A 56,404-nucleotide genomic window follows, 5' to 3' on the forward strand; every position below is an offset into this window, starting at 1 on the left:
TTACTCTGTATCACCTTCGGCAGAAAGGGCTTTGTTTTGTTGTGCAAACTCACCCAGTGATACCTAGCCTCATATGAAGTTCGTGTTCCTCAGATCGGAAGTTTGCCGCTCGCTTCCTTCAGATTCCGCATCACCACGGACACCCTTGCGTTAAGCTAACTGCTACTTCTGCCTTCGCAGCTCGGGACTTTCACCCTATAGATTACACCCATGCCGGGCGCACACAAAAAAACAGCGGCAAGTTGGATGATACTTGTCGCTGTTTTAATTAAAACACGATTAAAGTTTCCTAAATTTTTTCAATGCTAGTGTGTTCAATATATAAAGGATGAATGTGTATCCAATCAACCCAAGAAGATAACCCCATATTTGAAGGAATCCTCCACCGTAAACCATTACACTCTTAATAGCTTCTACACCATAATAAACTGGCATGAGGTAACACAAATTCCCTAGATGGTATGGAATCAAATCTAATGGAATCAATCCCGAAAAGAATACTTGTGGAATAATCGTAAATGGTATTAGTTGTACTACTTGTAACTCTGAAGTAGAGAACACAGAAATCATCGCACCAAACGAAACGGCAGTAATAGCTAATAATACCATGGCAACTACAATCCAACCTTTATTTCCAATGGAATCTAATTTCAGCACATAAAACGAATAGAAAACAATCAGTATGGCTTGTATAATAGCAAATACTCCATATCCTAACGTATACCCAAGAATAACCTCGCCTCGTTTGATAGGAGTCATCATTAATCTTTCTAACGTACCACCACTTCGTTCCCTAACAAGGGCCATACCTGAAATAATAAATACCAGTAAAAACGCGAATAAACCTAGAAACACATATCCAAGGGAATCAAACGTTGAATTGTCTTGTGCACCATATACATACGACATATTTATCTTTGCTGACGGGTTTAGGGAAGATAAAGCTTTTTGTATTTCAGATATTGCTTTTGCACTTTTTTTAGATGGTTCATACATGATAATATTTACACTGGCATTCTCTGAAATGGTAAAGACGGCATCCACGTCAAGATGATCCTTTAAATATTGCTTTGGATGTTGGAAATCATCATTCGGTACCTCTATTACCTTCAAATCTTGTGCTTTCAACTCTGTAACAAGAGGGGCTGGCATGGTATTTTCATTGATTCCAACTGTCGCTGTATAGTCTGAATCACCAAGCAAAAAGTAAATTAAAGTTAAAGCAAATAGTGGTGCAATGAAAATCATCATAACACTTCGTTTATCATTTAAAGTTTGAAGGATTACACGCTTGGCTAAATGGATCAATTTACACCACCGCCTCTACTCGAAGCCATTAAGAATAGTTCTTCCACTCGACCTGTATTGGTTTTTTTTAGTAATTTTTCAACACTATCGTATTCAATCAAAGAACCATTATAAATGAGAGCCGCTTTATCACACTCTGTTACTTCATCCATAACATGTGTGGAAACAATAATCGTCGTTCCAGATTTTTTAATTTCCTGAAACTGATCCCAAATGGTACGACGCAACACTGGGTCGATGCCTACTGTCGGTTCATCCAAAAATAAAACATCTGGTTGATGTAAAATGGAAGCGGCTAAAGAAAGTCGTTTTTTCATCCCACCAGAAAAATTCCTTACCAATTTCTTTCTATGCTCTGTTAAATCTACTAATTCAAGAACTTCTTCAATGCGCTGATCTAATTTACTTTTACCTAAATGATAAAGTCCTCCAAAAAACCGCAAATTGGATTCTGCCGATAAATCATCATACAAAGCATCATTCTGTGGCATATATCCGATCTTTTTTAATATTTTCAAATTAGGCATTTGAATATTGTTAAGTTGAATGTTTCCTGTATCTGCTGCAATAGCTCCTATCATTAGACGAATCAATGTTGTTTTACCCGAACCGGAAGGTCCAAGCAAACAGCATATTTCTCCGGAAGGAATCGTAAATGTGATATCTTTAATAACTTCCTTTTTTTCAAAGCTTTTGCTAACATTTGAAATTTTAATATCCACCGGATTCTTCCCCCTCTAATTTAGAGTAATAACAACTCATAATAATTTATATATGAATCTACTCTCCCTCAAAAACGGACAACGTGTTGTTTTTATACTTTTTATTCATTATAATAAACCGTAATATATCATTACAATAATCAAAAATGCTGATTGTGTCGGATAACCAACACCATCTTCAAATGTGTTGAATAATGTTTGGGGGAACAATAATGCGTAATGGAAATATGGATATACGTGTCATACGTACAAAAGAAGCGATTAGAAATGCATTGGTGGAATTAATTGAAGAAAAAGGTTTAGATGCCCTTACTGTAAAAGAGATTACTACGAAAGCGAAAATTAACCGAGGAACTTTTTATGTTTATTACCAGGACAAGTATGATTTAGTTAACAAATGTGAGGATGAGTTTTTACAAGAGTTAGCTGATATGATCATAGAAAACTTTTCGAAAACCATGAATGAAAAGAAAACGAATCCTTCGGCAACGATTCCTGTTACCCTTGCTATCTCCATTTTTGAACATATAGACCGAAATAGAAAATTTATGAAAGCTATATTAGGACCAAAAGGAGATTTATCGTTCCATACAAAGATGAAAGAATTCATGTGGAAAACATTATTTGAAAACAACAAATTCATTCAGCAAGAAAATCTCTTAGTTCCTATCGAATACCTCATTTCCTATATTTCGTCTGCACATTTAGGCGTTATACAACAATGGTTGAATAGTGATAAAAATGAATCTCCTCAAGAGATGGCTCATATTTTATACACCATGACTGCTAATGGTCCTTTCTATGCTGCAGGCTTAAAACGTTAATAGATTAGGGGCAGTACTAAATTATGCAAAATGGTCCCAAATTTGGTCTTTGTTCGATTATAAACAAAAAGCAGTGTGATTTCGGTTGAGAAATCCACTGCTTTTATCGTTGTTGATCCGACTTATAAAAACTGAAACCATTTATTACTGAAATACTGGTAATGTTACAACGATCATCAGTAAAAATAATAAAGTGATATAGTTCACAGAATAAAGGAACATGACATGTGCCCATTTTAAATCATTTTTCGTAAAGAGTCCGTAGATGCTCACTACCAGCCAGCCTATGTTCATGATGGTTGCAATGACAACAAAAGTAGTTCCGAGAGAACCAAGATAAAATGGCAATGGTAGCAGGCAAGCGATATAAACAACCATTTGACGTTTAGTCATATCAAAACCATGTACCACTGGAAGCATGGCAACTTTAGCTGCTCGATATTCTTCACATTTCTTCATGGCTACGGCAAACGTATGTGGCATTTGAAAAATAAATAAAATGAGAAACATGATAATCGGAACGATATGAAAACCGGAATCGATCGCTGTCCAACCAATCATTGGCGTAACGGCACCTGAAATACTGCCAATGACCGTGTTAAGTGTATATCGTCGTTTAGACCACATTGTATAGAGAACAACATAGGTTAACCATCCGATAAATGAATAAATGACAGCTTCGAATCTTGTAAAGAACATTAAAATAAACCCTAGCACTGTAAGGATAATCCCTGTCCACAGCACCGCTTTTAAGGAAAAATTCCCTGTTACTGTCGGCCGATGCTTAGTTCGATCCATAACAGTATCAATATCCACATCATACCAGTTATTGATCACAAGAGCCCCTGCTATAATCATGGTGCTCCCGATCATCGTCAGCCAGAAAATGCCCCAGTTGTCAGAAAAGGATGAACCCGTAAAATAGAGGGCTAGCCAAAACCCAGCAAAAACCGGTAGGACATTCGCCACTAACACTTTTCCCTTCAATAGTGCTTTTATATCAAATATCATACTAGCTCGACTACTAGTATGAGATATCGCTACTTTTCCACTGTTCTGCACGGAAGGCACCCCACTTTGATTCATTCAGACCCCCCCTTAAAGATGGTTAAAATCAAACTAAAAGAACAAACTAACTCAACTTAATATTAACATACTTTCCAAAGAAAACCCCTATAGAAAAATTCCCAATAAAAAGGAATAAGGTGGATGTTCACTGTAAGCCAACAGAAGAAATAAAGCCGAGACATCCCCCCGACATTTGATAGGACAAAAGTATTACTTTCCTTACTTACATACTGATCATCAACAGCTGCCTTTAAATCTTATCAGTAGGTTGACTACAATCATTAAAATAGGCAACAACCCCTTCAGGTTTAAGGGAATGTTGCCTCTGTTTTAATGCTGGTGACAGGATTCGAACCTGCGACCCCTTCATTACGAGTGAAGTGCACTACCAGCTGTGCTACACCAGCAAGTATGAACGAACATAGGTATTATAGCACAATTTTTCATAAAATTCCATTTCTGTTTCATGTCTATTTCAGTAATTATTCAAGTTTATTACAGTCACCTCCAACCCACCAAGGTCTAGTATCAGGGTCACTACTCTAATTCAACTAAAAGAACTAAAGCAGCAAACCTGTTAACAATCGAAATAAGGCATACGTCTCAAATTGAAAAAAATATTTCATTGTGAAATTTGAAATGTTACAATTAACAACACAAGAAAATATTGGAAATAAAAAATAAATTTTGTTCATGTGGAGATGTTTACATGAAAAATTTATTCATTGGATTATTTGTCGCTATAATAATTGGGTATCTTTACTTTTCTTTATTAACAGTTCCTGTATCAAGTGGAGTACTATTAGGTTTAATAATATTCTTGGTTTCAATGATCATGTTAGTTATTCTTAAAAGTGAATTATTTAAGTGCATAGCACGTATCATGTCTTTTGCCGGTGCGTTTCTTAGTGTAGGTATCTTTACATTAATTTTATTAGCAATGAGTAATATGTAACCCCAAAAATGACTGACCCAAAAAGTACTTAAAATCGACTTTTTTGGGCTCAGTTTTTTTCATTAGATTAATAATCAAAACAAGGTCATTCAAAACTCACAAGTAAGTTTACAATTTGATTTGTTAGAAAAAGATATCCATTTCACCAAAAATATAGAAAATACAAATGGAACACATCAATTTAAAGGCAAATTGGAAGAAGGAATTTGGAATGTGACTATTCATTGTTTAGTAAATGAAAAAGAGCATATACAGGAGACGGTCGTTTTACCAGTGGGAACAGAAGCCGTAAAAGAATTAGAAAAAGAATCAGCCAAACACAATCACCATCATTAAAGTTCACTCTTTTTGGAGGTATTATGAATAGAGATTATGTATTTATCATAGGAATTGTTTCCATCATTTTATTCATCGTGTTCCTATTTTTCAGTGTTAAAACAAAAAAGGCTTTGTTCTATACATTAAGTATATTGGCCTTAATTTTATGCGTAGGAGTAGGAATAATCTATTATTCTCTCCCACTCCATTCAGCAGCACTACATGTAGAAGAAAAAAATAACGGTGTTTATATTAACTGGAAAAATGATTTCTTAGTAAAACAAGGTAAATATAATATTATAATATCGGAAGGTAAAAACAATACCATCAAACTAAAAAATGTTGATTTGGAAAAGATTAGACAAAAAGAGTTATTTTCAGAGGCTGCTAAAAACGATTATCAAAATTTATACTTATCTTTTTTTGAAAAAAGCGACTACTATGATCAAGATAAAGGATATGAATATTTTATTATTCCTAGTAATTACGAAGGCCTTATTCAAGTAAGTAATACAAATACGAATCTTTACTATATGTATTTATATCCAGAAATGATGGGCCCTACACGACCTTATTGGATTAAAAAACTGAATCGGCTACACTTAACTGGACAAAAAAATTAAGGTCAAGTAGACTAACTACCTAATCTGGGTATACTGCTAACAAGCGTAAGAGATCCCATACCAGCAACTTTACTAGGAGAGGCGGGTATGCTAGCCTGTTTGGCAAGCCAGATGTTTTCATCATCTGGTTTCCTGGCTGGGAAAGCATGCCCGTAGAGGCTCCTTGTCAAAGTTAACAATGACTCCTTTGAAATGGTAGTTGAAGAATCCTCTAAACAAGAGATGACTGTAAACTCTGAGTTAGAAACAGGAGATTTGTCATTTGAATCCGAACTTTACATTAATATTGATACCGGTGAAATGTATGTTACCGAAGAACAAATATCCGAAACTGGAGAAGTGACAAAAACAACATACGACATGTTTTTCACAGAAATCGAAGGTGAAGATTTCATAGCATACTTAATTGATAGAAACTCTGGTGAGCTTTTTGAAATCAATACTATTGATGCCCAGGCTTCAGCTATTCCAGTTCTTGGTTTAATAATAAAACAAGGTGCGAAATGGGCTATTACAAAGTATGGAAAGAAAGCATTGATTAGTGCCTTTGGAAAATACGCATTGAGTAATGCAATTAAAAACGTTGCTAAATTCACAGTAAAGAATAAGCACTTAAAAGGTGATAAAAGAAATTATGCTAAATTTAACACAAGTAGCCAATCTACTGCTAGAGGATGGGTTAAAGAAGCATTACAAAAAGCGAAAGTTTCTAGTTTTGATATAAATGATAGTGATAAGTTATCATTTAGATTGGATGTCAACTTAGGAAAAAAAGTTGGAACAAAAGGTGAAACAAAAATAAGAATAGTGATAGGATATGATGGTAAAATATGGGCAGCATTTCCAGTAAAATAACTTTTGAATACAAATTTGTAAGTGATAAAGGAATTATTTCGAATAGAGATAAAAGTGATGTTCCTACCATATTAGCTGTAGAAGCTACACTTACAATAAAAATCAATAATGAATTATACTTTGAAACAGAACTTGCTATTTTAGAATTCTATAAAGCATTGTACAAATGGAAAGAGAAAATTACAGAGGATAAAATACCAGAATTCCATTATTATACTATTGAATATGCAGATTATGAAGATGGTGCTATTCTGTCTTTAATTCCATTTTCCAATAAGGCAAGAGTGAAGTCGATTTGGGCAGAACAAGATTTATATAATGTTTTTGAGTTAGACTATATAGCAAGGGAATTTATTCAATTAGAGGCGAACTTAAAGCGGGATATAGAAAATTATTTTGGAATTAACTTAAAAAAATTTATAAAACATATCCCCTCGATGAATGGCCCTTTTCAGGAAGATTTATAGCATTAAAAAGAGAGACTTGTAGAAAAAAGTCTCTCTTTCTATTATATTAATCTCCTACATAACATAAATTAACGCTCCTCCACCGCTTACCTCATTCACTTCCACTACCTGTTTATTATATTATGTTTCTGCATTTTTTAGATTTTCATCATCCGAATAGGTTTCAACAAGTTTTTTAAAGTTAAAATTTCTTCCTTTAACCAACTTTGTCGCATTGTCCCCTTATACCTTTTCCAATTCTTCAATATTTGTTTATTAAGAAATTAACGTACCATAGAAAAGGTAAAATAAAAAAGAGCTACCAATAAAGTGGTAGCATATTCCATTAATATTCAAAAGTCTTCAAAAACCTTAATAATCAACTTTCTTACCTCTTTATTTCCCCCACCAAATCCAGCATACAATTGGACTTTATACGGTGCTAATTCTTCTCCATTTGCTATCATCTCTTCAATAGCCCATTTAATTTTTCGTATACTGAAACTATCAATGTCCTCTTTTGTATCCTGCATATAACGGTTTGTGTATATTAACTTTTCATTATTAAACCAAGATCCAACCCCAAGTACTCTTCTTATATTAGAAGGACAAACTCTGATTGGTTTTCCATTTCTATTCAAAATAGCATTAACAGCATTCCTAGCCATCTTTAAACATTCCTTATCCCTCTGTTTCCAATCTATTGTTTCAGATTTTTTCCTCTTTTGCATTCTAGGTGTGACCTTTTCATACCATTCCCCATCATGTCTGTAAATCCATGTATGCAATCCTTTTCCCTTTTCCTTTAATTGACTTCTATTTGCATCAGGATTCTCCTTAATAAGTTGCAACCATTCTAATCTCCGTGATTCAATATCGAAACTAGGAGAGTGTTCGTTAAAAACATGAACCTTCCCCTTAATATCATCACTTAAAAAGAGTTCATCCACCTCAACTCCAAGAAATTGCATAAAAAGCAAATGTCTCAAAGGACTTCTGTTTTTCCCATTGTTCCTTACAAACAGTCGAAGCCAATTTGAAGGTTTCTCAGGATCAATTGTACTTTGCATCATTTTCAAATATTGCTCTGGAAAATGTTCCAAAAACTGTTCTTGAATTTCTAGTATATACAAATCAACAAAGGATTGAATGTATTGTGGAAACAATGATGAATAATATTTAATGATCCTCCCAAACAAATCCTCCACTAAAGCCCTTTTACTAACTATTCCAGTCATCCTTTGATAACGTGCAATGACAGAATATAGCAATTCATTCTCATAAATTTGCGGGAGAAAGTTTATCATCTCACACCCCCCTGATTAATCCAAAACGACATATTATCAATGAACTCATTATCAAGAAGAACATCGTACGGTGTTTTCCCTTCTTCTTGACCTTTTTTTAATAAAAATCGTAAGTCGTCCTCTCTTGCCTCATTTTTTCATTTTAAAACTATCTGCGAAACGCACTCCACGTGCGTTGTCATCGGAAACATGTCCACTGGCTGGACTTCAATGGTTTTGTAACCACCATCTTCCAAAATTCTTAAATCCCGGGCCAATGTAGCCGGGTTGCAGCTAACATACACTACCTTTTTCGGTTTCATATCAATAATGGTCTGCAGTAACGATGCATCACAGCCTTTGCGTGGAGGATCCACAACTAAAACATCAGCTGTGTTTCCTTCTTTATACCATTTTGGAATGACAACTTCAGCTTCACCAACAGCAAACTCCACGTTTGTCATACCATTTAATGCGGCATTTTTCCTTGCATCTTCAATTGCTTCTTTTACGACTTCTACCCCAAAAACTTTTCGCGCCTTTTGTGCTAAAAATAAGGAAATAGTTCCAATACCGCAATAGGCATCAATCACGTTCTCCTCTCCGCTTAAATCCGCATACTCAAGGGCCTTTTCATAAAGCACCTTTGTCTGCACTGGATTTACTTGATAAAAAGACAAAGCAGAGATCGCAAATTTCACATCTCCAATATAGTCATAGATGACATCATTGCCCCACAACACCTTCGTCTTTTCTCCTAAAATCACATTGGTCCGCTTTGCATTCACATTATGTACAATCGATTTCACCTTCGGCAAACGAGCAACTATTTCCTTTACTAGCCTGTTTTTATTTGGAATATCCTCCGTTCTTGTGATTAGAACTACCATCAACTCACCCGTTTGTTTCCCATACCTAGCCATGATATGACGAAGTACACCTTTATGCGCCACTTCATTGTAAGCAGGAATACCAAGCTGTCTGCAAATCTCCTTAACCACCTGAATGGCTTCATTCACTTCCGGCAGCTGAATGACACTTTCATCCGTATCAACAATTTCATGACTTCTAGGTTTAAAAAATCCAGCAATCAATTTTCCGTCTTTCTCACCCACAGGAACCTGTGCTTTGTTTCGGTAATACAATGGCTCTTCCATTCCTAAAATGGGATGAATGACCACATCTTCCAGCTTCCCAATTCGACTAAGCACCTGACGTACTTGGTTTTCTTTGTACTTAAGCTGTCCTTCATAATTGAGGTGCTCAAGTTGACAGCCTCCGTATTTATGCTTTTCATCGCAGGGGATATCAACACGATATGGACTTCTTTCATATAGCTCGATCAATCGACCAACCCCATAACTCTTTCCTGTCTTAATCACCTTTACCTTCGCTTTTTCGCTAGGCAACCCGTTCGACACGAAGATTGGATACCCCTCATACTTTGCTACCCCCATCCCATCATGGGTTAAATCCGTAAATTCGACATCTATATAATCATTTTTATTTACCGGCAATGTTCTGCTCATACACTTCTTCCTTTACTCCATTTTGCTAGCAAGATTGTATCATAAAGCGGTAATGATTGCGAAAACACCTTACTTCTAAAAAATTTGTCAGATCATTTTTCTTTTCAAATATAAATATAATGTATATGATAAATACAATCAGTTGGAAAGGAGTGAATCAAGATGAAGATGACTAAAAGCTTCTCCATCGCCTTACTCCTTGCCTTCTTAGCCTTTACTTTCTTACACAATACAAAGGCACCAAAACACCAGCATTTTGAAAGCAAAGCCGTCATCCTTATAGGCGACTGGGTGTGGAAAGAGCAGCCTGACGATGAAAAGAAACAGCCCTTCATTTTGACATTCCTTCGTGTACTACCTCTTAACTTTTTAGAGGCAGGGATTATACTTGGTTACTTTGCTGTTTGTTTCATCCGAAATGATTCTTTTCTTATCCCGGTTTTTCATCAATCCAATTATGTGATCTTTCCTCTCCAAAAATAAAACAAAAAATTGTAAGGGAGGAAATCAATAATGTGGATTCGCTATTTAATGATTGCCTTTTTTTCACTTTCAGCGGCGAGTATTCTTACCTATCAAGGGATTGAGATTTTCCAAGCATTCATGGATTATTTTAAGCAAAAATAACCTTAATCTACGAACAAGAGCGCAAAGCCAAATGCTTTGCGCTCTTTTAAAAGCTTATTCTTTCATTGCTGAAACTTTCTCTTTCACTTCTTCAATATTTTTCATCTTGTTATCCCAACATTTTTGACTAAGGTCAACAGGATAAAATTCCGGATTCATCGTCCGTTTATATTCGTCCCAAAGGGCATCCAAATTTTCCTTCAAATAATTCCGAGACTCTTCCAAAGTAGGAATCTCATATACCAGTTTTCCATTATTAAAAATATCAACATGGAGCTCTTTGGCAGTAAAGTTTGTTACTATTTTATTTAAGTAAGTATGGGTAGGGTGGAACATTCTTAAGCGTTTTTCAGGAAGGATTTCATCCTCTAACGCAATATAATCTCCCTCTGCATGGTGGTTTTTATTATTAATGATCCGATAAACTTTCTTTAACCCAGGAGTCGTTACTTTTTCCGGATTAGAGGAAATTTTAATCGTATCCTCTAACTCACCTTTTTCATTTTCAATGGCAACTATTTTGTAAACAGCCCCTAAGGCAGCTTGGTCATAAGCCGTAATCAGTTTCGTTCCGATACCCCAGCTATCAATTTTGGCACCTTGGGCCTTCAGGTTAATTATGGTATATTCATCTAAATCACTGGAAGCAAATATTTTTGCCTCCTTAAAACCAGCCTCATCCAACATTTTTCGTGCCTCTTTGGATAAGTAAGCTAAGTCACCACTATCTAGCCGGATGCCAACAAAATTAATATTGTCTCCCATCTCTTTCGCTACTTTAATGGCGTTAGGAACCCCTAGACGGAGTGTATCATATGTATCTACGAGGAAAACACAGTCTTTATGAGTTTCTGCATATTTGCGAAAAGCTTCGTATTCATCTTTATAGGCTTGAACCATTGCATGGGCATGAGTACCAGCGACTGGAATCCCAAAAATTTTGCCTGCTCTTACATTACTAGTCGCTTCAAAACCTGCGAGATACGCCGCACGTGTTCCCCAAATAGCTGCATCCATTTCTTGGGCCCGTCTTGTCCCAAATTCCATGGCCACTTCATCCCCAACCACATGCTTAATGCGAGCTGCTTTCGTGGCTATTAATGTTTGATAATTCACAATGTTAAGCAAAGCAGTCTCAATCAGTTGTGCTTCAGCTAAAGGAGCATCGACACGCAATATAGGTTCATTGGCGAAAACAATCTCGCCTTCTTTCATCGCACGGATGTTTCCTGTAAAGCGCAAATCTCTAAGATAATTTAAAAAATCGTCCTCATATCCGACTTCATTTTTCAAATATTTTATATCTTCCTCAGTGAACCGAAAGTTTTGAATGAATTGGATGACTTTTTCCAAACCGGCAAATACAGCATAACCATTACCAAACGGCAGCTTCCGAAAAAATAATTCAAACACCGCCCGTTTATTATGGATGCCATCTCTCCAATATGTCTCTGTCATATTAATCTGGTAAAGATCTGTATGCAGAGTAAAACTATCATCTTGATATATGTGTTTCATCATTATCCTCCATCGGCACTAATACAGCTTTCCCCCATTATACCCCAAATAATCATTAAAACCTACCCTTTAACCACTTTTTAACGAAATGCCCTATTTTATTCCTTTATAGAGGAGAAAGCGAAAACACCCTGATTAGAGACGGATGGCATGGGTTTCTCCAACTCAGATAAAGGAAAAACAAAGAGACGATGGCAATTTGATGCGTAGGGAAAGAAATGACTACTCACCGCTAAGGCACTTGTGCTGAAACCGAATAACTTTCTTTTCTTAAAAAAAAATTCGCTCCTTTTAAAGAAGCGAACTTTTAAACTTAACTGTATCTTTTTCCAGGTTCCCAATCCGTCGGACGATCATTTGGACGGATATCATCCAACGACACAAATACTTCTAAGTGACGATACAAGTTCTCAAACTCTGCCGGAAGCAGACCGCCAAATTCACCATCTAAATTTAACTGCACTTTTTCCACGGAATGGACTTTTATCCTGTTGGCTTTTGTATAAATCACATTAGGATCATTGACATGTTCCCCTCGTACAGCTAAAGTGGCAATCCTAATAAACTCAGCTAGATTTACTTTCTTTAAAATCAACAAGGAGAATAAACCATCATTAATCGACGCGTCTGGCGCCAATTTTTCAAATCCACCAATGGAATTGGTCAGACCAACAAGGAACATCATAGCTTCCCCTTCGAACAACTTTCCATCATATTCGATACGAAGATCTGATGCTTTAATGGAAGGAAGCATTTCCATCCCTTTTAAATAATAAGCCAACTGACCAAGCATTGTTTTTAACTTGCTAGGCACTTCATATGTAAGCTCCGTAATTCTGCCACCGCCGGCAATATTAATAAAATATTTATCATTGATGCGACCAATATCAACAGGAATTAATTCTCCTCTTGTAATGATATCCACAGCAGCATTTATATCCCTTGGTATTTGCAGAGCACGAGCAAAGTCATTAGTTGTTCCTGCCGGAATAATTCCAAGTTTTGGACGATATTCCTGCTCAGCGAGGCCATTTACAACTTCATTAATCGTTCCATCCCCACCAGCAGCAATGACGACATCGTACTTCCGTTCCACAGCAATCCGTGCAGCTAACGTCGCATCACCAGCGCCCGTTGTTGCATGACAAGATGCCTCATATCCAGCCTTCTCTAATTTTTCCAAAATATCTGGAAGGTGGCGCCGAATTAATTCACGCCCAGAGGTAGGATTGTAAATCAATCTTGCTCTTTTCATCATCATCATCCTATTATCAATATCTAATATCCATATTTCTTCTATATTCTACCAACTCAAATAATACGTTACAAATAGAGAGACATATTTTTCGGAGAACATCCCTATATTATAATACAACTGTTTACGTTTTTTGCAAAAAATTAGCGCGGTACCTACCACCGCTACCAATACCTGTTTGCTTTTTTCACTATATTAAATATTTTGTTCAATTCCAAGTTTTTCATCCAAGATGTTTTTTGCTCTCCCTCTTCTAATCTAACATGGAGCATACAGAGATTTCCAACTTGCAGCTACTTACTTATGATAGAATAGAAGAAAATCATTATTAAAGGACGGATGCTAATGTTCTGGCTGCTGCTTATTGCTTCTTATTTGATTGGAAGCTTTCCAACTGCATTACTAGTTGGCAAGCTTATTTTTGGAGTCGATATCCGGGATCACGGCAGCAAAAATCCAGGGGCGACCAATACCTTAAGAGTTTTTGGGAAGAAATCCGCGATCTTCGTCCTTTTGGTCGACCTAGGAAAAGGGGCATTAGCAGCGTTTCTTCCTCTCTATTTTCAATTAGATGCCGAACCATTGTATTTTGGACTGGCGGCAGTTATCGGCCACTGCTTTCCTATTTTTGCACGTTTTAGAGGTGGCAAGGCCATTGCTACAACAGCAGGAGCTCTTTTAGTGGCAAACATTCCTTTATTCATCATTGCTTACGTCTCATTTTTCCTCGTTATTTACTTGACGAAGTACGTCTTTTTCGGTTCTATTTCCGTTGGTCTTAGTATGGTCATTTATGATTTCTTTTCGGAAAAACTAGAATTTGAGATAGTCTTTCTTTTATTCTTTTTCTTATTAATTTTTCTCCATCGCTCCAATATCCGAAATTTCATCCTTGGTGTAGAGCCAAAAATCAATGATAAAAATTTAATCAATGATCGTATACCACCTAAGAATGGCGGAATAAAGATGTAAAAAATGACCCTGGGCAAATATTGCCTTGGGCCATTTTTTTTGGCTATTATAATGGCAGTGCAAAAAAATACCTTGATTTCACATTATTTATTATATCGCGAAGATTTTATTCTATTTAAAAAAAACAATAAATTGCCAGTAGAAAAAAGATTATCATATTTGTTAGAATATTTATGCACCAAAATTATTATTCTAAATATTTTCAAAAAAGAACAAAGGGGGAACATTATGTCTAACGAAACTTTACAGCTAATTTCAATTGGAATCTATTTAGTAGGTATGCTTTTAATTGGTTGGTATGCATATAGAAAAACAAGCAACTTGACTGACTATATGCTTGGCGGTCGTTCTTTGGGACCTGCTGTAACCGCTTTAAGTGCTGGGGCTGCTGATATGAGCGGCTGGTTACTAATGGGATTACCTGGCGGTATTTATGTAACCGGTTTAGCAGATGCCTGGATTGCCATTGGATTAACGATTGGTGCATATTTAAACTGGTTATTAGTTGCTCCGCGTTTGCGCACTTATACCCAGGTTGCCAATGATTCGATTACAATTCCAAGCTATCTTGAAAACCGATTTAAAGACCAAACAAAACTTCTTCGAATTGTATCAGGAATTGTTATCCTTATTTTCTTTACATTCTATGTTTCATCGGGAATTGTTTCCGGAGCCGTCTTTTTTGAGAGCTCCTTTGGTACAAGCTACCTTACAGGGCTATTAATCGTTGGAGGCGTTACAATTGCCTACACCTTATTTGGCGGATTCTTGGCGGTAAGTTATACCGACTTTATCCAAGGATTAATGATGTTGATAGCCCTTCTTCTCGTTCCTGCACTTGGAATTTTTGCTATAGGCGGTCCAGCTGAAACGTTTGATACGATTCGTGCGGTTGACCCAACGCTGCTTGACTTCTTTAAAGGGACAACGGTTTTGGGTATTATTTCGGCAATGGCTTGGGGCCTTGGCTATTTTGGTCAGCCACATATTATTGTTCGCTTTATGGCGATTACAACAGTTAAAGAAACAAAAAGCGCTCGCCGCATCGGTATGGGCTGGATGATTTTCTCTTTAATTGGTACTATTTTAACTGGATTTATCGGTATCGCTTATTTCAAGCAAAATCCACAAGTTGTTTTGGAGAATCCAGAGGCTGTCTTTATTGAATTAAGCCAAATTCTATTCCATCCACTTTTCGCTGGATTTGCTTTAGCTGCGATTCTCGCAGCAATCATGAGTACAATTTCCTCACAGCTAATTGTAACCTCTAGTGCGTTAGTTGAGGATTTATACAAAGTTGTCATGAACAAAAATGCTTCAGACAAACATCTTGTTTTCTTAGGGAGAATGGCGGTCCTAACTGTTGCTGTTGTAGCCTCCCTGCTTGCATTAGATCCAAATAGTACGATCTTAGATCTTGTAGCCTATGCATGGGCAGGCTTTGGTGCAGCATTCGGCCCGGTTATCATTCTAAGCTTATTCTGGAGAAAGATGACAAACTGGGGCGCACTTTTTGGAATGATTGTCGGAGCCATTACAGTTATTGTTTGGAAAAATGTTGGCCTTGGCGAAACTCTTTATGAAATCGTTCCAGGATTTGCCCTTAACCTTATCGTTTCATACATTGTCAGCTTAGCTACTTATAAGAAAAACGAAGAGATTGAAAAAGATTTTGATGAAAGTGTCCGCTTGTTAAAACAAGGATAAAAAAGTACAAGCGACCTAGTCAGCGCCTAATACCAATAGCGGTCCAAATGGAAGCTGGAGGCGATTCAATATAGACTTCTCGTTGCGAGGAGAGTAAAAGGGTCATAGCTCTTAGGCGCTTGTCCTAACATCTCTATCATTCTCATATATTAAAATGCCTGGATTGAATCCAGGCATTTTTTTCATTCATAAAAGTAATTATTCGGTTGAACATCTTTCAATTTTACTCATCAAACGTTTGATTAAATCTAGAAAAATAATTATTAATCAAACGATTAATTAAATCTATAAAAGCCTTTTCTTTATCTAATCAATCGTTTGATGAACTGATTCCTTAATGAAACAGATTTTTACCTTAGCAAAGGGACCTTCTTCTCTTTTAACCCAGATTACTGTATACCTACATGGAATAATGTCGAATCTCAACAATTTCCCCCTATTTCGACAAAATGTTTGATATTTCCTGATTAACCAATCGTTTGAATAAAACAGTCAAAAATATTAATCTAATAGGTTTTTTTCCCGGGAAATCACATGAAGGATGTCGAAGATTAATTCGACATTTTTCATTAAAAATGGGGCTGTCCGGAAAGTGGTATTTCAGCTTAAATCTTTATAAAAGCCAAACCCAAGAATGCTGTTAAATCAACATTCTTGGGTTTTTAATTTGGGTTCATTTTTCTCTTAAATGGACTTTTTAGACAGCCCCTATCTTAATTAACGTTTCTGCAACTCTTGATTTAAAAGTTTGTTAACCATTTGTGGATTGGCTTGACCCTTTGTCGCCTTCATAACTTGTCCAACAAGGAAGCCTGTTGCTTTCGCCTTGCCACCTTTGAAATCTTCAATAGATTTCGGGTTGTTATCAAGGACTTCATTGATAATCTTTAATAAGGTACCTTCATCAGATATTTGCACAAGTCCCTTTTCTTTCACTATTTGCTCAGCATTACCGCCGTTTTCAATTAACTCTTTAAAAACGGTCTTGGCAATTTTAGAAGAAATGGTGCCATTTTCAATCAGTTTAATCATGCCAGCAAGTCCTTCAGGTGTTAAAGCCACTTCATGCAACTCTTTTCCTTCTGCATTCAAGTAACCGGAAACTTCTCCCATGATCCAGTTAGATGCCTGCTTCGGATCGGCACCAGCTTTCACTGTTGCTTCAAAGAAATCTGCCGTTTCTTTTACAACCGTCAGAACCTTTGCATCATACACTGGCAACCCTAGCTCTTCAATATAGCGTTTTTGGCGTTCATCTGGAAGCTCTGGAATTTCTGCACGAACCCTCTCTTTCCACTCTTCATCAATGTATAATTCGAGCAGATCTGGTTCTGGGAAGTATCGGTAATCATCAGAGCCTTCCTTTACACGCATTAGTATCGTTGTTCCTGTTGCTTCATCAAAACGGCGTGTCTCTTGTTCAATTTTACCACCTGCAGATACAATTTCCCGCTGCCGCTTTTCTTCATATTCCAGCCCTTTGCGAACAAAGTTGAAAGAGTTCAAGTTTTTTAATTCGGTTTTCGTACCAAATTCTTTTTGTCCGACAGGGCGAATCGAAATATTGGCATCACAGCGAAGTGAGCCCTCTTCCATTTTACAATCAGAAACCCCAGTATACTGAATAATGGACTTTAATTTTTCCAAATAGGCATAAGCTTCATTTGGAGTTCGAATGTCCGGCTCAGAAACAATTTCAATTAGCGGCGTTCCCTGACGGTTAATATCCACTAATGAATACCCTTTTTCATGATTCAGCTTACCAGCATCTTCTTCTAAATGAATCCTTGTAATTCCAATTCTTTTCTTATAACCATCCACTTCAATTTCAATCCAACCATTCTGGCCAATCGGTTGGTCAAATTGTGAAATTTGATATGCCTTTGGATTATCCGGGTAAAAATAATTCTTCCGGTCAAACTTGGTATAAGTGGCAATCTCGCAATTCAATGCCATCGCTGCCTTCATCCCGAATTCCACTGCCTTTTTATTCAGAACCGGAAGTACTCCCGGATAGCCTAGATCAATGACACTAGTATTCGTATTTGGTTCGGCACCAAAGTGATTTGGGCTATCTGAAAAGATTTTTGATTCAGTTTTTAACTCCACATGGACCTCAAGTCCAATCACTGTTTCAAATTCCATATTCTTCACCCCCTATAATTGTGGCTTCTGATTATGATAATCTGTTGCCTGCTCAAACGCGTGAGCGACGCGATAGATTGTCGCCTCATCAAAATGCTTACCAATAATTTGGAGACCTAATGGCAGGCCTTGGTCAAAGCCGCATGGCACGGAGATTCCCGGAACTCCTGCTAGGTTCACAGGTATGGTTAAAATATCATTCACGTACATGGTCATCGGGTCATCGATTTTTTCACCAATTTTAAAAGCAGGTGTTGGTGTTGTTGGACCAATGATGACATCATATTTTTCAAAAATGTTCTCAAAATCCTGTTTAATCAAGGTTCGAACCTTTTGTGCCTTTTTATAATAAGCATCGTAATAGCCTGAGCTTAAGGCAAATGTTCCAAGCATGATTCGGCGCTTCACTTCTTCCCCGAAGCCTTCTGCCCTTGTATTTTTATATAAATCCAGTAAATTGTCTGCATTTGGAGTCCGATAGCCATAGCGGACGCCATCAAAGCGGGCAAGGTTTGCTGAAGCTTCAGATGAGGACAGCAAATAATAAGTAGCAAGAGCATACTTGGAGTGAGGCAGAGATACCTCTTCCCAAACAGCGCCAAGACCTTCTAGAACCTTTAATGCATCTAGAACGGACTGACGAACCGTTTCATTTACGCCTTCGCCAAGGTATTCTTTTGGTACGGCAATTTTTAATCCTTTCACATCTCCGGTTAACGCTGCTGCAAAGTTAGGAACTTCAACATTGGCTGAGGTAGAGTCCATCGGGTCAAGACCAGAAATAGCCTGTAGCAAGTACGCATTATCCTCAACCGTTCTTGTAATCGGTCCAATTTGGTCAAGGGAGGACGCAAACGCCACAAGTCCAAAACGAGATACACGGCCATAGGTTGGTTTCATTCCTACAACACCGCAAAAAGCTGCAGGCTGACGGATCGAACCACCTGTATCAGAACCAAGTGAGAAAAGTACTTCTCCAGCCGCAACAGCTGCTGCGGAACCGCCGGAAGAACCACCTGGTACTCTGTCCAGATTCCAAGGGTTACGGGTTTTTTGGAATCTTGAGTTTTCATTCGATGAACCCATCGCAAACTCGTCCATATTTAATTTACCGATTGTCACGGTTTCTGCCTGCAGCAGCTTCTGAACAACCGTAGCATCATAAATTGGATCAAAATTTTCAAGCATTTTGCTGGCACAAGTGGTCCGAAGCCCTTTTGTTACAATATTGTCTTTCACACCAATTGGCATCCCATAAAGTATGCCTTTAGTGGAGTCTAGTTTTTCATCAAGAACCTTCGCTGTTTGACGCGCACGTTCTTCATCAATGGTTAAAAATGCTTGAACCTTATCCTCTACTTGATTGATTCGCTTATATGCTTCATCAACAAGGTCAGAAACTTTTAATTCTTTTTTATGTAAAAGTTCATGGAGATCTGAAACTTTATGGTCAAATAAACTCACCTTGTAATCCTCCTACTCCCCTAATATGGATGGCACTTTAAATTGCCCATCTTGATGCTCCGGCGCATTTTTCAAAACTTCTTCACGCGGCAGTCCAGGCTTTGGAATGTCTTCACGCAATACATTTTTCATATCGAGTACATGGTATGTAGGTTTTACATTTTCGGTATCCAATTCATTTAACTGCTCTGCAAAGGTTATGATCTCATCTAGTTGTTTAGTGAACTTTTCTGCCTCTTCATCGGTGATCGCAAGACGCGCCAAATTGGCGACATGCTTCACTTGGTCAAGTGAGATTCGCGACATGTTCTTTCCCTCCGATTCTTGTCATTTTAATATTGATGATACCAAACTTTTTTACTTTACCGCAATGATTACCCTTTCAGTATGGTCAGAGTTTGTAGATTTTTAAAAGAATGACCATAAATAGCGGTCTATCAACTTACCAACTTTGTTTTCTTATAACGCTTCTTATTCCGTTTAGCTTTAGGCTGCTTGATTTTAAAAAGGATATAACCTAGCATCCCCCCAAAAGTGTTTAGAATTAAATCATCCACATCAAAGCTACCTAATTCAAACAACATCTGAAGTACCTCAAAGGATAAGCTTAAACAAAAGGTTGCCATGATCACTTTGCCTAGTTTTTGAAATCTCTGCGCCATCATTGGTAAGATAAATCCGAAAGGAGCAAATCCGATCACATTCCCTGCCAGGTTCTCGATTCGAATATTCAAGTTGATATCGGCTAAAAACAAATAAAAATAAATCGTCTTAAAAGGGACAAAATTATTTGAGCGCCAATGGTATTCGTTGTATGTAAAATCGAGATGATGAATGATCTGGGATATCGGAATATATTTAAATAGTACTAGCTTTGTTAGGACTGCTAGATACAAACAAAGGATAATGAACCAAAATAGTATTCTAAGTATTTTCATCTTTGTTACTCCATTAATCTTTATTAACTTGATCGTATCGTGTTAACCAAATACTGTCTGCTCCTAACAATATATCACTTTTTGGAGGTAAAAGGATGGCTGAACATCGATTTTTTTTAAAAGCAAATTGGCCAGGTCTTCGGAATGATGTGGGGGAAATTGAAACTGGAAATTTAAAAACAAAAGTCTCCATTCCGCCTGAAATGGATGGCCCAGGAATTGGGACCAATCCCGATGAAATGTTGCTTGGGGCGGCTGCCACCTGCTACATCATCACGCTGGCTGCGATGATGGAACGAAGCGGTCTCAAGAAGGAAAGCTTAACCATGGAGTCGGAAGGTATTGTTGATGTTACCCGAGAAGTAATAACATATAAAAAAATCATCCACCGGCCACGTGTCGTTTTACCAACGAATGCTTCTGAAGAAGATCAAGCGATGGTTCACAAGCTGGCCAAAAAGGCTGAAACTTCCTGTATGATCAGCCGGGCTGTAAAGGGAAATGTGGAGATTGAATTGCAGGCTGAAGTAGAAATTTCCGCAGGATAATTAAAGTGGAGTAATCAAGTTATAAATCTATTTTTAAAAACTTCCCGTAGTGGATGAATTAAAATCGAAGAAGCTCCAAGTCAAGCTATAAACGTAACTAACGAATGCTCCATAGAGAAAGGGAGCAATTACCTCATTGGAAGGTAGTTACTCCCTTAGTTTTCTTCATATTCAAATTTTAGTATTGGACCAAATTCAAAGAAAGGCTCTATATGTGAAAAGCTTGTTATTTTGCACTCGTAAACTGCTCTACTTCTGTAGAACCTTTCAATGCGGTGGTTGAAGATGTTCCTCCAGAGATGACCATAGACACCTGGTCGAAGTAACCCGTTCCTACCTCGCGCTGATGACGAGTGGCTGTGTAACCATACATTTCACTTGCAAATTCAGCTTGCTGCAATTCGGAGTAAGCAGCCATACCGCGATCCTTATAGCCTCGAGCCAATTCAAACATACTGTGGTTAAGCGCATGGAAGCCAGCCAGTGTAACGAATTGGAACTTGTAACCCATTTTTCCAAGCTCTTGTTGGAAATTTGCAATTGTTTCATCGTCTAATTTCTTCTTCCAGTTGAAGGAAGGAGAGCAGTTATATGCTAATAATTTACCAGGGAACTTCTCATGGATTGCTTCCGCAAAGCGGCGAGCTTCTTCCAGATTAGGTTCAGAAGTCTCACACCAGATGAGATCTGCATATGGTGCGTAAGCCAACCCACGGCTGATGGCTTGGTCAAGACCTGCCCTTGTACGGAAGAAACCTTCAGGAGTGCGCTCACCGGTAATAAATGGTGCATCGTTTTCATCGATATCACTAGTAATTAAATCTGCCGCGTTCGCATCGGTACGGGCAATCAGTACCGTAGGAACCCCCATTACGTCAGCAGCCAAACGTGCGGCAATTAAGTTCCGAACCGCGGTTTGTGTCGGAAGCAATACTTTTCCTCCCAAGTGACCGCATTTTTTTTCAGAAGACAGCTGGTCTTCAAAGTGGACACCGGCAGCCCCTGCTTCAATCATCCCTTTCATTAATTCAAAACAATTTAACTGTCCGCCAAAGCCGGCTTCTGCATCGGCCACAATCGGAGCAAACCAATCAATGGAATGATCTCCTTCCGCGTGATGGATTTGGTCGGCACGCTGTAGTGCTTGGTTAATCCGTTTCACAACAGCAGGCACACTATTCGCTGGATACAAACTTTGATCTGGATACATATGCCCGGATAGGTTTGCGTCAGCAGCTACCTGCCAACCACTTAAGTAAATAGCTTTAAGACCGGCTTTTACCTGCTGAACTGCTTGATTACCAGTTAATGCCCCAAGCGCATTTACATAATCTTCCTCGTTGATTAGCTTCCAAAGCTTTTCTGCTCCTCTTTTAGCCAATGTATATTCAATGTCAATCGAACCGCGAAGCTTGATCACATCTTCTGCAGAATAAGGCCTTATAATCCCCTTCCAGCGAGCATCCATTTCCCAACTTTCTTTTAATTTAGCAACTCTTACATCTTTCATTGTAAATTCCTCCCTATAATTCATTCATTTTTATATGTTGTAGAGTTAATAAACTCTGCAAATATCACAGTCAAAACACCCTTATATGTGTCCCTGCTGCTTTAAACGCTCCAAGTTCTTAAGTTTTCTTTTTGTTATAATACAGTAATTGTCCTTGTTTTGTATTATATAACACATTTCACAAAATCGAAACTACTTTTCTGAATATTTTTTAAAAAATAAGAAAAATGTCCCTGTTTTTGTTTTCGTCAAGTTGCAGCGAAGTTTTTCGATATAAAAAAAACAGATACCCATTTTTAGGTATCTGCTTTACAGATCTGTTTATATAGACGCCAAAATGCTTCCTCAAAGTCATCATTATTCATAAATTCCTCTGCTGCCATGGCTGTCAGAAGCTTTCTTCTTAATATAGGTTCTTTAATTTCTTTTAAAATCCATTGCCGTTTTAAAAAAAGAAATTCCAAATAATCCTTATATTTTTCATCAAACTGCTGTTCTAGCTGTTTACAAATTCTCTTTGCTAGTGTCGGGTTGGCACCGCTCGTTGAAACAGCAATCGTTAACTTACCACGCTGCAGGCGGGCGGGAACATGAAAGTCACTTTTCTTCGGATCATCCACAATGATAACAAGTTGATAAGGCTGTGCTACATTCTTTATATGTTGATTTAATTGCGAATCGTTGGTTGCCGCAAAAATCATAAAAGCTCCCATAAGGTCTGTCTCCAAAAAGTTCCGCTTATGCCAAATGATTTGTTCCTCTTGAGCAAGTCTTTGTAATTCAGGCGTCGCCTCAGGAGTAACAAGGAAGATTTGTGCCCCGGTTTCCAAAAGACCGGTTACCTTTCGTTCCGCTACTTTTCCGCCGCCTATCACCACTACTTTTTTTCCTTCAAGTTTAATCATTATTGGATAATAGGAATTCATACGCCACCCTCAATTACATGATTTCAATCGGCTTTGAGGCTAATAATTCTATCAATGCTTCCTTTGTTGCTTGTTTCGGCATTTCACTTACAGGAAGCCCTTGCTCCATTACAGCATTCATCGTCTGTTTGCCCATAGAAACAATTTGTACATTTTCCATCAAATGAATGCCACATTCTCTTAACCCTCTCATAAAAGGCTCGACTGAGGCACTATTTGGGAAAACAACGGTATTGACGATGGCATCATCCAACATTCTTCGAAAAATTGGCAAGAATTGTGGATCCAATACTTTTTCACTTGTCAGCCATACATCCGCATTTTCGTCCTTCTCCCATTGGTTGTCACAAACAACTAACCGTTTCCCCATCTCAGACATTTCATTGGCCGGAAGTGGAATAAAACCTCTCTCCCTTAAGGCATTAAGAGATTTGTTGGAAACACCGAATAGTTCCGCACGTATGCGGCGTATATCGAATTGGTTTTCGTATAGAGTTTTAAAAAACTCATCAACACTTTCAGGCGAAGTAAACAAAATTTGATCATAACTGTCAATCTTAGCTAAGATTTCTGGATTTACAGGCAGAGTGATTCTATTCCATTTTGGAAATTCAATGACATCTGCTCCTTGTGCCGCCAACTCCTTCGCCAAGTCGCTTGGGCTCTCACTTGTGCGGGCAAGAATGATTTGTCTGCCATAGAGAGGCTTATTTTCAAACCACTTAATTTTTTCCCGAAGCGAAATAACCGGGCCAACCAAGATAATTGCCGGATTACTGAACTTGGCTTCCTTCACCTTATCTGAAATATCAGCTAAAGTTCCTTGCAACGTTTTCTGACGGCCGAACGTTCCCCATTGAATTAAAATGACTGGTGTGTTTGCCGGTTTTCCATAGGCAATGAGATTTTCACAAATAAACGGTAAATTCCTTACCCCCATGTAAAAAGCGATGGTATCAATACCTCGGGCAAGACTATCCCAATTTAAGACAGGCTTGCCATCCTCAGATTTATCATGAGCGGTGATCACCGCAAAGGATTCAGCATGCTCCCGATGGGTTACCGGGATCCCTGCATAAAGTGGGGCAGCGATTCCCGATGTAATGCCAGGAACGATTTCAAATGGAATCTGATGCTCGGCAAGAGCTTCTGCTTCTTCTCCGACCCGACCAAACACTCCAGGGTCACCACCTTTGAGGCGGACAACCATTTTTCCTTCCTGGGCTTTTTTCACCAATAGGTCATTGATATTTTCCTGGCGTAAAATATGGCGTTCCGGCAGTTTACCACAGTAGATTAACTCGCAATCCGCCGGAGCAAATTCCAGCAGTTTTGGATTGGCTAGCCGATCATACAAGATTACTTCAGCTTGTTTGATTGCTTCCAGCCCTTTTACTGTGATTAATCCAATATCCCCTGGCCCAGCTCCTACTAAATAGACTTTTCCTGTTCCCATCCTGCAGCATCCTTCCCTTTTTTCCTTCTATAATACGATAAAAACAACATCCTTTTCTATTTCTATTTTATAAGTTCTTACCTGTCCATTATCCGGCGCCTGCACCTTGCCGTCTACTAGTGAAATTTTCCAATCATAGACTGGACAGTATACGTACTCCCCGCTGACAAGTCCCTCTGACAGGACACCCCCCTTCGGATGAGGGCTGCGGTTTTCCAGCGCATAGACCCGTCCATTAGATACTTTAAATAAGGCCATTTCTTTGTCATCTATTCTAATGGAATAACCTGTTCTTGCTTTCAGATTGGAATAATGGGCAACTGGTATTCGTCTTATGGTTTTTATCATTTGGAATCACTCCCCGACCTTGATTGTGTGTTTCATATAGTACTTATCTTGAATTTCTTTACTTTGAATGGCTTCGTTCCATGGATCCACATATTTTTTCAACGTTTTATCAAGTCGTTCGTTTAAGGCTTTGCGCATTTCCTTATCGGCCAATACTTCTTGCACATGCTTTAAGCCTACACGCTCCAGCCATTTGGAAGTCCGTTCCAAATAGTTCGCTGTTTCACGGTAATATTGAAGATAGGCACCTGTGATTTCCATTACTTCTTCCTTGGTCTTCACGGTGCATAACAGGTCTGCAGGGCGAAGGTCAACCCCACCATTTCCTCCGACATAGATCTCCCAGCCACCGTCAATTCCAACAAATCCAATATCTTTAATTCCTGCTTCGGAACAATTTCGTGGACAAGCAGATACACCCATTTTCACCTTATGAGGTGTATCAAGCCGTTCAAATTTCTTTTCAAGCTCGATGCCAAGTGCCATAGAATCCTGTGTACCGTAGCGGCAGAACTGGGAACCAACACAGGTTTTTACAGTGCGTAGTGTTTTTCCGTACGCATATCCTGACGGCATATCAAGGTCTTTCCAAATGCTTGGCAGGTCTTCTTTTTTTACACCGAACAAACCGATGCGCTGACCGCCGGTTAGCTTTACTAATGGAACATGATATTTTTCAGCCACTTCGGCAATTTTTTTCAAATCCTTGGCTGTCGTGACACCGCCGTACATTCTTGGAACAACAGAATAAGTTCCGTCCTTTTGGATGTTGGCATGCATTTTTTCGTTAACTAGACGGGAATCACGATCATCCATACCATGATCCATGTAAATCATGCCCAGATAGTAATTAATGGCAGGACGACATTTGGTGCAGCCTTCCTCATTATTCCACTCTAGGACATTCATCACTTCTTTCACACTTGTTAAGCCCTTTGTCTTGATTTCTTCTATTATCTCTTCACGGCTTAAAGTGGTACAACCGCAAATACTAGTTTTTGAGGCTCCTTTTTCGTTAAATTGATTACCTAAAGTATGAGAGAGAATGTTTGCAACTAATGGTTTACAACGTCCACAAGAGCGACCGGCATTTGTGCACTGGCTAACTTGGTCCAATGTTGTAAGACCTTTGGTTTTTATTGCTTCAACGATGACTCCTTTCGTAACACCATTACATCCGCAAATTAATTCATCGTCTGGCATGGAGGCAACATCATCACCAGTATTGCCCGCTCCACTACACTCCGATTGCAAAATAGAAACACTTGTCATACCGCTAATATCTTCTTGTTTGGTCAGCATTCGGAACAGTCTAGTACTGTCCTTTGTATCGCCGTAAAGAACAATCCCGACAATTCGGTTATTCCTTATTAACACTTTTTTATAAATTCCCTCATACTCGTTGTGTACCATAATCGATTTCGTCGTGCTGTCTTCATGTATTTCTCCTGCAGAGAAAAGATCCACCCCTGCTACTTTTAACTGAGTACCTGTAACTGATCCTTTGTACGGCTTCGTTTCTTTGCCACAGATGTGGTTTGCAAGTACCTTTGCTTGTTCATATAATGGCGCCACCAACCCATAAACAATTTCACGATGCTCTGCACACTCACCAACTGCATAAACATGAGGGACATTCGTTTCCATATAGTCGTTCACAACGATTCCTCGGTTGACATAAATTCCGCTGTTTTTTGCCACTTCTGTATTAGACCTAATTCCTAGAGCCATCACTACAAGATCAGCCTCTATTTGGGAACCATCTTTAAAACGGAGGCCAGTTACGCGCTCATCTCCCAAAATTTCCACCGTTTCTTTTTCCATTAAAAAATTCATGCCCTGGGCTTCAAGTTCTGCTTTCAGCATGGATGCTGCAACATGATCTAGCTGTCTTTCCATTAAATGGGGCATTAGATGGACGACATCCACTTTCATGCCAAGGTTCAAGAGTCCTCTTGCGGCTTCAAGGCCGAGAAGTCCTCCCCCTATGACGGCTGCTTTTTTATACTGATTGGCTAATTTGATCATCAATTCACAATCTTTTATATCACGAAAACCTGTAACACCTTGTTTATTTGCCCCTGGAATTGGTAGAATAATAGCCTTTGATCCTGTTGCGATAATTAACTCATCATAATTGACTTCACGGCCTTGATCACTAAATACCTTCTTTGCCTTTGTATCAATTTTGACAACTGCTTCACCCGTATATAATTGAATGTTATTGTCTTTATACCATTCCAATGGATTGATGATTATATCATCAAAATGGACATCTCCTTGAAGGATATTGGATAATTTGATTCGATTATAGTTTGGATACGGTTCTTCTCCAAAAATGGTAATCTCAAATTGTTCGGGCTCCAGCTTTAAAATTTCTTCAATGGTCCTAACCCCTGCCATTCCGTTGCCTATCATCACCAATTTTTTCATCTTAGGTCGCTCCCTATATTTTTTTAGTTTTATTGTAAGGTGAAAACCAATGAATATATTGTGAAGTTCATCACAAGCTAAGATTATTTGTGAACAATTTCACATTATTGTCAAAACTTCATACAGCTGTATATACATAATGAGAAATTGCCATGAAAAACAGTTAGTATTCAATTTATGGCCATTTTGACTACATAACTATGTTAATAGGCATTTTGGCTTTTACCTTTTTATGTTTTGTCCATCACGGCTCCAATGAAGATCACTGGCACTCACAGAGCATGACAAAATGAAATCAATAAAAAAACCCCTTCCCGCCATTGGGGAAGAGGTTCGCTTATAATTAGAACATTTCAGATGTTGTTTTAGCTTGCATGTGTAGTAATAGATAGTCTGGACCTCCAGCTTTTGAGTCGGTCCCAGACATGTTGAAGCCACCGAATGGCTGATAGCCAACAATAGCACCCGTACAGCCACGATTGAAGTAGAGGTTTCCAACATGGAAGTCTTCACGAGCCTTTTCGATATGAGCACGATTTTTAGTAATAACAGCGCCTGTTAATCCATACTCAGTGTTATTTGCAATTTCAATAGCCTCATCAAAGTTCTTCGCCTTAGTGAAGCCTACTACTGGTCCAAAGATTTCTTCCTGCATAATACGTGCTTTCGGATCTAGGTCAGCAAACACAGTTGGTTTAATGAAGTATCCTTTGGAATCGTCTCCTTCACCACCAGTCATTAACTTACCTTCACTCTTACCAATTTCAATATATTCCATAATTTTATTGAAGGCGTTTTGATCAATAACAGGTCCCATGAAAGTTCCTTGTTCTGTTGGATCACCAACGGTTAACTCGTTAGTTAATTCAACCACGCGGTTCAATACTTGATCATACACATCTTCAACAATAACGGCACGTGAACATGCAGAGCATTTTTGTCCAGAGAATCCAAATGCAGATGCAACGATAGATTGTGCTGCTAGTTCAAGATCAGCTTCGGAGTCTACGACAATTGTGTCTTTACCGCCCATTTCAGCAATTAATCGCTTCATCCAGATTTGTCCTGGATTAATTTTTGAAGAACGTTCAAAAATGCGAAGTCCTACATCACGTGAACCGGTAAAGCTAATGAATCGAGTATCCTTATGGTCAACTAAATAATCGCCCACTTCTGCACCGCTACCTGGAACGAAGTTTAATACCCCTTTAGGAAGACCGGCTTCTTCCATTACCTCAACAAACTTCGCTGCTACAACTGGAGTAGTTGAAGCTGGTTTTAATAATACCGTGTTACCAGTAACAATAGCAGCAACAGTCGTACCTGCCATGATCGCTAATGGGAAGTTCCAAGGAGAAATGATGATACCTACTCCTAGTGGAATATAATGATAACGGTTAAATTCATTTGGACGACTATTTACTGGCACTCCATCTTTTAGAGCCAGCATTTGACGGCCATAATATTCAAGGAAATCAATTGCTTCCGCAGTGTCAGCATCTGCCTCTTTCCATGGCTTCCCTGCTTCTTTTGTTAAAAGAGCAGAAAACTCATGCTTACGGCGGCGGATAATTGTTGCTGCTTTAAAAAGCACATCTGCACGGAACTCTGCCTTTGTTTTTTTCCAAGTTTTAAATGCCTCAACAGCCGCTTGCATTGCTTTTTCTGCTAATTCCTTATTAGCTTTCGATACGCGGCCAATGACTTCTTCTTTATTTGCTGGATTATAGGAAATGATTTTTTCCTCGGTGGTAATTCTCTCACCGCCAATGATAAGTGGATATTCTTGACCTAAATATCCTTCTACTGTTTTTAACCCTTGAAGATAAGCTTGACGGTTCTCTTCAACTGTAAAATCTGTAAACGGCTCATGCTTGTAAGGTTGTACCATCTCTAAACCCCTCCTATGTAATTAAACGTTTACAACAAGTCCATTCTACATGAATCTATTCGCCGCTTCAATAATAAGGGAACTTAAGCTTCGGAAAATAAACAATATTATAATTCCTCAAAAGGTGTCCTCTTAACCGACACAACTAAAAAAATAATCCGACAAAAGTCGGATTATTTTTATTGATATATGTGAACAAATGGTTCATTTTCATTCGCTTTTCGGACAATGAGCGATTCAGGGCCATCCACAGAGGTTACACTCACAGTGACAGAAATATATTCTGGAAAATGCTCCATCACTAGACCTGTTACATATTGCGTGAAACCGATCCCCTCTGTTTTTCCATAAAATTGGATTGGAATAGTAATATTCAGTTCATGCAGCTGGTCACCTACATAAAAGGCTCTCCCAATCACACCATTAAAGTTAGGAAAATATTTTTCTACATCTTGCTTAAAGTTTTTAAAGGCAATGACATCATCCCTATGGGCTTCCTCTGCTTCGCTTGAAGGGAATAAAAAGTATTTTTCATTAATGGGTTCCCAACCATTAATGATTGAACTTCCTTTATCCACCGTTGTATAGGCGAAGAAATTCCCAGGAACAACTGATGTTTTGCTCTCTTGGGCAAACAGACCAATAGTGATTGGAATATCAGCAAGGTTTTTCATATTGCGAATTCTTTTCACTACTTCCTCCGCTATTTTTTTCCCTTCCCGCACCATATCATCATGGTCAATTTTCTGTTCTTTTTGGATCGTTCCGCCGTTGTCAGCTTGAATTTTATAATAATATGTTGAATTTAAGGCAAGCCCAATGGTAATGCCAGCAAGTGAAACATTTCCCTCATCGTCTTTTGTTAAGTAGTCATGTTCTAAAATATGAGCTAAATAGATAGGGCTGCTCGGTTCGCCAACAGGACCCGTGTCTACCGGGTTTAAGCCAATATTTTCAGATTCTTTTACCCCATTTGCCTTGGCTTGTTCTGGCGTATACTTTCGATTAAGCCACTGTTTAATGGTCTTTTCCTTTATTTCCTGACCCTCGCGGAAAAAATACTTTTCTGTATCAAAGCTATTTTGCGCAATCCTCATTAAACCGATCTCGAATTCATTTAAGTCAAATCTTGTGTTTATATTATTAACCACCAAACCGCGCGCTGCTCCTGATTCAAACGGCAAAATGGTCCGATAATATTTATCAGAAATATTATACTTTGGAATGATCGCCTTTCCTTTATCCTTCTCCTTTGTTTGGACTACTTCATTTTGTTTTCCAATGCTTGGTGCACAAGCACTTAGCAGAAAGATAAGAGAGAGTGCGACCAATGAGAGTTTTCTCACTTTGTTCCACCTCTACTTATTTAATTCTTCAAGAAGCTTCTCCTCGTCCCAAACTTCTATTCCCAGCTCTTGTGCCTTTGTCAGTTTCGATCCTGCCTCTGTTCCAGCTATGACAAGATCGGTCTTTTTGCTGACACTTCCTGTAACCTTACCACCAAGGGCTTCAATTTTTTCTTTCGCTTCATTTCTTGTTAACTGTTCTAATTTTCCTGTAAGGACAATTGTTTTTCCTGAAAAAATGGAATCGGATTCCTGATTCGAAACAGGTTTTGCCCCTTTATATTCCATATTTACACCAGCAGCTGATAACTCCTGTAAAAGTTCCTTAGCTTCTTCTTGTTCAAAAAAGCTAACAATCGAATCTGCCATTTTATTTCCAATCTCATTAATAGCCATTAACTGTTCTTTTGAAGCAGAAGCCAACTTTTCCATGTTGCCGAATTCTTGTGCCAAGGTTTTTGCCGCTTTTGCCCCAACATGACGGATACCAAGGCCAAATAGCAGTTTTTCTAGTGAATTACTCTTCGAAGCTTCAATGGCCTTTAACAAATTGGAAACGGATTTTTCTCCCATCCGTTCAAGTCCAATAAGCTGTTCTCTTGTCAGTTTATAAATATCAGCAACATTGCTAATTAATTTATTGGCAAAAAGCTGGCTGATGACTTTTTCTCCCAAGCCTTCAATATTCATTGCATCTCTTGAGACAAAATGAATCAATCCTTCACGAATTTGGGCCGGGCATTTCGGATTAATACAACGTAAGGCGACTTCTCCTTCAAGACGGACGAGCTCACTATTACATTCTGGACAATGAGTCGGCATATGAAAATCCTTCTCTTCACCCGTACGCTGGTCAGCCAGTACATTAACCACTTCCGGAATAATATCACCAGCTTTTTTAATAACTACTTTATCTCCGATTTTAATATCTTTTTCCCGGATTAAATCTTCATTGTGCAAGGACGCCCGCTGAACGGTAGTTCCGGCTACTTTGACAGGCTCTAAAATGGCTGTTGGCGTAACCACTCCTGTTCTTCCGACACTTAGTTCAATGTCCTTTAATGTAGTGATTACTTCTTCAGCCGGAAATTTATAAGCGATGGCCCAGCGTGGGCTTTTGGCTGTTGTTCCAAGTGCTGCCTGCTGAGCAAGAGAATCGACCTTAATAACAATCCCATCAATTTCATATGGCAGGTGTGGACGTTTCTCTACCCAGCCATTAACGTACTCGATGACATCATCGATCGTTGCACACTTTTTCCGTTCCTTGTTTGTTTTAAATCCCAACTGATCTAAGTAATCAAGTCCTTCACTATGGGATTCAATCCCTATTTCTGAGACATTGCCGATCCCGTATAAAAAGATATCCAACTTTCTTGAAGCAGCAATTTTCGGGTCCAACTGACGAAGTGATCCTGCTGCCGCATTACGCGGATTAGCAAACAGCTCCTCTCCACGCTCCTTCCGTGCTTCATTCAATGCTTCAAAGGAACGCTTAGGCATAAACGCCTCACCCCGAACTTCAATCGAAACAGGTTCTGTTAAACGGAGTGGAATCGACTTAATTGTTTTTAGATTTGCCGTAATATCTTCTCCAATAGTCCCATCACCACGGGTAGCTCCTTGTATAAATAATCCGTCCTCATACCGCAATGAAACAGCAAGACCATCAATTTTCAGTTCACATACATAGGAAAAATCATTGCCAACTGCTTGCCGGATACGGCGGTCAAAATCTCTAAGATCTTGTTCATTAAACGCATTTCCCAAGCTTAACATCGGTGTCCGGTGTTCTACTTTTTCAAACATGTCAAGGACAGCACCGCCCACCCTTTCGGAAGGTGAATCCGGTGTTTTCAGTTCAGGAAACTGCTCTTCAAGCGCCAAAAGTTCCTGCATTAAGCGATCATATTCCGCATCAGGAACGGACGGTTTATCTAAAACATAATATTCATAGCCATATTGGTTTAATAAATTTCGTAATTCACTGATTCTCTTTTCAGCATTTCGCAGGTCCATAAATCCAGCCCTTTCCTAACAAATTCCACCGTTTTATTAAAAAGCATGACTGTTGATTTTTGCTGCTAACTTGCAAACTTTCAAGTATTTTTCTCATTATACTTTTTTGATTGGAGCAAATTTAGCCAAAAGGCGTTTGATACCAGTTGGACTTGGAAAAGCAATATCAAGCTCGGTTCCTTCCCCTTCGCCTTTGACACTTACCACTGTTCCGACTCCCCATTTACCGTGTTCGGCTTTATCGCCAACCTTCCAGACTACATCATTACCGCTAGAAGTTGCTGAAACGGGACGCATTACTGGTTTTCTAGGAGAGGCTGATGAAAAACCTCCTCCGCCAAAAGTACTTGTGGCCATTTTATACGAAGGCCCCGACGAACCGAATCCTCTAGACCCAAATGATGAATTCCTTATTACAGGTTCAACTTCTTCTAAAAGATCTTCAGGAATTTCACTTATGAAACGAGAAGCCGGATTCATATTGGTACGTCCAAATAATGTTCTCATTTTGGCGTTTGTCAAGAATAGGCTCTCCTCTGCCCTTGTAATCCCGACATAAGCAAGACGGCGTTCTTCTTCCATTTCGGCTTCTTCTGTAAGCGATCGAGTATGCGGGAATACTCCTTCTTCCATCCCGATAAGGAAAACGACCGGAAATTCAAGCCCTTTTGCGGAGTGCAAAGTCATCAGAACAACGGCATCTGCCTTTTCTTCATCATCATCCATGGAATCGATATCAGCTACAAGAGCCAAATCTGTTAGGAACGCCACCAAACTCTTATCCTCATTGGTTTCCTCAAAGTTTTTGGTTACCGATAAAAATTCTTCTAAGTTTTCAATACGGCTTTGAGCTTCCAGTGACTTTTCCGCCTTTAGCATGTCCAAATAGCCGGTTTTTTCAAGAATTTCTTCAACCAATTCCGTGACAGAAAGATACTCCTGCATTTGTGTATAGTTTTTTATTAAATCCCGAAACCCAGCGGCAGCCTTAGTGATTTTCGGGCTTAAGCCAATTAATTCAATGGACTCGAGTGCCTGAAAAATAGACATATCATGCATCGCTGCGAAGTCAGCAATTTTGTCAAGGGAACTGGAACCTATTCCGCGCTTAGGTACGTTGATGACTCGGATCAAGCTGATATCATCGTCAGGATTGGAGATGAGGCGCAAATAGGCAAGCATATCCTTTATTTCTTTTCTGTCATAGAATTTCGTACCGCCAACAATCGTGTAGTTTATGTTTGATTTTAAGAGTACTTCCTCCATTACACGGGATTGAGCATTCGTCCGATAAAGAATGGCCATATCGGATAGTTTATGTCCGCCTTCACGGGTAAGTTCTTTAATTTTTCCAGCAACAAATTGTGCTTCCCCTTGCTCACTGTCCGCACGGTAATAAACAATTTTATTTCCTTCCGGGTTTTCTGTCCATAAGTTCTTCGGCTTCCGATTTAAATTGTTTTCAATGACCTTATTTGCCGCTTGGAGAATTCTTTTCGTAGAGCGGTAGTTTTGTTCAAGGAGTATAACCGTAGCATTGGGGTAATCTTTTTCAAACGAAAGGATATTGGTAATATCCGCCCCTCTCCACCGGTAAATGGATTGGTCGGAATCCCCAACAACGCATAGGTTTTTGAAGCGGTTAGCCAACAGCTTTACAAGCAAATATTGAGCTTTGTTCGTATCTTGATACTCATCTACATGAATATACTGAAACTTACGTTGATAATATTCAAGTACTTCCGGAACACGCTGAAACAATTGAATAGTTTTCATAATTAAATCGTCAAAATCCAGCGCCTGATTTTTTCTCAGCTTTTTCTGGTATTCCTCATATATTTCGCTTACGACCTGTTCATAGTACCCACCAGCCGTTTTCGTATATTCCTCCGGTGTAATAAGCTCATTTTTAGCCGAACTAATCGATCCCAAAATCGCACGAGGATCAAATTTTTTCGGATCAAGGTTTTTCTCCTTTAATATTCCTTTTATTACTGATTGTTGATCTCCAGTGTCTAAAATTGTAAAGTTTCGGTTAAAACCAATCCGATCGATATCTCTTCGAAGAATTCTTACGCACATGGAGTGAAACGTGGAAATCCAGATGTCATCAGCAGCACCGCCCATCATCTTTGCAATTCTTTCCTTCATTTCTCGAGCTGCTTTATTGGTAAAAGTGATCGCCAATATGTTATACGGGTTTACTCGCTTTTCCACAATTAAATAAGCAATCCGGTGAGTTAATACTCTTGTTTTACCACTTCCCGCACCGGCCATAATCAATAACGGACCTTCTGTAGTCTTCACAGCTCTTTTCTGCTCGGGGTTTAAGCCGTTTAACAATTTATCAGTTAAATATTGCAATTTTTTCACCACCAGAAACAAACATTTGTTCTAATTTTATCATTTATCCCTCTTTCAAGCGAGTTCTAGCGGACACTGTTTACTGTCTCTAAAGCTTGATCTAGGTTCTCATAAATGATGTTTCCTACTACAATTACATCGGCGTGCTTAGCCATTTCTTGAGCCTGCTCCAATGTAGAAATTCCTCCACCATAGAAAAGAGTCGTGTTTTTAAGCTGTTTTTTTACTTCGGCCACGAGCTCTGCATCGCCCAATTTTCCACTATATTCGATATAAAATATAGGAAGCTGAAACATCTTTTCAGCCATCATTGCATATGCCTTTACATCATCTTTCATTAAATCGACCTTTGCCGAGGTCAGCTTGGCCGCTTTGCAATCACCATTAAGAATGCAATAACCCTCCATGACAATTTCGTCCCAATTCATGATCTCTCCAAATTCCTTCACAGCCTGATGGTGAAGACCGGTAATCCATTTTGGGTCATTGCTGTTTAGTACAGTCGGGATAAAGTAAAGATCAAATCCCGGTGTAACCGTTTCTATGCTCGAAACCTCCAAGACACATGGAACGGTATAGCGGCGGATTCTCGCCATTAAATCCAGAACATTTTCAAGGGTTACCCCATCTGTTCCACCGACAATTACAGCATCTGTTCCAGACTCGCATATCTTTTCGAGATGTTCATCGGAAATTTCTTTATTCGGATCAAGTTTAAACACATGACGCCATTCACGAAAGTCATACATATATGGAGCCTCCCTTAAATCTTTCCATTAAAACATTATAGCATTAGCCTAATCGATACAAAAACAAAACAATGAATCTAGAATTGGAAAATCAGAGCAATGCCGCCCATTCAAAAAGAAAAACCGAAGAGTACTCTCTTCGGCCGGATTATACTTCTGAAGCTTTACTATTCTCTTCTTCTTTAATACGTTCTAACACCATTTCATAACTATCATTTCCAAAATTCAAGCATCGCTTCACCCGTGAAATTGTTGCTGTACTTGCTCCTGTTTCTGCTTCAATTTTATGATACGTATTCCCTTCACGAAGCATTCTTGCCACATCTAAACGTTGAGCCAATGCTTGAATTTCATTGATTGTGCATAAATCATCAAAAAAACGATAACATTCTTCCAAATCCTTCAGTGAAAGGACTGCTTTAAATAGTTGATCCAATTCTTTGCCTCGTAATTTATCTATTTGCATTTACTTTACTCCTTTACCGATCAGAATTTATTGTCCATCGAATGAAACGCTTTCTGATAATCGCGGTACCACATTGATCCATGTTTTTCCTGGAACGAATGGAACCTCGTTGCCATCCTTAACTGGAATGATCCTTCCTTCTTTATTTTCCCAGGTTATTTCATTCACTTTTCCCATCTGAAATAAATAAGCTTTTCCACCCGTTGCTAAGTCAATCTCCCTACGGCCTTCTGAATCAATCACCTTATGTTCAGCCTCAATGATGAAAATATTATCGAGCAGCGCTGGTTCCTTGGAGTCCAAATCAATCGTTAGTTCTCCTCCAGAAAACCTTTTGTACTTACCCAAACTAGGATCAAACTCATAAGTCGAATTGGAGGTTCCTCTTTTGGAATAAATAACCTTGATTATTTTTGCCTCACTACCTGTTAATGCAGTTTGTTGTTCTTCCGTTAAAAAGTGAAAACTTGGCGGAGTTTCGTCCATGGAGTAATTTTTCAACTCCACCCCTTTTAATACATTTTCATAAGTAATATAAGAATTATGTGGTGCTTTACGGGAAGTGGACCGTTTGAACAATGTACCATCATAAGCTATTCCGTTTATATTATCAATATAATTGCTTTCAAGCATTTTCTTGGCTTCTGGGCTGTATCCGTGAGCAATATATAAGGCTTTTAACCCCTTGGCAAGCTCAATGTAGTAATCTCTTGCACTTCGTACCGGTCCTATATTAACCGGCATTTCACTTTGAAATACAGCAAGGAAGCGTGTCACATCCCCTTCCGCCAAAATTTCATAGATGAGGTCAGCTTTATTTAATCCTGATTGTGGCCTTGCTTTAGGATGATTGTTAATCATAACCGCCACTGCTCTTCCATCCGTTTTTTCTTCAGATTTCTTACCTGTTAGTGGATAAGAATAAGCAGGCTCTTGATGTTCCTCTTCCTGTCCAGTCACGTGGTCAACCACTTTTCCATTCTCTTTCGGCTTTTCTACTGATTTTTTCTCACTACATCCAGTAAGCAGCATTAGAAATGCTGCTGCAACAATAGCCCACTTTTTCATGCCTTATCCCCCTATATCCCTTCCCGGTCACCTTTCTTTCATACTTTAAAACTTTAATTAATTATAGTTTAACGCATTATTGAAGGAAAGAGTACCGTTTTTTTCATAACATCATACATTCCTTGTTGAGTAATTCGAATGTATGGCAAATGAGTCGAAGAGAAGAATAGTAAACTGTAAATGGGATCAGAGAAAGAATAACCGCGTTTGGCCAACTCTTCGAACAGCCTTTTTTCCTGGACCATTAAATCTTCAATAAATAGATCTGACATGATGCCTCCTAAAGGAAGCGGCAATTCACATACGATTTCTCCATTTTCTACTAAAACAATTCCCCCGCCTAATTCTCTCATTCTATTAAAAGCAAACATCATGTCATGTTTATTTTTCCCTATTAAAATAATATCGCCTGTATTTGAAAATGAACTAGAAAGTGCTGACAAATTAGTTGCGAAACCTTTTAATAATGTGTTAATTCTCCATTTTCCCTTTCGGTCAATCAATGTAAAGAAACATTCATCATGATCGTTTGAAAGATGATCACCTGACACATCAATGGAAATGGAATACGGTTTGGTAATAACTGAATTTTCCATTTTTATTCCAAAAGGCATTGAAAATTGCAGATCATCCAACGATAATTCCCAACCCAATTCCATTGGCTTTAATCCATACTCGATCCAATCAATGGCTGGATATGCATCCTCCACCTTTAATCCATCTCTCTTTACCCATTTTCCTTTTGCAAGGACGGAAACAGGAGTAGGGTTTTCCATACTTGATAAAAAGTTGATATTCGCAACCCGACCGGTAGCAATCATCCCAATTAAATAATCGATATTGTAGTATCGAGCAATATTAATAGTAGCCATATTATAAGCATCGATAGTCGGTATCCCTTTTTCAATGGCCATCCGAATCATATGGTCAGTCATCCCCTGCTCGTAAAAGGAAGATGAAGAACCATCTGTATTAAAGATGAATCGATCATAAGTGTCAATCCCCAACCTCTTCAAATCATCCAAAAGGATTGGCAAGTCAGGCCGTATAGACGAATGCCTCAAAGATACCATATATCCCTGCATTAATCGGTGATAGACCTCTTCTCCTGTCATTGCTTCATGGTCGCAATCTGCCCCAAGCAGCATCATTTTCGCCAATGTTTTTTCAGAAGCTCCTGGAAAATGTCCTTCAATTTTCTTACGCAAACGCTTGGCTTCTTGAATCCAATGAAGCATCATGTCATCACCATCAAGCAGCTTCGGCCAGCCGGTCAACTCTCCTCCTTGCAGCACGGCATCATGTTCAAGCCACGACTTAACATTACTGTGTGAAAATTTTTCTTCCTCATTTAAAATCTCTGTTTGGGAGTCAAATCGACACCACCAAAACATCGTAGTTGGAATTGTACGAAGATCTCTTAATAATGAAAACGCTTCCCTTTTCTTAAAGTTTAAAGCAAGGGCCATATTGTCATTAATTAGTGTAGTTGTACCAAATTGCGATGCATAAGCAGCAAGTGTATGGGGATTATATAATTGAAACGGATGTGCATGTGGTTCAATATACCCTGGTACAAGAATTTCGTTCGTACAATCGATGATTTCACAATTATTTAATAATGAAGGCATTTGATCTCCTACATAAACAATCCGATCTTCATAAATCCATATATTAGCTCTCATCCACTTTCGAAACGTCTGATTTAAATATAAGGCGTTTTTCAACAAAATGGTGGGAGAAGCCTTCCCATCCAAAACGGATACATGCATGCGTAATTGTTTATTTTTCCAGCGGTAACGTTGCTCAAGCATACACAGTCCCTCCCTCTTAAATTGTTCTATATATATAAAATGATTCATTAATTTCAATAAAGAAAACCCTTACAAAATTATACTACCATATTTCATCTATTTAAGCAGTGAAGAATTGATAAATAATGTAAAAAAGTTGTGAAAGGGTGAACAAAATGAATGTAAAACCAAATATCGGAATATTAAATGCGCTAGTTCGCATCACACTTGGCTTAACCTTCTTATCTTGGAGTACTGCAAAAATGGTGAAATGGCCATGGAGGGATTCGTATTTTTTGGTAGCCATTTGCTCGGCTATGAAGGTCGCTGAAGGAATTGTCCGATACTGCCCGATGACGGCATTTCTGCAAAAATGTCAGGGGATGACAAAGGAATCCGATTCTGTATCCAGAAATACCGATAGCAAAACAACGGATGAGATGGTACCGTATAACCCGACTTAATCTTTATTAAGGAAATACCAGTAATGTATCAAAGGGCTGCCATTAACAGGCAGCCCTCGAAAGGAAGATGTGATTGAGGAATAGTTCTTTCAACTATCGTTTGCTCTTATTGGAATTGTCAGTAGCCTTATTACTTTACTTTTTGATCATGCATGTGCAATAGCTTTCGAACCAATGTCCTTTCGATAAAACACTCCATCACAGTTCAATTTTTTAAGCTCATTGTACACTTTATCCTTGGCTTCATGGAGAGTGCCTGCCTTGGCACCAACAAGGAGGACGCGACCGCCTGCAGTGACCAATTCATCTGCATCGTTTTTTGCCGTCCCTGCATGGAATACATAAGCAGTTGTATCCATTTCAGATAGTCCCTTTATGACGGCACCTTTTTGATAAGCCTCAGGATACCCATTGGAAGCAACAATTACTCCAAGCATTGCTTGATGATCCCAATTAAGCTCCGGACAGCCACCATCCAAAAGCTCTAAAATGACTTGAACTAAATCAGATTTTAACCTTGGCAAAATCACCTGTGTTTCTGGGTCTCCGAAACGGGCGTTAAATTCAATGACTTTAGGGCCGTCTACTGTCTTGATAAGGCCCGCGTATAAAATTCCAGTAAAACGCCGTCCTTCAGCAACCATCGCTTTAGCAGTAGGAATTAAAATCGTATCAACTGCTGTCTTTACGATATCTGAGCCAATTTGCGGGACAGGTGAGTAAGCACCCATACCACCTGTATTTGGACCTTGATCACCATCAAACGCCCGCTTATGATCTTGGGCGATTTCTAGTGGAATAACCACGTCTCCGTTTACAAAAGCCATTAAGGAAAATTCCTCACCGCTTAAAAATTCTTCTATTACCACTTGGGAAGAGGCATCACCAAACTGTTTTCCTAAAAGCATACTTTCAAGGCTTGCAATTGCTTCCTCTTTAGTCATAGCGACGGTAACCCCTTTTCCTGCCGCTAGTCCGTCCGCTTTTATCACAATAGGCGCGCCCTTTTCTTCCACATAAAGCCGAGCTTCTTCAAAGTTAGTAAATACCGCATAATTAGCCGTTGGAATTTGATATTTTTTCATTAATTCTTTGGCAAATGACTTGCTACCTTCAATTTCCGCCGCTACTTTACAAGGACCAAAAACCTTTAAACCGGCGTCCAAGAATCGATCTGCCAGTCCTTCAAGCAACGGAACCTCAGGTCCAATAATGGTTAAACCAACCTCTTTATCTTTTGCAAACTGAATTAGCTGATCATGGCTGGACTCCTCAATCGGTACAAGCTCTGCCACATCTGTCATTCCAACATTACCTGGTGCAACATAAACTTTCTCTACCAATGGACTTTCACTGACTTTTCGGCAAATCGCATGCTCACGACCACCGCGGCCAATCACTAAAACCTTCACCATTCTTCACCTCGGATTAATGTTTGAAATGTCTTACCCCAGTAAACACCATGGCAATTCCATATTCATCAGCTTTCTTTATGGAATCTGCATCACGGATGGAGCCGCCAGGCTGAATAATCGCAGTGATACCTGCTTTCGCTGCAGCTTCTACTGTATCATCCATTGGGAAAAAGGCATCAGAAGCAAGGGCTGCTCCTTCTGCTTTGCTGCCCGCCTGCTTAAGCGCAATTTCTGCTGCACCGACACGGTTCATTTGTCCAGCGCCGATCCCAATTGTCATATCCTTTTGAGACACCACAATAGCATTGGACTTGACATGTTTTACAACCTTCCAGCCAAGCTTCAAGGCTTCCCACTCTTCATCTGTTGGCTGTCTTTTGGTTGGGATGGTGATATTGGCATCATCTAAGGTGAAACAGTCTTGATCTTGTACAAGTAATCCACCCTCAATGGAAGTTAATTTCTTTTCCTTTTTAGACCCATGATCAAACGAAATAGTTAAAAGACGCAAATTCTTTTTGGCTGTCAACACTGTCAGCGCTTCTTCTGTAAACGATGGAGCAATAATAATCTCTAGAAAAATTTCATGCAATTTCTTGGCTGTTTCCACATCCACTTCACGGTTCAAGGCAATGATTCCACCAAAAATAGATACAGGGTCTGCTGAAAAAGCTTTCTCAAATGCCTCAAACAAGGTTTCCCCTGTTCCGACACCGCAAGGATTCATATGCTTCACCGCGACTGCCGCTGGCTTTTGGAATTCCTTCACAATTTGCAGAGCCGCATCCGCATCATTGATATTATTATAGGATAGTTCCTTTCCATGAAGCTGTTTGGCATAGGCAATCGAGAACTTAGAGCCAAGTGGTTTTTGATAAAATGCTGCCTGTTGATGTGGATTTTCACCATAGCGTAGAGGTTGCTTTAATTCATAAGTAACCGTTAATTTTTCTGGCGATTCCTCCTGCGCTAGGTTCGTCATGTATTCTGCAATTAACGCATCATAAGCTGCTGTATGTCGGAAGACCTTGGCCGCTAACCTTCTTCTCGTTTCAAGTGTAGTTTTACCGTCCGCTTTTAATTCTTCAAGTACCGTCCTATAATCAGCCGGATCAACCACAACTGTAATATAGTCATGATTTTTCGCAGAGGCACGAAGCATTGCCGGTCCACCAATATCAATATTTTCTATCGCATCCTCCACTGTAACATCCGGCTTTTCAATTGTCTGCTGGAATGGATATAAATTGACACAAACAATCTGAATTGGGTCAATTCCATGCTCTTCAAGCTGCTTTCTATGGTTTTCATCATCCTGTTTAGCCAGCAGGCCACCATGAATCATTGGATTTAACGTTTTGACACGTCCCTCTAATATTTCTGGAAACCCAGTAACATCGCTAACTCCGATTACCGGTATCCCTTGTTCCTCAAGCATTTTTTTCGTACCACCGGTAGAAATAATTTCAAAGCCTAAGCTGGCTAATTCCTTAGCAAATTCACCTACACCACTTTTATCTGAGACACTAATTAGCGCACGTTTTTTTGTCATGATTTACATCCTCTCTTGTCAACAGCATTTGCAGTATCGATGGATAAAGCTTATGTTCTTTCTCTTGGATTTTCTTTTGCAAGCTTTCTCTAGTTTCATTCTCTTCAATCCGTACCCGTTCTCTTACAATGATAGGGCCTGTATCCATTCCTTCATCCACATAATGAATGGTCACACCGCTCCATTTTGCTTTTGCGGCTAATGCTTGGCCAATCGCATCTTTGCCCGGAAAGTCTGGCAGAAGTGAAGGATGAATATTTACAATTCGTCCCTCGTATTCTTTAAGAAGAGTCGGCCCGATCAAACGCATATAACCAGCTAGTACAATGAGGTCAATATTTCTATCCTTTAAAAGCATAACAATTTCTTTTTCAAAATCAGCTTTGGTTGGATAGTCTTTCGGATTAAACACGAAGGTTGGAATTCTGGCTTGATTCGCTCTTTGGACCACATAAGCTCCCGGCTTATCACAAACAAGCAAGGAGAGGTTCGCTGTTATTTCACCCGCTTTAACGGCATCAACAATAGCTTGAAAATTACTTCCACTCCCTGATGCAAATACCGCAAAATTTTTCATAGGAGGCCACCACGTCCATTAATGATGATGCCTTCTTGATCGGTTACCACACCGATTTTCTTTGCCGTTTCGCCACATTGTTGAAAATGCTCAAGTACCGCATCCGCATCTTTCGGTTCGACGGCAATTACCATTCCGATCCCCATATTAAAAATGTTATACATTTGGCTGTACTCAATTTGTCCAATCTCGGAAATCAGTTTAAAAATATTTGGAATGTCCCAGCTTTTTTCATTTATTTCCGCCCCAAGACCAGCTGGCAACATTCTCGGGATATTTTCTATAAAACCGCCGCCAGTGATGTGAGCCATGCCTTTGACGTTAACTTTCTTCAATAAAGACAATATCGGTTTTACATAAATTTTTGTTGGCTTCAATAGTTCTTCACCTAAAGTGCAGCCAAGCTCATCGACAAACTCAATTAATGACCAATTATTAAAAACTTTCCGAACAAGAGAATAGCCATTACTGTGTATGCCGCTTGAGGCTAGCCCGATAAGAACATCTCCCGGTTTAATAGATTCTCCGGTAATCAATGCCGATTTTTCACAAACTCCTACCGCAAATCCGGCAAGATCATATTCATTTTCCCGATAGAGTCCCGGCATTTCCGCTGTTTCTCCCCCGATCAATGCACATCCAGCCCGCTCGCATCCTTCAGCAACACCTTTGACAATCGCCTCGATTTTTTCAGGAACGGCTTTACCGCAGGCAATATAATCTAAAAAATATAGTGGCTCTGCCCCTTGGACAACAATATCATTCACACACATCGCCACTGCGTCCATTCCAATCGTATCATGACGGTCCATCATGAAAGCAATCTTAAGTTTCGTACCGACCCCATCGGTGCCTGACACCAATACAGGTTCTTTGACATTTAAGGCAGATAGGTCAAACATGCCACCAAAGCCACCAAGTCCTCCAAGCACGCCGGCTCTGGCTGTTTTTTGCACATGCTTTTTCATTCTTTCCACCGCTTCATAGCCTGCTTCGATATCTACACCTGCTTGTTTGTATGCATTTGCCACGGCTGTCACCCCTTTTGGTAGTAATATTGCAGTGTATCAGAATAAATTTCGGTCGGGTAATCACCGGTAAAACATCCCGTGCAAAAACCTTGAGTTCCTTCTGTTTGGCCAAGCGCCTTCATCATGCCTTCAAGGCTAAGAAATGTTAAAGAGTCGGCACCAATGATCTGTCTAATCTCTTCGACCGATTTATCAGAAGCAATTAATTCCTCTTTCGTTGACGTATCAATTCCGTAAAAACAAGGATTTTTAATTGGAGGAGAGCTGATTACCACATGCACCTCTGTTGCTCCCGCTTCTTTCAGCAGATTTACAATCCTTTTGCTTGTTGTTCCACGAACAATTGAGTCATCCACCATAATAACCCGCTTGCCCTCCACAACTCCGCGTACAGCTGAAAGTTTCATTTTTACCCCTTGCTCTCTGAGGGATTGAGAAGGTTGGATAAAGGTTCTTCCGACATATTTGTTTTTAATTAGGCCCATTTCATAAGGTATTCCCGCTTCCTCCGCATAACCAATCGCTGCAGAAATGCTTGAATCCGGAACACCCGTAACGACATCCGCATCAATTGGCGCCTCAAGAGCCAATATCTTGCCCATGTTTTTACGAGCGGTATGGACATTGATTCCTTGAATATTGCTATCCGGTCTTGAAAAATAAACATATTCCATTGTACAAATAGCTTTGGTTGAACTGTGGGAAAACCTTTCGGACGTCAGTCCTTTCTCGTTAATAATCAAAAGTTCCCCAGGCAAAATATCACGGATATACTCTGCACCGATTACGTCGAAGGCACAAGTTTCTGATGCAACCACATAGGCGTCCCCAAGACAACCCAATGACAACGGCCTTAGTCCATGTGGATCAAGAGCCACCATTAATTCATTTTCAGTTAAAATTAAATAGGCATATGCTCCTTTTAACATGGAAAGAGCATTTTTCACCTTATCGCTCATATTGGAAAAACCACTTCTTCTTATCAAATGGGCAAGCACCTCTGAATCGGAACTTGTTTGAAAAATGCTACCTTGAGCTTCAAGTTGATGCTTAAGAGAATTAGCATTTACCAGATTTCCATTATGAGCCAATGCTAGGCTTCCGCTTTGCGAGCGGAACAAGAGCGGCTGGACATTTTCATAGCCACCACCACCTGCTGTGGCATAACGAACATGGCCAATAGCAGTTGTACCGGTTAATTCCGCCATGCGATCTGCTGTAAAAATTTCCGTTACTAACCCTTCGCCTTTTACGCATTTTAGAGACTTTCCATCAGAGACCACAATGCCGGTCCCTTCCTGGCCGCGATGTTGCAAGGCATGCAGCCCGTAATACGTAAGCTGGGATGCATCTTTATGTCCCCACACACCAAACACACCACATTCTTCATTTAATCCCTTGATTTCAGCAAGCATGGGATGGCTCCTTTCCAGGCGGCTTTTAATTCTTCTACTGAAGCTTCAAGTACAGGCTGATTGTCCGCCATCACGCGTAATGTGCCTGACTCATTGACTTCTCCAATCAGCTTGGCATCTACTAAACTTTCAAACTCTGCTTGATGTTCCCTTTTTACTGATAAGAGGAAACGGGATTGTGTTTCACTGAATAAAGCAGAGACAGGGTTTCCGGTAATGTTAACTTCCGCTCCAAGTCCGCCTTCGGTAAACAGGCATTCCGCCAAGGCCGTTCCTAAACCACCTTCTGATACGTCATGAGCAGACTGCACCACACCAGCACGAATTGCAGCCAAAATTTGACTTTGTCTTTCTTTTTCTAGCTGGATATTTAATTCAGGTGCCTTACCAAAAATTCGTCCATGAACGAGTTTTTGCAACTCGCTACCGCCAAATTCATCCTTCGTTTCACCGACTAAATAAATTAGGTCTCCGATTTGTTTAAAATGTTGGGTAGTAATATGATCAAGATCAGTCACAAGGCCAACCATACCGATAACCGGCGTTGGATAAATCGCTGTACCACTTGTTTCGTTGTATAAAGAAACATTTCCTCCAATTACCGGAGTGTCGAGTACACGACAAGCCTCGCTGATTCCGTCTGCTGCTTTTTCAATTTGCCAGAACACTTCCGGCTTTTCTGGGTTTCCAAAGTTGAGATTGTCCGTGATCGCCAATGGCTCTGCTCCGGAACAAACAATGTTACGTGCTGCTTCTGCTACGGCAATTTTCCCACCAGTTTCCGGGTCTAGATAGACGTAGCGGGAATTACAATCCGTGGTCATCGCTAAAGCTTTGCGAGTACCGCGAATTCGGACAACTGATGCATCTGAGCCTGGTGCAACCACGGTATTAGTACGAACCATATAATCATATTGTTCATATACCCATTCCTTACTTGCTATCGTCGGCTGGCTCAAAAGTTTTATTAAGGTATCTTTTAAGTTATCTACTTGTGGAATCTCAGGCTTCATTGCTTGGAATTCAGCAAAGTAGGCTGGTTCCTTTGATGGCTTATGATAAACCGGCGCATCCTCAGCTAAAGCATCAACTGGGACATCGGCCACAATTTCTCCATTATGAATCAGTCGGAGTCTTTTATCATCGGTTACTTTACCAATGGCCACAGCTTCTAAATTATATTTGTTAAATAAATCAACGATCTCCTGCTCGCGGCCTTTTTTAACTACAATCAACATCCGTTCTTGCGATTCAGAAAGCATCATTTCATAAGCAGTCATTCCAGTTTCACGCTGTGGAACTAAATCTAGATTCATTTCAATTCCCATACCTGCTTTGCTCGCCATTTCAGCAGAGGAACTAGTTAAACCAGCAGCACCCATATCCTGAATGCCAACTAAAGCATCTGATTGTACTAACTCTAAGCATGCTTCCAATAGAAGTTTTTCCATAAACGGGTCGCCAACCTGAACAGCTGGGCGGTCTTTATCCGATTGTTCGGTTAATTCTTCTGAAGCAAATGTAGCCCCATGGATACCGTCACGACCGGTTTTTGCACCGACATACATCACCGTATTGCCCACACCATGCGCCTGACCCTTTTTAATGTCCTTATGATCAATTAGACCGACACACATAGCGTTGACGAGAGGATTTCCTTCGTAAGAAGAATCAAACTGCACTTCGCCCCCAACAGTCGGAATTCCAATACAGTTTCCATAACCGGCAATTCCGGCAACTACTTCTTTAAATAGGTATTTCACCCTTGGTGAGTCTAGTTCACCAAAACGAAGGGAGTTTAATAGAGCAATCGGGCGTGCCCCCATTGAAAAAACATCACGAATAATGCCACCGACACCTGTAGCCGCTCCCTGATATGGTTCAATTGCTGACGGATGGTTATGACTTTCGATTTTAAACACCACCGCCTGTTGGTCGCCAATGTCAACAATACCTGCCCCTTCACCAGGTCCTTGAAGGACGCGTTCACCAGTGGTCGGGAATTTTTTTAGGACCGGCTTGGAGTTCTTATAGCTGCAGTGTTCGGACCACATGACAGAAAATAACCCTGTTTCCGTCCAGTTTGGTGTCCGGCCTAGAATGTTTTCAATCATCGCAAATTCATCATCTGATAATCCCATCTGTTGATATAGTTTTTCTGTTTTAATCTGTTCCGGATTTGGTTCAAGCTTTAACAACATGTGCTTCCCTCCAAGTTTTTACGATTGATTGAAACATTTTCAGACCGTCTTCACTGCCCAACAGCTCATCAACCGCCCTCTCTGGATGCGGCATCATTCCTAGAACATTGCCTTTTTCATTAATAATTCCAGCAATATTTTCCAGACTTCCGTTAGGGTTTTGCTCGTAAGTGAAGACGATTTGGTTATTGGCTTTTAAGCGCGCAAGAGTATCTTCATCACAATAATAGTTTCCTTCCCCATGTGCGACAGGGATGGTGATGGTTTGCCCTAGTTCGTATTCCCCCGTAAACATGGTTTGGTTGTTTTCAACCTTTAACTGCACTGGCTTGCAAATAAATGAAAGGCTTTCGTTTCGTCTCATTGCCCCAGGCAGCAAGCCTGATTCGAGCAAGATTTGGAATCCATTACAAACACCAAGTACTGGTTTCCCATCGTTTGCCGCTTTAACCACCTCTTGCATTACTCTGCTGAAGCGGGCAATGGCACCTGAGCGAAGGTAGTCTCCATACGAAAAACCGCCAGGGAGAAGGATTCCATCATATTCTTCAAGGCTTTCTGTATCATGCCAAACATATTCGACTTCTTCCCCGAGTTCATCCTTAATCGCATGGTACATGTCTATATCACAATTGGATCCAGGAAAGACGATGACCGCAAATTTCACTGGGCTACAACCTCCTCTACTTCGTAACGGTAATTTTCGATTACCGGGTTCGCGAGCAGCTTGCTGCAAATCTCATTCACGACTTCATCGATATCACGATCTGATTTTTCAATAGTCAATTCCATATATTTACCAATGCGGACATCCGTCACTTCCGGATAATTTAAGGAGTGGAGTGAGTTAGTAACCGCCTTTCCCTGAGGATCTAATACGCTTTCTCTTAAAGTGACAAATACCTTAACTTTATACATGCTGATGACCTCCAAGTCTTTTAAAAATAGTTTCATAGGCTTCAGTCAAACTACCCAAATCGCGACGAAATACATCTTTATCCAGCTTTTCATTGGTTTGCTTATCCCATAGTCTGCAAGTGTCAGGTGAAATTTCATCTGCGAGTAAAATTTGTCCCTCACGATCTTTGCCAAATTCAAGTTTAAAGTCGACGAGGTTGATACCAAGTTCATCGAAAAAGCTGGATAAAACAGTGTTAATTTGTAAAGCTTTTTCACGTAAAATATTAATTTCCTCGGCAGTTGCCGCTTTGATTTCAAGAATATGGCTCTCTGTAACGAGCGGGTCACCTAAACGGTCGTCTTTAAGATAAAATTCAACGATGGGTGACGAAAGCTGGCGGCCTTCTTCAATTCCCAATCTTTTGGAGAGTGTTCCGGCCGCTGTATTGCGGACAACCACCTCAAGCGGGATAATCGTTACCTTTTTAACTAGCTGTTCAGTTTCTGATATGCGCTTGATAAAATGTGAGTCAATCCCTTTTTCTTTCAGTTTTAAAAATATCAAACTAGTAATCTCGTTATTTAGACGGCCTTTACCGGTAATCTCAGCCTTTTTTTGTCCATTAAAGGCGGTGGCAGAATCCTTGTATTCAACGAGGACAATATCCGGATCTTCTGTTTTATAAATCCGTTTTGCCTTTCCTTCGTAAAGCAATTCTTTCATCGGACACACTCCTTATTCTCAATATTGGGAATATTCTTGATAACAAAGGGGCCTTCCCACATTGGTAATGCCCCTAATGTATAATTTTTGGTTTAGAGCAAGGAATTTTTGATATAGGACAGGGGGAATTTTCCTTCTCCGCTTGGCTCATATGTTCCGCCGCCCATTTTTTCAAATTTAATTCGTATAGCTCTCTTAACCCCTTGTTACGGGAACGAACTTATTCAGTCAACCCTAGACGATCAAATATAGTATCTACATGCTGGAGATGATATTTGTAATCAAAGCAATCAGCAATCTCCTCTTCAGACAACCGTGAAGTAATTTTTTCATCTGCTTCAATCAAACTACGGAATGGAACCTGCTTTTCCCATGCCTCCATAGCTTTAGGCTGTACCGTGTCATAGGCTTCTTCACGAGATAAGCCCTTATCAATTAGTGCAAGTAGGACACGCTGAGAGTAAATTAATCCGAGCGTGCGGTCCATATTCCGTTTCATATTTTCCGGAAATACCGTCAAGTTCTTAATTATATTGCCAAAACGGTTAAGCATGTAATTTAAGGCAATGGTTGCATCAGGCAAAATAATCCGTTCTGCTGAAGAATGTGAAATGTCACGTTCATGCCATAACGGTACATTTTCATAAGCTGTCATCATATAGCCACGAATAACTCGGGCCATACCGGTCATGTTTTCAGAACCAATCGGATTACGTTTATGCGGCATAGCGGAAGATCCTTTTTGGCCTTTAGCAAAAAACTCTTCTACCTCCCGAGTCTCGCTTTTCTGAAGTCCTCGAACCTCAACCGCAAATTTCTCAATCGAAGTTGCAATCAGCGCTAACGTAGACATATAATGTGCATGGCGGTCACGCTGTAATGTCTGAGTCGAAATCGGCGCACGTTCAAGGCCTAGTTTTTCACATACATACTGCTCAACAAATGGGTCAATATTGGCATACGTACCAACTGCACCAGAGATTTTTCCAACCTCCACTCCCTTTGCAGCCTGTTTAAACCGCTCTAGGTTCCGTTTCATTTCCTCATACCATAAAGCAAGCTTTAAACCAAAAGTTGTCGGTTCGGCATGCACTCCATGGGTACGTCCCATCATGACGGTGTATTTATGTTCTTTCGCCTTGTTCTTTAAAATCTCAATAAAGTTTTCAATGTCTTTTAATAGAATGGCATTTGCCTGCTTTAACAAGTAAGAAAGTGCAGTATCCACCACATCTGTTGAAGTTAAACCGTAATGCACCCATTTCTTCTCTTCACCCAATGTTTCCGAAACTGCGCGGGTAAAAGCGACAACATCATGTCTAGTTTCCTCTTCAATTTCTTTAATTCGATCAATATTGAAGGAAGCATTGGCACGAAGTTTCGCCACATCTTCCTTAGGTATTTCTCCAAGTTCTGCCCATGCTTCACAGGCTAAAATTTCAACCTCTAGCCAGGCATTAAAACGGTTTTCCTCCGTCCAAATCGCTCCCATTTCCGGTCTTGTGTAACGTTCAATCATGTCTTATCCTCCGATCTTTTCTTTCGCTGTCTTCCAAATGTTGCTTTCTTCAATTTCTTGAAGAGCATCTTCTATTTTATCTCTTAAAATGGTGACATGGCCCATTTTACGCTTCAATTTCGGCTCTTTTTTCCCATATAAATGAATTTTCCAGTCTGGCAACGATGGAATTTCGGAAACTAATGTCTCAAGATGCTCTCCCAATAGGTTGACCATAACTACAGGTTTTAATAGCTTAGTGCTTCCTAATGGTAAGTTGCAGACCGCACGGATATGCTGCTCAAACTGGGATGTCATACAAGCTTCAATCGAATAATGCCCGGAATTATGCGGTCTTGGTGCGAGCTCGTTGATGTAGATAAACTCATCCTTCGTCACAAACATCTCCACGGCAAGGGTTCCAACCAATCCCAAAGAATCAGCGATTTGCTTCGCCTTTTTTATAGCCAGATTCTTAGTTTCTTCCGAAATTCGTGCTGGAACAATTGTTTGATGCAAAATATTTTCAATATGAATATTTTCCGCTACAGGAAAAATGGCCGTCTCCCCGTCCACTTTACGAGTCACGATCACGGAAATTTCTTTTTCAAAGGGGATCCATTTCTCTAGTACACATGCGCCATGCTCCAAGAGAGCCTCTCCTTTAACCAAGTCCCGTTCCGAACGAATGACCAGCTGGCCTTTTCCGTCATAACCGCCTCGGGCTGTTTTCAACACCGACGGATACCCGACTGCATCTATTTTTAACAATAAATCTTCCATACTGTTAATCACTTCATAGGGGGCGACTTCCACACCAGCTTTTTGTATCGCAGCCTTTTCCGTGATTCGATTCTGAGTAATAGTTAAAAGCTCCGATCCTTGAGGGACATAGGCCTGCTCACAAATCCATCGTAATGTATCTGCATCAATATTTTCAAATTCATACGTAATGACATCCGATACCTCCGCAAGTCTACTGATTGCCTCACGGTCATCGTAAGCTCCAATGACTTCTATATCAGCAACTTGTCCACACGGAGAATCTTCTGTTGGTTCCAACACTGCAATCCGGTAACCTTGTGCTTTTGCAGCTAGAGCCATCATTCTCCCAAGCTGCCCGCCTCCGATAATCCCAATTGTTGAACCAGGTAAAATGGTTGGATTATACAAGCTCATCACTGCTTTCTAACACTTCTTTTTTAATGGCTTCACGTCTTGCTTCCAGCTTACCCGCAAGCTCGACATCTTCTGTTGCTAATATTTGCGCCGCCAACAGTCCTGCATTTATCGCTCCTGCTTTGCCAATAGCGACTGTTGCTACCGGTACCCCGCCCGGCATCTGTACTATTGACAACAAAGAGTCCAATCCATTTAAGGCTTTACTCTGAACAGGAACCCCGATTACCGGAAGAGTAGTTTTAGCTGCTACCATTCCAGGCAGATGTGCCGCGCCGCCGGCTCCTGCAATGATCACCTTTATACCTCTACCTCTAGCCTCTTCAGCATAAGTAAACATTAAATCAGGTGTTCGATGTGCAGATACGACCTGTTTTTCATAAGGGATTTCGAGTTGTTCTAGAATATCGCATGCATACTTCATTGTATCCCAGTCTGACTTACTTCCCATGATGACGCCGACCAGCTTGGCCATTTTTTCTCCCCCTATCAAACTTCTATTTCGATCAGAAAAAATTTAAATTAGCAAATGCTTGCTCAAATTGAAAACTAGTTAAGCGTTGGAACTGTATAATTAAAAAACCCGGACAAATGGATTCCCTCAAAGAGAAAGCCATTTGTCCGGGTATAAAAATTCCGTCAATAACAAAGTAAAGGCACTGCCCCTACTCATACCGAACATATTGACTTTCCCTCATAGTCCAATAATTTACGGTTATTGGGTAGAAACTTATGGGCCATATTCCCATAGATATATGAGGGTAAGATTATCTGTCATTCACATCCCTATCTTAACAAGTCAATCCCATGGATGTCAACCCAAATTTCGAACGTTATTTTTAATTTATACTATAATGTTCGTTTTTCACACTATTATTATGCCTATTTTATATATTATTGTTAGTGTTTTATAGAAAAAAGCAAGCGCTCTGGTTAGCGGCGTATGACCTGGAAGGTTCCAACTGAGATATAGGAAACAAGATGAGACGAAGTCGAATCGATGTTGACTTATCGTAGGGCGGAGACTGAAGGGCACTAGACGCTAGAGCGCTGGAGCTAGACAGTTCTCGAAGTCAAAGAGATAATCTTATCTTCTCTGAAAAGCGCAAGCGCTCTGGGCAGCGGCGTAGGGCCTCCTTTCAAAAGCTATTGCTTTTGGTCGTGTTGAAACTATGTTATCAAGCCTTCCTTGTAGTGGCCTCCAACTGAGATAAAGGAAACACAGCACGCTGGTTATAGTCGAATGTATAGGAGATTGGTTTCAAAGCTATATCGCTAATTCGATCAATTTTGCCTCAAAAACAATTTGCCGTCCTACTGGTTGATAAATTGTTTCTCTCCCTTTTTTTATCTCTTGAAATATCGGTTTCTCGATCCGCCTGATAGGCATATATCCTTTTTGTTTGATTCGCTCTAAACATTCATCAATACTTTCATTTTCCTGAACTTCAAATTGAACTTTTTTCTTACTCATTTAAACAATTTCCCTCTTTTCACGGATTTCACCCAAAAGCCACCGTGGATTGTTTTTGGCTCATAAGCAATAATAAATGCCTTAGGGTCGATTTCCTTAATCGTATCATACAACTTCAACTCAAATTTTCTCGGTGTTAAAATTTGCATGGCCATCCGGCCACCTTCAAGCCCATTTGCCTCCCAGTTCGTTACCCCGTATCCTTTTTCTCTCAACACTTTGGGCAAGTTTTTATCAAATTCCTTCGTAATCACATTGACCGTTATGTACCCCAATGCCAGCTTTTCTTCAATTTTCATTCCTACAATAACACCAATTCCATAACCGACTGCATAGGCAATCAAGTTTTGAATTTCATTAAGATTGTTTAACACAAGCCCTAGCCCAAGTACATAAATGACGACCTCAATCATACTTATAAACGCGGCTAAATAACGCTGCCCCTTTAAGGTCAGAATCATCCGGATAGTAAAAAAAGATACATAAACAATATTGATAATTAATATGATAGCAACCATTATAAGGCTGTTCTCCAGCATACAATAATCCCCCTTTTATTATGCTCTCTCCACTTTAACAAATTACTCTTTTCGATCATAGACGAAATTCCTTCTTTATGAACAGTTTCAAAAGTTTAAGAAAAAACACCATATCCTTTTTATGACAATTACTAAATCATACTTATGCTCAGTAATACGCCTTTTTCAAATAATCCCATTTATACAACAATCTTTAGTTTTTGTGAAGAGGAAATTTTATAATCTATTGGGGAAAATTAATGTAAAACTAACCACAATAAAAAGAGGCGATTGCATGTTAAGAACTATCTTGTTATTCATGATTCTTTTTGTTCATTTAAGCCCCATCCAACCAGAGGCTGCGAAAAACCCAAGTCAATTAAAAGCGGCATTTGTTAGAAATGATGATTTGTGGATAAAAATTGGAAATAAAGAAAGGCAAATTACGACTGGTGAATATGTTAGGTATCCGAAATGGTCCCCTGATGGCCAGTGAATTGCCTATATAAAATCAAAGAAAGCTGGAGACATGGTTAACAATGGTGACTTGTGGCTATTTCATATTAGACTAAATAAACATATTCATATTAAATCTAATGTTAAAAACAACTTTCAGTAGTCTCACGATCAAAATAAAATTGGATTTCTTATTAATAAGAGTTTATATGTTTTGAATACAGCACCTACCCATTCTTTTGTTCCTTCCCTTGTAGCGGAACAGGTAGATAACTTTTCTTGGCTTCCTGATGGAGAAGGGTTTATAGTCGCAACCAGAGAAAATGAACACCTTCATTCTAATATCATTTTATCGAAAATAATTATTAATGATAGGGATATACTGACCAAATCCCATTTTTTCACGATTCCAATTGGAAATGATGAACTTATTGCTGGTACTAGCCAGTTTAAATGGTCTCATGATAGTAAGTGGATTAGCTTTCTATTAGTTCCTACAGCATCTATTTCTGCAGACAGTAATACTCTGTGTTTGTTAACTAGTGATGGCAAAGTTTTTCACCGTATTGATAAAGAAGTATTAAATGAAAATGACTGGTTTAAGTGGGCTCCATCATCCACAATACTCGGATACATTAGCGGCGGAGGCAGGGAAACAACAAACAATAAAAAGTTAACACTTGTCAGTCCCCCTTCGATTCAAAAAAAATCCATTACGCCAAAAGGATTTGCTGACCGTGATTTGACTTGGAAAAATAACAACATCATCTATGTATCACGCTCGGAAGAAAAGAAATCGAATAACCTTGAAGAGAAGCCATTACCTAATCTGTATGAAGTGAATATTTCTACAAACACTCAAAAACAGATCACTTTTCCTCTTCGAAAAAATGGTGATTTTGTCATTGATGTTAAGCAAAAACAACTGGTGTGGATTAGAACAGATAGAAAAAATGCCGATGTATTAATATCAAATATTGATCAAATAAACGAAGAAACATGGAAAAAGATTTAACTGTGGCAAACTCATATTACGAACGGTGGAGTTGGGAAGAAGTTTTTAGTCTCTATAACGGAGCAAATTTAGGAAATTAACTATTATAGATTCTCAGGCAATCGATTAATTTCTAGTACCACTCATTATGTGTAAAAGACCATCTCTTTTCATTTTTTCAAACACTTAGCTTCCATCAGACAATAACAAAAAAAGACAATCTTTTTGATTGTCTTTTTTTGTTGCCCGGCAGCGTCCTACTCTCACAGGGGCTTTCGCCCCAACTACCATCGGCGCTGAGAAACTTAACTTCCGTGTTCGGTATGGGAACGGGTGTGACCTTCTCGCCATTGCCACCGGACCTATTCAATTGAGGTTCATTCCCTCAAAACTAGATAATGTAGAAGAAGTAGGGAAGAACGAGCTCGCCAAAAGCGAAATCAATCACTTTTTTATTTGGTTAAGTCCTCGATCGATTAGTATCAGTCAGCTCCACACGTCACCGTGCTTCCACCTCTGACCTATCAAC

50 protein-coding genes, 1 tRNA gene, 1 rRNA gene, 1 pseudogene and 1 riboswitch are annotated in these 56,404 nt (G+C 39.5%); of the genes and pseudogenes, 13 read left to right on the forward strand and 40 right to left on the reverse strand.

The features are described 5' to 3' along the window. Window positions 1-279: 279 nt before the first annotated feature. Window positions 280-1,308, reverse strand: a complete 1,029-nt coding sequence (locus tag GZA11_RS07820) for an ABC transporter permease (protein ID WP_163183401.1) — start codon at window positions 1,306-1,308, stop codon at window positions 280-282. Beyond that, a complete protein-coding gene (locus GZA11_RS07825) occupies window positions 1,305-2,030 on the reverse strand; it encodes an ABC transporter ATP-binding protein (protein WP_163183402.1) in 726 nt (241 codons plus the stop codon). The genes GZA11_RS07820 and GZA11_RS07825 overlap by 4 nt, the downstream gene beginning before the upstream one ends. Before the next feature lie 212 nt (window positions 2,031-2,242). Between GZA11_RS07825 and GZA11_RS07830 the strand changes: the two genes are divergently transcribed. Then, on the forward strand, window positions 2,243-2,854 hold the full coding sequence (locus GZA11_RS07830) for a TetR/AcrR family transcriptional regulator (RefSeq protein WP_163183403.1): 612 nt from the start codon (window positions 2,243-2,245) through the stop codon (window positions 2,852-2,854). Window positions 2,855-2,998: 144 nt separating this feature from the next. Here the strand turns inward: GZA11_RS07830 and cyoE are convergent, their stop codons facing one another. Beyond that, complete coding sequence (gene cyoE, locus GZA11_RS07835) at window positions 2,999-3,940, reverse strand: heme o synthase (protein WP_163183404.1); 942 nt, start codon at window positions 3,938-3,940, stop codon at window positions 2,999-3,001. Window positions 3,941-4,256: 316 nt separating this feature from the next. Beyond that, window positions 4,257-4,329 (reverse strand) — tRNA-Thr (locus GZA11_RS07840). 302 nt (window positions 4,330-4,631) lie between these two features. On the opposite strand from GZA11_RS07840, the gene GZA11_RS07845 reads away from it, so the two are divergent. The 5 genes and pseudogenes from GZA11_RS07845 to GZA11_RS07860 all read left to right on the forward strand — a co-directional run bounded on the left by GZA11_RS07845 (window position 4,632) and on the right by GZA11_RS07860 (window position 7,140). After that, window positions 4,632-4,877: a hypothetical protein gene (locus GZA11_RS07845; RefSeq protein WP_038538935.1), complete on the forward strand. Its 246-nt coding sequence runs from the start codon at window positions 4,632-4,634 to the stop codon at window positions 4,875-4,877. A 120-nt stretch (window positions 4,878-4,997) separates the two neighbouring features. Continuing rightward, window positions 4,998-5,213, forward strand: coding sequence for a hypothetical protein (locus tag GZA11_RS16470; RefSeq protein ID WP_038538933.1), 216 nt, complete (start codon window positions 4,998-5,000; stop codon window positions 5,211-5,213). Window positions 5,214-5,236: 23 nt separating this feature from the next. Further along, entirely contained in the window at window positions 5,237-5,818 is a 582-nt protein-coding gene (locus GZA11_RS07850) for a hypothetical protein (RefSeq protein ID WP_163183405.1), read from the forward strand. A gap of 186 nt (window positions 5,819-6,004) precedes the next feature. Beyond that, a pseudogene (locus GZA11_RS07855) lies at window positions 6,005-6,673 on the forward strand (SAR2788 family putative toxin); the annotation flags it as partial. Then, entirely contained in the window at window positions 6,649-7,140 is a 492-nt protein-coding gene (locus GZA11_RS07860; protein ID WP_038538929.1) for a DUF7878 domain-containing protein, read from the forward strand. The pseudogene GZA11_RS07855 and the gene GZA11_RS07860, both read left to right, overlap by 25 nt. A 332-nt stretch (window positions 7,141-7,472) precedes the next feature. Here the strand turns inward: GZA11_RS07860 and GZA11_RS07865 are convergent, their stop codons facing one another. Further along, complete coding sequence (locus GZA11_RS07865) at window positions 7,473-8,426, reverse strand: TnsD family Tn7-like transposition protein (protein ID WP_163183407.1); 954 nt, start codon at window positions 8,424-8,426, stop codon at window positions 7,473-7,475. Between the two features lie 137 nt (window positions 8,427-8,563). Next, a complete protein-coding gene (gene rlmD, locus GZA11_RS07870) occupies window positions 8,564-9,934 on the reverse strand; it encodes a 23S rRNA (uracil(1939)-C(5))-methyltransferase RlmD (RefSeq protein ID WP_163183408.1) in 1,371 nt (456 codons plus the stop codon). 162 nt (window positions 9,935-10,096) lie between these two features. Between rlmD and GZA11_RS07875 the strand changes: the two genes are divergently transcribed. Next, the gene (locus tag GZA11_RS07875) at window positions 10,097-10,417 is read left to right on the forward strand and encodes a hypothetical protein (protein ID WP_038538919.1); all 321 of its coding nucleotides are present in this window, start codon (window positions 10,097-10,099) and stop codon (window positions 10,415-10,417) included. Between the two features lie 198 nt (window positions 10,418-10,615). Here the strand turns inward: GZA11_RS07875 and GZA11_RS07880 are convergent, their stop codons facing one another. Both GZA11_RS07880 and GZA11_RS07885 read right to left on the reverse strand, forming a co-directional pair. Further along, on the reverse strand, window positions 10,616-12,079 hold the full coding sequence (locus tag GZA11_RS07880) for a nicotinate phosphoribosyltransferase (RefSeq protein ID WP_038538917.1): 1,464 nt from the start codon (window positions 12,077-12,079) through the stop codon (window positions 10,616-10,618). A gap of 313 nt (window positions 12,080-12,392) precedes the next feature. Continuing rightward, a complete protein-coding gene (locus tag GZA11_RS07885; RefSeq protein ID WP_038538915.1) occupies window positions 12,393-13,334 on the reverse strand; it encodes a diacylglycerol kinase in 942 nt (313 codons plus the stop codon). 345 nt (window positions 13,335-13,679) lie between these two features. Here GZA11_RS07885 and plsY point away from each other — a divergent pair, with 345 nt between their 5' ends. Both plsY and putP read left to right on the forward strand, forming a co-directional pair. Continuing rightward, window positions 13,680-14,306 carry a glycerol-3-phosphate 1-O-acyltransferase PlsY gene (gene plsY / locus GZA11_RS07890; RefSeq protein WP_163183409.1) on the forward strand — a complete coding sequence of 209 codons (627 nt, stop codon included), beginning with the start codon at window positions 13,680-13,682 and terminating at the stop codon, window positions 14,304-14,306. A 228-nt stretch (window positions 14,307-14,534) separates the two neighbouring features. Beyond that, on the forward strand, window positions 14,535-16,013 hold the full coding sequence (gene putP, locus GZA11_RS07895) for a sodium/proline symporter PutP (protein WP_163183410.1): 1,479 nt from the start codon (window positions 14,535-14,537) through the stop codon (window positions 16,011-16,013). Window positions 16,014-16,730: 717 nt separating this feature from the next. Here putP and gatB read toward each other — a convergent pair. The 4 genes from gatB to GZA11_RS07915 form a co-directional block, all read right to left on the reverse strand. Then, window positions 16,731-18,158, reverse strand: coding sequence for an Asp-tRNA(Asn)/Glu-tRNA(Gln) amidotransferase subunit GatB (gene gatB, locus GZA11_RS07900; protein ID WP_038538909.1), 1,428 nt, complete (start codon window positions 18,156-18,158; stop codon window positions 16,731-16,733). A 12-nt stretch (window positions 18,159-18,170) separates the two neighbouring features. Continuing rightward, on the reverse strand, window positions 18,171-19,622 hold the full coding sequence (gene gatA, locus GZA11_RS07905) for an Asp-tRNA(Asn)/Glu-tRNA(Gln) amidotransferase subunit GatA (protein ID WP_038538907.1): 1,452 nt from the start codon (window positions 19,620-19,622) through the stop codon (window positions 18,171-18,173). Between the two features lie 12 nt (window positions 19,623-19,634). Beyond that, on the reverse strand, window positions 19,635-19,928 hold the full coding sequence (gatC, locus tag GZA11_RS07910) for an Asp-tRNA(Asn)/Glu-tRNA(Gln) amidotransferase subunit GatC (RefSeq protein ID WP_038538905.1): 294 nt from the start codon (window positions 19,926-19,928) through the stop codon (window positions 19,635-19,637). A gap of 131 nt (window positions 19,929-20,059) precedes the next feature. Next, a complete protein-coding gene (locus tag GZA11_RS07915) occupies window positions 20,060-20,560 on the reverse strand; it encodes a VanZ family protein (RefSeq protein WP_051968250.1) in 501 nt (166 codons plus the stop codon). A 95-nt stretch (window positions 20,561-20,655) separates the two neighbouring features. On the opposite strand from GZA11_RS07915, the gene GZA11_RS07920 reads away from it, so the two are divergent. Next, complete coding sequence (locus GZA11_RS07920) at window positions 20,656-21,108, forward strand: OsmC family protein (protein WP_038538903.1); 453 nt, start codon at window positions 20,656-20,658, stop codon at window positions 21,106-21,108. 226 nt (window positions 21,109-21,334) lie between these two features. On the opposite strand, the gene aceA is transcribed toward GZA11_RS07920, so the two are convergent. The 13 genes from aceA to GZA11_RS07985 form a co-directional block, all read right to left on the reverse strand. Continuing rightward, entirely contained in the window at window positions 21,335-22,618 is a 1,284-nt protein-coding gene (gene aceA / locus GZA11_RS07925; protein WP_038538901.1) for an isocitrate lyase, read from the reverse strand. Between the two features lie 296 nt (window positions 22,619-22,914). Beyond that, entirely contained in the window at window positions 22,915-23,544 is a 630-nt protein-coding gene (locus tag GZA11_RS07930; RefSeq protein WP_038538898.1) for a precorrin-2 dehydrogenase/sirohydrochlorin ferrochelatase family protein, read from the reverse strand. A 13-nt stretch (window positions 23,545-23,557) separates the two neighbouring features. Further along, entirely contained in the window at window positions 23,558-25,000 is a 1,443-nt protein-coding gene (gene cobA / locus GZA11_RS07935) for a uroporphyrinogen-III C-methyltransferase (protein ID WP_163183411.1), read from the reverse strand. 27 nt (window positions 25,001-25,027) lie between these two features. Next, the gene (gene nirD, locus GZA11_RS07940; RefSeq protein ID WP_051968249.1) at window positions 25,028-25,348 is read right to left on the reverse strand and encodes a nitrite reductase small subunit NirD; all 321 of its coding nucleotides are present in this window, start codon (window positions 25,346-25,348) and stop codon (window positions 25,028-25,030) included. Window positions 25,349-25,354: 6 nt separating this feature from the next. Next, window positions 25,355-27,781, reverse strand: a complete 2,427-nt coding sequence (gene nirB, locus GZA11_RS07945) for a nitrite reductase large subunit NirB (RefSeq protein WP_038538895.1) — start codon at window positions 27,779-27,781, stop codon at window positions 25,355-25,357. 343 nt (window positions 27,782-28,124) lie between these two features. Beyond that, entirely contained in the window at window positions 28,125-29,672 is a 1,548-nt protein-coding gene (pruA, locus tag GZA11_RS07950; RefSeq protein WP_038538892.1) for an L-glutamate gamma-semialdehyde dehydrogenase, read from the reverse strand. Between the two features lie 179 nt (window positions 29,673-29,851). Further along, entirely contained in the window at window positions 29,852-31,018 is a 1,167-nt protein-coding gene (locus GZA11_RS07955; RefSeq protein ID WP_038538889.1) for a CamS family sex pheromone protein, read from the reverse strand. Between the two features lie 12 nt (window positions 31,019-31,030). After that, entirely contained in the window at window positions 31,031-33,037 is a 2,007-nt protein-coding gene (gene ligA / locus GZA11_RS07960; RefSeq protein ID WP_038538886.1) for an NAD-dependent DNA ligase LigA, read from the reverse strand. A 96-nt stretch (window positions 33,038-33,133) separates the two neighbouring features. After that, entirely contained in the window at window positions 33,134-35,401 is a 2,268-nt protein-coding gene (gene pcrA, locus GZA11_RS07965; RefSeq protein WP_163183412.1) for a DNA helicase PcrA, read from the reverse strand. Between the two features lie 65 nt (window positions 35,402-35,466). Further along, window positions 35,467-36,150, reverse strand: coding sequence for a heptaprenylglyceryl phosphate synthase (gene pcrB, locus GZA11_RS07970; protein WP_038538881.1), 684 nt, complete (start codon window positions 36,148-36,150; stop codon window positions 35,467-35,469). Between the two features lie 148 nt (window positions 36,151-36,298). Then, window positions 36,299-36,616: a YerC/YecD family TrpR-related protein gene (locus GZA11_RS07975; RefSeq protein ID WP_038538878.1), complete on the reverse strand. Its 318-nt coding sequence runs from the start codon at window positions 36,614-36,616 to the stop codon at window positions 36,299-36,301. Window positions 36,617-36,643: 27 nt separating this feature from the next. Next, on the reverse strand, window positions 36,644-37,684 hold the full coding sequence (locus GZA11_RS07980; protein WP_038538875.1) for a DUF3048 domain-containing protein: 1,041 nt from the start codon (window positions 37,682-37,684) through the stop codon (window positions 36,644-36,646). 68 nt (window positions 37,685-37,752) lie between these two features. Continuing rightward, window positions 37,753-39,498, reverse strand: a complete 1,746-nt coding sequence (locus GZA11_RS07985; protein ID WP_163183413.1) for an adenine deaminase C-terminal domain-containing protein — start codon at window positions 39,496-39,498, stop codon at window positions 37,753-37,755. A gap of 155 nt (window positions 39,499-39,653) precedes the next feature. Between GZA11_RS07985 and GZA11_RS07990 the strand changes: the two genes are divergently transcribed. After that, window positions 39,654-39,941 (forward strand): YgaP family membrane protein, encoded by a 288-nt coding sequence (locus tag GZA11_RS07990; protein ID WP_163183414.1) that lies wholly within the window; start codon window positions 39,654-39,656, stop codon window positions 39,939-39,941. 146 nt (window positions 39,942-40,087) lie between these two features. On the opposite strand, the gene purD is transcribed toward GZA11_RS07990, so the two are convergent. The 14 genes from purD to GZA11_RS08060 form a co-directional block, all read right to left on the reverse strand. After that, entirely contained in the window at window positions 40,088-41,353 is a 1,266-nt protein-coding gene (purD, locus tag GZA11_RS07995) for a phosphoribosylamine--glycine ligase (RefSeq protein ID WP_163183425.1), read from the reverse strand. 16 nt (window positions 41,354-41,369) lie between these two features. Continuing rightward, window positions 41,370-42,908 (reverse strand): bifunctional phosphoribosylaminoimidazolecarboxamide formyltransferase/IMP cyclohydrolase, encoded by a 1,539-nt coding sequence (purH, locus tag GZA11_RS08000; RefSeq protein ID WP_163183415.1) that lies wholly within the window; start codon window positions 42,906-42,908, stop codon window positions 41,370-41,372. After that, entirely contained in the window at window positions 42,883-43,485 is a 603-nt protein-coding gene (gene purN / locus GZA11_RS08005; protein ID WP_038538863.1) for a phosphoribosylglycinamide formyltransferase, read from the reverse strand. The genes purH and purN overlap by 26 nt, the downstream gene beginning before the upstream one ends. Continuing rightward, window positions 43,482-44,516 (reverse strand): phosphoribosylformylglycinamidine cyclo-ligase, encoded by a 1,035-nt coding sequence (gene purM, locus GZA11_RS08010; protein ID WP_038538860.1) that lies wholly within the window; start codon window positions 44,514-44,516, stop codon window positions 43,482-43,484. The genes purN and purM overlap by 4 nt, the downstream gene beginning before the upstream one ends. 5 nt (window positions 44,517-44,521) lie before the next feature. Next, window positions 44,522-45,931, reverse strand: a complete 1,410-nt coding sequence (gene purF / locus GZA11_RS08015) for an amidophosphoribosyltransferase (RefSeq protein ID WP_163183416.1) — start codon at window positions 45,929-45,931, stop codon at window positions 44,522-44,524. Then, the gene (gene purL, locus GZA11_RS08020) at window positions 45,907-48,132 is read right to left on the reverse strand and encodes a phosphoribosylformylglycinamidine synthase subunit PurL (RefSeq protein ID WP_163183417.1); all 2,226 of its coding nucleotides are present in this window, start codon (window positions 48,130-48,132) and stop codon (window positions 45,907-45,909) included. Before purL ends, purF begins: the two co-directional genes overlap by 25 nt. After that, a complete protein-coding gene (gene purQ, locus GZA11_RS08025) occupies window positions 48,116-48,799 on the reverse strand; it encodes a phosphoribosylformylglycinamidine synthase subunit PurQ (protein ID WP_163183418.1) in 684 nt (227 codons plus the stop codon). The genes purL and purQ overlap by 17 nt, the downstream gene beginning before the upstream one ends. Further along, complete coding sequence (purS, locus tag GZA11_RS08030) at window positions 48,796-49,050, reverse strand: phosphoribosylformylglycinamidine synthase subunit PurS (RefSeq protein ID WP_163183419.1); 255 nt, start codon at window positions 49,048-49,050, stop codon at window positions 48,796-48,798. Before purS ends, purQ begins: the two co-directional genes overlap by 4 nt. After that, complete coding sequence (gene purC / locus GZA11_RS08035; RefSeq protein ID WP_163183420.1) at window positions 49,043-49,756, reverse strand: phosphoribosylaminoimidazolesuccinocarboxamide synthase; 714 nt, start codon at window positions 49,754-49,756, stop codon at window positions 49,043-49,045. Before purC ends, purS begins: the two co-directional genes overlap by 8 nt. 220 nt (window positions 49,757-49,976) lie before the next feature. Then, window positions 49,977-51,275 (reverse strand): adenylosuccinate lyase, encoded by a 1,299-nt coding sequence (gene purB / locus GZA11_RS08040; protein ID WP_163183421.1) that lies wholly within the window; start codon window positions 51,273-51,275, stop codon window positions 49,977-49,979. A gap of 3 nt (window positions 51,276-51,278) precedes the next feature. Then, complete coding sequence (purK, locus tag GZA11_RS08045; RefSeq protein WP_204317756.1) at window positions 51,279-52,433, reverse strand: 5-(carboxyamino)imidazole ribonucleotide synthase; 1,155 nt, start codon at window positions 52,431-52,433, stop codon at window positions 51,279-51,281. After that, window positions 52,420-52,908, reverse strand: a complete 489-nt coding sequence (gene purE / locus GZA11_RS08050; protein WP_038538838.1) for a 5-(carboxyamino)imidazole ribonucleotide mutase — start codon at window positions 52,906-52,908, stop codon at window positions 52,420-52,422. The genes purK and purE overlap by 14 nt, the downstream gene beginning before the upstream one ends. Before the next feature lie 202 nt (window positions 52,909-53,110). Continuing rightward, a riboswitch (purine riboswitch) is annotated at window positions 53,111-53,212 on the reverse strand. 488 nt (window positions 53,213-53,700) lie between these two features. Then, a complete protein-coding gene (locus tag GZA11_RS08055; protein WP_163183422.1) occupies window positions 53,701-53,907 on the reverse strand; it encodes an NETI motif-containing protein in 207 nt (68 codons plus the stop codon). Then, a complete protein-coding gene (locus GZA11_RS08060) occupies window positions 53,904-54,446 on the reverse strand; it encodes a DUF2179 domain-containing protein (protein WP_038538831.1) in 543 nt (180 codons plus the stop codon). The genes GZA11_RS08055 and GZA11_RS08060 overlap by 4 nt, the downstream gene beginning before the upstream one ends. 274 nt (window positions 54,447-54,720) lie before the next feature. Here GZA11_RS08060 and GZA11_RS08065 point away from each other — a divergent pair, with 274 nt between their 5' ends. Together GZA11_RS08065 and GZA11_RS08070 are read left to right on the forward strand one after the other, a co-directional pair. Next, window positions 54,721-54,921, forward strand: a complete 201-nt coding sequence (locus tag GZA11_RS08065) for a hypothetical protein (RefSeq protein ID WP_163183423.1) — start codon at window positions 54,721-54,723, stop codon at window positions 54,919-54,921. Between the two features lie 174 nt (window positions 54,922-55,095). Next, window positions 55,096-55,896: a hypothetical protein gene (locus tag GZA11_RS08070; RefSeq protein ID WP_163183424.1), complete on the forward strand. Its 801-nt coding sequence runs from the start codon at window positions 55,096-55,098 to the stop codon at window positions 55,894-55,896. A gap of 223 nt (window positions 55,897-56,119) precedes the next feature. On the opposite strand, the gene rrf is transcribed toward GZA11_RS08070, so the two are convergent. Then, window positions 56,120-56,236: ribosomal RNA gene (gene rrf / locus GZA11_RS08075) — 5S ribosomal RNA — on the reverse strand. Window positions 56,237-56,404: the final 168 nt, after the last annotated feature.

The sequence above is a fragment of the Neobacillus sedimentimangrovi genome, assembly GCF_010614825.1.
GTDB lineage: Bacteria > Bacillota > Bacilli > Bacillales > Cytobacillaceae > Neobacillus > Neobacillus thermocopriae.

Excerpts from the sequence above, each read along its gene's own strand:
- GZA11_RS07830 (WP_163183403.1), top strand. The coding sequence starts at position 2,243 with ATGCGTAATGGAAATATGGATATACGTGTCATACGTACAAAAGAAGCG.
- cyoE (WP_163183404.1), bottom strand. The coding sequence starts at position 3,940 with ATGAATCAAAGTGGGGTGCCTTCCGTGCAGAACAGTGGAAAAGTAGCG.
- GZA11_RS07845 (WP_038538935.1), top strand. The coding sequence starts at position 4,632 with ATGAAAAATTTATTCATTGGATTATTTGTCGCTATAATAATTGGGTAT.
- GZA11_RS07850 (WP_163183405.1), top strand. The coding sequence starts at position 5,237 with ATGAATAGAGATTATGTATTTATCATAGGAATTGTTTCCATCATTTTA.
- GZA11_RS07860 (WP_038538929.1), top strand. The coding sequence starts at position 6,649 with ATGGGCAGCATTTCCAGTAAAATAACTTTTGAATACAAATTTGTAAGT.
- GZA11_RS07865 (WP_163183407.1), bottom strand. The coding sequence starts at position 8,426 with ATGATAAACTTTCTCCCGCAAATTTATGAGAATGAATTGCTATATTCT.
- rlmD (WP_163183408.1), bottom strand. The coding sequence starts at position 9,934 with ATGAGCAGAACATTGCCGGTAAATAAAAATGATTATATAGATGTCGAA.
- GZA11_RS07875 (WP_038538919.1), top strand. The coding sequence starts at position 10,097 with ATGAAGATGACTAAAAGCTTCTCCATCGCCTTACTCCTTGCCTTCTTA.
- GZA11_RS07880 (WP_038538917.1), bottom strand. The coding sequence starts at position 12,079 with ATGAAACACATATATCAAGATGATAGTTTTACTCTGCATACAGATCTT.
- GZA11_RS07885 (WP_038538915.1), bottom strand. The coding sequence starts at position 13,334 with ATGAAAAGAGCAAGATTGATTTACAATCCTACCTCTGGGCGTGAATTA.
- plsY (WP_163183409.1), top strand. The coding sequence starts at position 13,680 with ATGTTCTGGCTGCTGCTTATTGCTTCTTATTTGATTGGAAGCTTTCCA.
- putP (WP_163183410.1), top strand. The coding sequence starts at position 14,535 with ATGTCTAACGAAACTTTACAGCTAATTTCAATTGGAATCTATTTAGTA.
- gatB (WP_038538909.1), bottom strand. The coding sequence starts at position 18,158 with ATGGAATTTGAAACAGTGATTGGACTTGAGGTCCATGTGGAGTTAAAA.
- gatC (WP_038538905.1), bottom strand. The coding sequence starts at position 19,928 with ATGTCGCGAATCTCACTTGACCAAGTGAAGCATGTCGCCAATTTGGCG.
- GZA11_RS07915 (WP_051968250.1), bottom strand. The coding sequence starts at position 20,560 with ATGAAAATACTTAGAATACTATTTTGGTTCATTATCCTTTGTTTGTAT.
- GZA11_RS07920 (WP_038538903.1), top strand. The coding sequence starts at position 20,656 with ATGGCTGAACATCGATTTTTTTTAAAAGCAAATTGGCCAGGTCTTCGG.
- aceA (WP_038538901.1), bottom strand. The coding sequence starts at position 22,618 with ATGAAAGATGTAAGAGTTGCTAAATTAAAAGAAAGTTGGGAAATGGAT.
- GZA11_RS07930 (WP_038538898.1), bottom strand. The coding sequence starts at position 23,544 with ATGAATTCCTATTATCCAATAATGATTAAACTTGAAGGAAAAAAAGTA.
- cobA (WP_163183411.1), bottom strand. The coding sequence starts at position 25,000 with ATGGGAACAGGAAAAGTCTATTTAGTAGGAGCTGGGCCAGGGGATATT.
- nirD (WP_051968249.1), bottom strand. The coding sequence starts at position 25,348 with ATGATAAAAACCATAAGACGAATACCAGTTGCCCATTATTCCAATCTG.
- nirB (WP_038538895.1), bottom strand. The coding sequence starts at position 27,781 with ATGAAAAAATTGGTGATGATAGGCAACGGAATGGCAGGGGTTAGGACC.
- pruA (WP_038538892.1), bottom strand. The coding sequence starts at position 29,672 with ATGGTACAACCTTACAAGCATGAGCCGTTTACAGATTTTACAGTTGAA.
- ligA (WP_038538886.1), bottom strand. The coding sequence starts at position 33,037 with ATGGACCTGCGAAATGCTGAAAAGAGAATCAGTGAATTACGAAATTTA.
- pcrB (WP_038538881.1), bottom strand. The coding sequence starts at position 36,150 with ATGTATGACTTTCGTGAATGGCGTCATGTGTTTAAACTTGATCCGAAT.
- GZA11_RS07975 (WP_038538878.1), bottom strand. The coding sequence starts at position 36,616 with ATGCAAATAGATAAATTACGAGGCAAAGAATTGGATCAACTATTTAAA.
- GZA11_RS07980 (WP_038538875.1), bottom strand. The coding sequence starts at position 37,684 with ATGAAAAAGTGGGCTATTGTTGCAGCAGCATTTCTAATGCTGCTTACT.
- GZA11_RS07985 (WP_163183413.1), bottom strand. The coding sequence starts at position 39,498 with ATGCTTGAGCAACGTTACCGCTGGAAAAATAAACAATTACGCATGCAT.
- GZA11_RS07990 (WP_163183414.1), top strand. The coding sequence starts at position 39,654 with ATGAATGTAAAACCAAATATCGGAATATTAAATGCGCTAGTTCGCATC.
- purH (WP_163183415.1), bottom strand. The coding sequence starts at position 42,908 with ATGACAAAAAAACGTGCGCTAATTAGTGTCTCAGATAAAAGTGGTGTA.
- purN (WP_038538863.1), bottom strand. The coding sequence starts at position 43,485 with ATGAAAAATTTTGCGGTATTTGCATCAGGGAGTGGAAGTAATTTTCAA.
- purF (WP_163183416.1), bottom strand. The coding sequence starts at position 45,931 with ATGCTTGCTGAAATCAAGGGATTAAATGAAGAATGTGGTGTGTTTGGT.
- purL (WP_163183417.1), bottom strand. The coding sequence starts at position 48,132 with ATGTTGTTAAAGCTTGAACCAAATCCGGAACAGATTAAAACAGAAAAA.
- purS (WP_163183419.1), bottom strand. The coding sequence starts at position 49,050 with ATGTATAAAGTTAAGGTATTTGTCACTTTAAGAGAAAGCGTATTAGAT.
- purC (WP_163183420.1), bottom strand. The coding sequence starts at position 49,756 with ATGAAAGAATTGCTTTACGAAGGAAAGGCAAAACGGATTTATAAAACA.
- purB (WP_163183421.1), bottom strand. The coding sequence starts at position 51,275 with ATGATTGAACGTTACACAAGACCGGAAATGGGAGCGATTTGGACGGAG.
- purK (WP_204317756.1), bottom strand. The coding sequence starts at position 52,433 with ATGAGCTTGTATAATCCAACCATTTTACCTGGTTCAACAATTGGGATT.
- purE (WP_038538838.1), bottom strand. The coding sequence starts at position 52,908 with ATGGCCAAGCTGGTCGGCGTCATCATGGGAAGTAAGTCAGACTGGGAT.
- GZA11_RS08055 (WP_163183422.1), bottom strand. The coding sequence starts at position 53,907 with ATGAGTAAGAAAAAAGTTCAATTTGAAGTTCAGGAAAATGAAAGTATT.
- GZA11_RS08060 (WP_038538831.1), bottom strand. The coding sequence starts at position 54,446 with ATGCTGGAGAACAGCCTTATAATGGTTGCTATCATATTAATTATCAAT.
- GZA11_RS08065 (WP_163183423.1), top strand. The coding sequence starts at position 54,721 with ATGTTAAGAACTATCTTGTTATTCATGATTCTTTTTGTTCATTTAAGC.